Source organism: Flavobacterium sp., from assembly GCF_024710485.1.
Lineage (GTDB): Bacteria > Bacteroidota > Bacteroidia > Flavobacteriales > Flavobacteriaceae > Flavobacterium.
The window spans coordinates 1-57,671 of the sequence record NZ_JANJUQ010000026.1; the positions used below are offsets into that span (position 1 = coordinate 1).

Consider the following 57,671-nt stretch of genomic DNA (forward strand, 5'->3'; position numbering starts at 1 on the left):
ATTGCACAAGGCAAAATTTGGAAAGGAGAGCTCAAGAATCGTGCTAAAGACGGATCCGTGTATTGGGTAGATACCACTATTGTTCCATTTCTAAATAGCGATGGCAAGCCATACCAGTATGTATCCATTCGCTATGATATAACCGAACGAAAAATTGCAGAAGAGCAATTATTAAAAAAAATAAAAGAGATTTCCGATTATAAATATGCCTTAGACGAATCATCAATTGTAGCCATTACAGATCAAAAAGGAATCATCACGCATGTTAATGATAATTTTTGTAAAATTTCAAAATACAGTCGTGAGGAATTATTGGGTAAAGACCATAAAATAATTAATGCTTCCTATCATCCTCCTGAATTCATCAAAGGATTATGGCAAACAATTGCGAAAGGACGTGTTTGGAAAGGAGAATTAAAAAACAAAGCAAAAGACGGCACAGCCTATTGGGTTGATACCACTATAGTTCCTTTTTTAGATGAAAAAGGCAAGCCTTATCAATATGTAGCCATTCGATCTGATATCTCAGAGAGAAAAAAAGGAGAAGAAAAAATTGCTGAAATGCTTATAAATACAGAATATCAAAACAAACAATTGGTTGACTTCTGTAACATAGTATCACACAATTTAAGAGCGCCATTAGTAAATATAGCCATGCTGCTCGATTATGTTGAATCTACTAATGAAGTGGATGAAAAAAATGAAGCACTACATAAAATCAAGCCCGTTATTAATCATCTCAACGGTCTATTGGATGAACTTGTTGAATCATTGCAGGTAAGACAAGATACTGAAATAGAGTCGGTTGAAATAAATATTGATGAGATTTGCAAGAAAATATTAATCGGATTTGAAGGTCAAATCAAAATGTATAAAGCCAAAATCAAATGCGATTTTAGTGAAGTTAACACTATTACTTATCCGCAAATCTATTTGGAGAGCATCTTGACTAATTTAATTAGTAATGCACTTAAATATAAGTCACCGGAAAGAAATGTTGTTGTTGATATTAAGACCACAAAAAGTGCAGATGGAATTATCCTTTCCATAACAGATAACGGATTGGGGATTGATATGAACAAACACAAACACAATATTTTTAAAATACGTAAAGTATTTCACAAGCATCCCGAAGCAAAAGGTTTTGGTTTGTTTATGACAAAAACGCAAGTTGAGGCCATGGGTGGTCGAATTTGGGTTGACAGCACTCCTGATAAAGGAAGTACATTTTATATACTTTTTAAATCCCAAATATCATGAGAAAAATCGAACTACTTGCCCTGGTTGACGATGACGACACCTTTGTGTACATAACCAAAAAAATCATCGAGAAAACAAATTACGTCAAAGAAATAAGGGTCTTTGGCAACGGATTGGAAGCGTTGAATTATCTGAAAGAAAATCTAAATTCAGAATACCAATTACCTGAGGTGATTTTTTTGGATTTATCGATGCCTATTATGGATGGTTGGCAATTTTTAGATGAGTTCAGTCATTTAAAGAATAAAAGAAAGGATAAAATAATAATATATATTTGTTCCTCTTCTATTTCTCCTCATGATATCATAAAAGCAAAAAAGATGAGTTCGGTAAGTGACTTTATCATAAAACCGGTCACAAAAGATAAATTCTCGGAGATTGTTTTATCGCTTTAATATAGAGATAATTATAAACAAAAACAATACGTTTTACCAATACAAATACCGCTTGACAATACACAAGCGGTATTTTTTTAAAAACTAATTAGTAATTTAGTGACTTTGTAAAATAGTAAAAAATATGAAAATTTTAGGAATTGGTTCAAGAATCAACCACGCACAGTATGGTAAAGGTGTGGTTACTAACGTATCTTCTAAGGACTATTGGGTAACTTTTATTGATGGTGGATTAGAAACTATAGCTATTGATAGCGAATTTGAAGTAATTGAAGCTGCCGAAAATGAAGTTGACACGGTTAGCTTTTATGATGTAGAACAAAGCTTATTATCCATACTAAAAAAATGGAACGGATTAGGCGAACCGGTCGCCATTGCTGATAAATGGAAAGGCGGCAATCTGAAATTAGAGCCCGGACAACCCGGTTTGGCTGCTAAAGATGTTCCTATAGACACCTTCTTTCACAAAATTGTAATGTTGCGAGACCGCTTGCGCGTAATGGAACAAAAAATCAACGCCAGTAAATTGGAAGAAATTGAAAAAGTAGAATTGCAACAATACATCACCCGAATTTATGGCAGTTTAACCACTTTTAACGTATTATTCAAGTCACAAAGTGATTATTTTGTAGGCGAAAAATCTAAGTAAACTTTAATCAAAGTTTAGTGTAAAAACTAATCGTATTGTTTACTTTTATACATTAAATCTAGATAATTATGAAAAAAACAGTATTGGGAATCTTTGCCATCGGATTGATTGTTTTTGGCTGTAAAAGTTCTACTGCGCCGGATAAAAGCAAAACATTAAACTTAAGTTTCGAATCTAAAAGTGGAAGCAACGTTACCGGTTCGGCCGTATTTACCGAAAAAAATGGAGAAGTAACTTTCACCGCCAAACTTTCCGGTTTAAAGCCGGGAGTTCATGCCATTCACATTCATGAAAAATCAGATTGCTCAGCACCTGATGCCACTTCTACCGGAGGCCATTGGAATCCTACGTTTAAAAAACACGGAAAATGGGGCGAAACTGAATACCATAAAGGTGATATCGGTAATTTTACAGCCGATGCGGAAGGTAATGGAACCATTACTATGACAACCAACGAATGGTGTATTGGTTGTGGAGATGAAACCAAAGACATTTTAGGTAAAGGCTTAATTGTACACGACAAACCGGATGATTTTGTTACTCAACCTACCGGAAATGCCGGAGCAAGAGTGGCTTGTACTGCTTTAATCAAATAATTTTATTTGGAAGAACAAGAATATCTATATTTCAAAAATGCACATGAATGGCGGAATTGGTTGCACAATAATCATCAATCCGCCACAAAGGTGTATTTGATTTTTTACAGCGTTAGTTCAGGTATTGAAAGTATGCGCTGGGAAGAAGCTGTACAAGTTGCCATTTGTTACGGATGGATTGATTCCACAGTAAAAAAATTAGATGAAAATCGCCGTAGGCAAATGTTTACACCCAGAAAAGAAAAAAGTGTTTGGAGTAAACTCAACAAGAAGTACATCGAAAAGCTCATAGCTGAAAATTTAATGCATGAAAGCGGGTTGCGCAAAATTGAAATCGCCAAGCAAAACGGCTCATGGGAATCTTTAGATCAGGTTGAAAATCACATACTACCGGAAGATTTATCGCTTGCTTTCGAGCAAAATCCCATGGCATTAAACAATTACAATAGCTTCAGTCCTTCATATCGAAAAAGCTATTTGTATTGGCTTAATCAAGCCAAAAAAACGGAAACCAGAGCCAAAAGAATAGCCGAAATCCTTTCACTTTGTGAGCAAAATATCAAATCGAGAAGTTCATTTTAAATTTGGTTACACAAACATAACCCAGAACTCTCAAAAATAATTTAGCTTTGTCCTGAAAATTGACCATGACAGATGATTAACCCTTCAGTACCCGGTTGGATAGACAAGTTTTTTACGGAACAACATGAATCCCAACACTCGTTTCCGCAAAACGAAGAGGATTTTTATATCAGAACCCGAAATACAGGATTCATTTTTGGTCACATCGTAAGTTTTGATAACACCCTATCTTTTGAAAACGAAGACAGACTTCCTCAGGAGATCACCAAAATAGGAATGCTGAACACGTTATTTCAAATGTACCGATTGGTAAAACAAGATAACGACAAAATCAATTTTGTCAACCAAGCTGTCGCTTTTTACAACACCATGATTCCGAAAGGATTTAATCCGTTGAAAAAGGTTATGGAATCTAGTTCAGTTTCCAGCAAACTGGAAAAAATTATCCACGACAGAGTGCAAACCAATGAGGATATTTTCAGCAAAAATTTTTCTCACGTCATAACAAATGCGCTATTGTTTATTGATGTGCTGGCTTTCAAACAATACCTTGAAAAAGGAAATGTTCCAGAAAAATACTCAACCATCATTGAAGATATAGTGATTAGTACTGTTTCTCTTTCGCTTAAATCAAAAACCGGCTTTTCACCACACGATGACCTATTGGCTAAGTTATTTGAGTCTTCCGTGCGCTATAATAAATTTGGCAATAACAAGATTACAACTATTGATGATTTAGATTTAAGTTACCTGTCTAATACTCTTGAAAAATACTATGTTATAGATTTAGCCGGAATCAGTTTGTGGAGCGATGAAAAAGTAGAAAACGAAGAGCGCTACTTCCTATTCAAATTAGGTGAAATACTTCAAATTGAAGACAAGCACGTTTTAGAAAGTATCCATTTTATCAACACCTTTATACTGAAATACAAAAGCGAAATACCGTATTTCAACTTTTCCAATCCGGTCAAACATTTTTACGATCAAACCACAGAAAGCGTTGCGGTTTTGATTAGCCGAAACAAATCGAGATTGCTCAAAGAAATTTCAGAGAGCAAAGAATTGATGCAACTTTTAGCGAAATCCACCCGCAAAGATTTGGACAAAGAAGAAAAGAAAAAAATCAAAAAACAGCTGTTGGATATTTGCAAAACCATTCCGTCACTAACTATTTTCTTGTTACCCGGCGGCGGTTTGCTGTTGCCTATTTTAATCAAGTTTATCCCAACAATGTTGCCGTCATCTTTCAATGAAAATATCGACAACTAGTAACTGTCAATCCAAGAAAAAGAGTCTGATTTAATCTTGTCTTTATGGTCTTTAATATACTGCAAAAAAGCAGCGGCTACCGGACTCATAGCTTTTCCTTTCAACCAAATCAATCGCCAGTTAGTAATTAGCGGCAATCCCTGAGCCGGCAAAATCACTACATCGCCTTTTTCTAATTCGTTTTTTAATCCGATTAACGGCATTACAGAATAGCCTAAACCCGTGATTACGGCCTGTTTTATAGCTTCGTTGGAGGTCAGCTGCAACCTCATTCTCGGACTGATACCGTATTTTTTCAAATAATGCTCCATTGACGTTTTTGTGGCCGAACCGTCTTCTCTGAATATCAACGGTACTTGGGTAAGAAACGAAGTGTCAGCAGGATCTACCTCATTTTTCGAATTCCTGTGCCCTACCAAAAAAAGCTTGTTTTCCATCAAGACTTCAGATTCCAATGCTATATCGTCGGGTAAAATGGAAACCAAAGCAAAATCAACTTCATTATTCTTCAAACTTTTAATCACTTTTGTCTTATTATTAACATCCATCTCTAATTCGATTCCATTGTTGGTCTTCATAAAATCGGCCAAAAAATACGGAATCACATACTTGCCGGTAGAAACGACTGACAATTTCAATTTCCCCGAAAGAATTCCTTTATAAGCCATAGTTTTATAATTCACGGCATTAACTTCATCTATAATTTTTTGGGCGGCAACGGCAATCTCTTTCCCGAAATCAGTTACGTAAAGTTGTCGGCCGATAACTTCTGTGAGCGGAATATCAAACTGATCCTGAAAGTTTCTCAATTGAATTGAAACGGCCGGTTGCGTCAAAAACAACTCCTCCGCTGCTTTCGTAATACTCTTAGTTTGTGTAATCTTTAAAAAGATTTGGAGCTGATGCAAAGTAAAATTCATAAAAATAGTTTATGTTTTTCATTACAAATATAAATAAAAATATATGAAATATAATTTTCAATTTTGCCCTGTCAAACTTTAAAACAAAAAATCACATGACTAGAATTACTGTAGCCAAAGGAGATGGAATAGGACCTGAAATTATGGATGCCACACTTGACATCATTAAAGCCGCAGGGGCACAACTTGAGATTGACGAAATTGAAGTAGGTGAAAAAGTATATCTATCAGGAAACACCTCCGGAATTGCAGCAGAATCTTGGGACATCATTCGCAGAAACAAAGTATTCTTAAAAGCTCCAATTACTACTCCGCAAGGTGGCGGTTACAAAAGTTTAAATGTGACTACCCGAAAATTCTTAGGATTGTATTCCAATGTGAGACCTTGTATAAGTTTGCATCCGTTTGTGGAGACCAAACATCCGGAGATGGATATCGTAATCATACGAGAAAATGAAGAAGATTTGTACGCCGGAATCGAACACCAACAAACCGACGAAGTGGTGCAATGTTTGAAACTCATCAGTCGTCCAGGTTGTGAGAAAATCATCCGCTACGCTTTTGAATATGCCAAAGTTTACGGCAGAAAAAAAGTAACCTGCTTTACCAAAGACAACATCATGAAACAAACCGATGGCTTATTCCACCAAATATTTGATGAAATTGCCGCCGAGTATCCTGAAATTGAAAATGAACACTGGATTATTGATATCGGTGCCGCTAAAATGGCCGATACGCCGGAGGTTTTTGATGTAATTGTAACGTTGAACTTATATGGCGATGTGTTATCAGACGTAGCAGCTCAAATTGCCGGTTCGGTTGGGTTAGCGGGTTCTGCCAATATAGGTGAAGAATGTGCCATGTTCGAAGCTATTCACGGTTCGGCACCCAGAAGAGCAGGACAAAATGTAGCCAATCCTTCCGGTTTATTGGAAGGCGCTGTAATGATGCTCAATCACATCGGGCAAACTGAAGTAGCCGAAAAAGTGCAAAACGCTTGGTTGAAAACTATAGAAGATGGTATTCACACCTACGATATTTACAAAGAAGGCGTAAGCAAGCAAAAAGTAGGCACTAAAGAATTCGCTCAAGCCGTAATTGCCAACTTAGGGCAAAAACCGAAATTACTCAAAGAAGTTTCTTATGCCAAAGATGTAGTGCTAAATCTCCCTAAGTATGTTAAGAAACCATCGATGAATAAAGAACTGGTTGGTGTTGACTTATTCGTGCATTGGAACGGAACTAACCCTAATGAATTGGCTTCCAAACTACAAACCATTAATACCGAAAATAAACATTTAACTATGATTACCAATCGCGGTATAAAAGTTTGGCCGGATGGATTTAAAGAAACGTATTGCACTGACCACTGGCGTTGTCGATTTAAACCAACCAATGGTAAATTATTGTATCAAAATCAAATCATCAATTTATTAGCCAAAGCACTCGACGCTAAAATTGATGTTATCAAAACTGAAAACCTCTACGAGTTTGATGGCAAAGCCGGATATTCTCTAGGACAAGGACAATAAACCAATTCGGACATGAAGAATTTATTTAGTGTAAAATCAACCGAAAAACTCAAGCTTACTGTCTGCTTATTACTATTATCAAGTGGACTTTATATGAGCTTTAGCAATGATTCATTAATCAGCAATGCAATTTTAGGCATTGGAATTCTAGTTACCAATTACAATTTCAGCAAACTGTTAAATCAATAAAAAATGGCAATCACACAAGAATACAAACTAATCGACGGAACATTTTCAACAGAAAATGCTGATCAAATTTTAACTGCGCTACTGAATTACAAAATAGATTATCACAGTAGAGAAGATTTCAGCAACCATATCCGTTTCAACAGGGATATCGAGCATTCCAAAAAACGTATTCAAGAGCTTACTCAAACGAAAAAAGCGGTTAAGGAATTAATCGCCAACACTCAATCGGACAAATTTAATTTGGTTATAAATAGTACGATTACTGTAAGACTTGAAGAAGCCTAATGTTTGAAGGAAGAAATCTTCTCATTGCTACCAAGCATCGGAAAGAAACAGTGATTGCTCCCTTGTTTAGTGACGCATTCGGGGTTCACTGTTTCACTTCTGATGTAATTGACACCGATAGTTTGGGTACATTTTCGGGAGAAATTGCCAGGAAAAAGAATATCATTGAAACACTACGCGACAAATGTGAACTCGCTGTAAAAGCAATCGGTGCCGATTTGGTGGTAGCCAGCGAAGGCTCTTTCGGAGCACATCCTTCTGTTTTTTTTGCACATGCCGATGACGAATGGATCATGCTGAAAGACTATGCCAATGACCTCGAAATTATAGCTCGAGAAATCAGTACTGACACCAACTTTCAAGGAGAAGCCATTCCCAATAAAGCCGCTTTGAAAGTTTTTGCAGAAAAAGCAAAATTTCCTTCCCACGGCATTATTTTAAAACCCGCAGAAGACAATTACAGTAAAGTGATTAAAGGTTGTCAAAATTGGGACGAATTATCTCTGCATTTCGAAAGATTGAAAAACAATTTTGGTACCGCTTATGCCGAAACCGACATGAGAGCTATGCACAACCCTACTCGAATGAAAGTAATTGCAGCAGTAACCCAAAAGCTGATTGCTAAAATTAAAAGTACTTGTCCTTCTTGCGCCTATCCCGGATTTGATGTTACTGAGGTTAAAGCGGGCTTACCTTGTGAAAACTGCTCCTTTCCTACCCGATCTACGTTAAGTCATATTTACCAGTGCAAAAACTGTGCGCATACAGAAGAAAAACTATATCCACGCCATTTGCAATATGAAGATCCTATGTATTGCGATAACTGTAACCCATAACACATGAATAGAATTTCAACCGACTTACAACAAGCAAAAAGCATCCTTGAAAATGATAACCTGGTAGCCATACCAACGGAAACAGTCTATGGTTTGGCCGGGAATGCTTTCAGTGAAAAGGCCATCAAAAAAATATTTGAAACTAAGAATCGTCCGTTATTCAACCCTTTGATTGTGCATATCCATTCCAAAGAATTACTGAACGACATTGCAACAGAAATTCCCGAGAAAGCCTACCAATTGACCAATGCCTTTTGGCCGGGTTCATTGACTTTAGTGTTGAAAAAGAAAAACAATATTCCTGATTTGGTTACGGCAGGCAAAAGCACTGTAGCCGTTCGAGTTCCCAATCATTCGCTAACCTTATCCTTGTTGCGCTTACTCGATTTCCCTTTAGTAGCTCCCAGCGCTAATCCTTTTGGCTCGATAAGTCCGACTTCAGCGGAACATGTGGCCAATTATTTCAAAGATAATTTACCATTAATTCTGGACGGTGGCACATGTGAAAACGGAATCGAATCAACTATCATCGGATTTGAAGGGGAAGAACCAATAGTTTACCGATTAGGCGCTGTTTCAGTTGAAGAAGTAGAAGCTGTAGTGGGTAAAGTTAACATCAAGAATTCTAAAGAAGCAACACCCGAAGCACCAGGAATGCTCCTACGTCATTACGCACCGAAAACCAAAACCATTTTAACAAATGATATTGATGGCTTCATAAATAACAATCACTCAAAAAATATCGGAACGCTGACCTTTTACAAAAAGTTTACATCATGCAACGTAAAACATCAAGAAATACTGTCGGAGCAAAGAAATTATAAAGAGGCTGCAACCAACTTATATCAGGCGATGCACAGACTCGACCAAATGAATTTAGACTTAATTGTAGCCGAACGATTTCCGGATGAAAATCTGGGCAAATCTATCAACGACAGATTGACTCGTGCTACTAAATAAACTATCATGAATTTAGATTTACTTTTCGACAATTTAACCAATCCGGCTTTATTGTTCTTTATTTTAGGAATTATTGCAACTCGATTGAAAAGCGATTTGGAAATTCCGCCTAACACCTCAAAATTTATTTCCCTTTACCTACTCTTCTCTATCGGATTTAAAGGCGGTCAAGAGTTAGCTCACAGTCATTTTGACATGGAAATTATATGGTCTGCTTTGTTTGGTGTATTACTGGCCATTTTAATCCCTATTTATAGTTTTTTTATACTGAAACAAAAATTCAGTGTAGAAAACTCAGGTGCCATTGCGGCGGCTTACGGCTCTGTGAGTGCGGTTACCTTTGTTACTGCTGTCTCCTTTTTGGAAATTCAGAAGTACCATTACAGCGGACATATGGTGGCCATAATGGCTTTGATGGAAGCACCGGCGATTATTGTTGGGGTGATTTTAATGCGAATGTATGATAAGAAGTCGACTGTCAAAGCCAAATTGAGCCCGATAATTCGCCATTCTCTTACCAACGGAAGCGTACTGTTAATTCTGGGAAGTTTGGTAATTGGTTACTTGGCTAGCGACCAACAAGCCATGGGAATTAAACCTTTTACCACAGACATTTTTAAAGGATTTTTAGCCATCTTTTTGTTGGACATGGGAATAGTTAGCGGTAAAAAACTAGATGTGTTTTTCAAAAGCGGATGGTCACCATTGCTGTTTGCTTTGGTTATTCCTTTGCTGAACGGAGTGATGGCTTCAGTGGCAAGCCAGTGGGTGACTCATGAAATCGGAAACCGATTCATCTTAGCTATCTTAGCAGCCAGCGCCTCATATATTGCAGTACCGGCAGCGATGAAAATAGTCGCGCCCAAAGCCAATCCGGGATTATTTTTACCCATGGCTTTGGCCGTAACTTTTCCGTTCAACATTACTTTCGGAATGCCGATTTATTTGAGCATTATTCTCAACACCTGAGAGACTATGAGAAATTAGATTGGGAATGTTAAGCGATAAACTTCATCCAATTCATCATTCGAACTCATGTTAACTCCCAAATCGGTTACATAACCGGAGTTCAAACCGTAAGTCCAACCGTGAAGTGTTAAATCCTGTCCGTTTCTCCAAGCCCCCTGAACGATAGAAGTTTTGGCCAAATCAAAAACTTGTTCCTGAACATTGATTTCTACAAACTTGTTGAAGCGATCTTCTTCATCTGTAAAAGAATTCAGATAATCCTCGTGTAAACGGTAAACGTCTTTTATGTGACGAATCCAGTTGTCAATCAAACCGATAGATTGGTTACCCATAGCGGCTTTAACACCTCCACAGCCGTAATGACCACACACAATAACATGTTTTACTTTCAAAACATTTACAGCGTAATCCAATACGCTTAACATGTTCATATCGCTGTGTACAACCATGTTGGCTATGTTTCTGTGTACAAAAACTTCTCCCGGTTTGGCGCCAATGATTTCGTTAGCCGGTACACGACTGTCAGAACAACCAATCCATAATAATGGCGGTTGTTGTCCCTTGGCTAAATCTTTAAAATAGTCTTTGTCAATAGCTAATTGAGATTCAACCCAATTCTTATTGTTGTCTAAAATTTTTTTGTAAAAATCGCTGCTCATTTTATTTATTAGTTAGTGTTTAGGTTAAAATTTATTTAATTACCGGTTCCATTTTCCGCTTCATTACATTATAGCGGTGTTCAATGGTAACCGTATTCTTGTTTCCCTTTGAATTCTCCAATTTGTAGCCTTTTTTGAACCCAACTAAGGTAACATTAATATTCATTTCCTTGGCTTTAATTTTTTTGAACTCTTTTATTAAGTCTAAAACATCATGGGCAATGTAAACTGTATCGGTAGCATTAATAACAACAGTAGCGTTTTCGGGAATTTCATTTAGGGTTGACTTGATCGCTGATTTATTCAAAAAGGACACTTCTTGTGCAAGCTCAATGTGAATAATATCACCTTCTTGGTATTCTTCCTTACGAAAACGATAAGCCCTTTTAGAATTTCCTATCAAAACAAAAAGAATATTGACAATCATTCCCAAGGCAACACCTTTCAACAAATCGGTGAGGACTACTGCCACAAAAGTGAGAATGAAAGGAATAAATTGGTACACTTTATCTTTCTTCCAAAAATGTTTTAATACTGTAGGATTAGCCAATTTGTAACCTACCAATAACAATACTGCTGCTAAGGTAGCCAACGGAATTTTATTCAGTAATGCCGGAATAGCTATTACACTAATCAACAACAAAAAGCCATGAATAATAGCGGACATTTTTGATTTGGCACCGGCGGTATTGTTAGCAGAGGTTCTTACGACTACCGAAGTCATAGGCAAACCACCTAACAACGAACTCACCAAATTCCCAAAACCTTGCGCTTTTAACTCAACATTGGTGTCGGTATACCTCTTTTGAGTATCCATTCGATCTGCGGCTTCAATACATAATAAAGTCTCAATTGAAGCTACAACTGCAATGGTAGCACCGACAATCCAGACTTTGGAATTGGTAAAAGCAGAAAAATCAGGCATAATAAATATACTTTGAAATTCTTCAATACTGGTCGGAACCGGTAATTTAACCAAATGATCTCCTCCTATTGCTAAACTATTTCCGGTTTGGATAAAAAACTCATTGATTACAATCCCAACAATTACAGCTACCAGAGCCGGCGGAACCAACTTAATCTTATTAAAAAAATCAATTTTATTCCAACCAATCAAAATGGTTAAAGATATGGCTGTGATAATAACAGAACCTAACTGAACATGGTCAAGAAATGAAAAAAACTCCATAAAGTTATTTTGACCATCCGACTGTACAAAAGATTCACCACCAAAGTCTTTGTCATAACCAAAAGCATGCGGTATTTGTTTTATGAAAATAATTACCCCAATACCGGCCAACATTCCCTCGATAACATTATTTGGGAAAAAATTTGAAATGGAGCCGGCCTTTAAAAACCCCAGAAGCAATTGGATGATACCGGCGATGAAAACAGCCGTTAAAAAGACATTAAAGGCGCCTAAATCGGTTATAGCCGTTAATACTATGGCTGTCAAACCTGCTGCGGGTCCGGAAACGCTGAGATGAGAAGTGCTCAAATATCCTACAACAATTCCTCCTACAACTCCCGAAATAATACCTGAAAAAAGTGGCGCACCAGACGCCAAGGCAATACCCAAACACAATGGTAATGCCACTAAGAAAACCACTAAACCTGATGCAAAATCAGATTTAAGGTTTGCCAAAAGATTGATTTTTTTTGTCATTCCTATAAATTAATTTAATACACAATACATCCTACAGAAGCAAGACTGAAAAAAGTAAGTATTAAATTAACTCGGGTGGTGGAGAGAAGATTTCTTCCGCTACGTTATCGTGATGCGATAAGTTTTCATAAATAATTTTTGAATCCGTTTGAAGTTCGGCTTCAGTAAAAGGATAATCAAAACAATTTTTTAAAGTTTTGGCTTCTTTGATATCCTTGTGTATTTCTTCTTCGGAAAAATTATAAAACACAGAAACGTCTGTTCCTTTCTTAATCAACGTCACCACAGTAGGAGTTGCCAGAAAAGAAACAAACAATAATAGCATGAACCCCGAGAGAAATTTCATGGAGTAAAATTAGTAAAGTTATTCGATTAGGGGACTTTTATTGAAAAAATTAACAATTAAAACTATTAAATTTCCTCTTCCAGCCAAGCTTTCAACATCCAAAGCGTTTTTTCTTGCTCTTGGATAAAATCACTCATCATAGAGTTAGTTCCTTCATCATTAATCTCTTCGGATTGTTTTAAGATAACCCTTTCAATCTTGAGCAACTGAGTCAACGAATTTACTATCAAAGCAATAGACTCTTCATCATTATGAATATTCTTCCCGATCGTTATTTTGTTATGAAGAATATAATCCTCAAAAGTATGCAAGGGTGTACCTCCTAAAGTAAGCACTCGTTCCGCTATCAAATCAATTTTAATTTGACTGTTATTGTACAATTCTTCAAACTTTAGATGCAAATCAAAAAAACGTTTGCCTCTGATGTTCCAATGCAAGCCTCTTAAATTTTGATAGAATATTTGAAAGTTAGCCAATAAAATATTGAGCTCGGCGGCTATAATTTCGCTCTCTTTTTTGGGTAAACCCAGACTATTAATTTTCATAAGATTGAATTTTAAATACACAATAAAGTTAGAAAATATAAACCATTGATACCATAAAATAAATTGATAGTTTTTATCTTTACATCAAATTTCACTATCAATGACTATTACGCAATTAAAATATGTTTTGGCTGTTGCTGAACACAAAAATTTTACCCTCGCAGCTGAAAAATGCTTTGTAACACAACCAACACTGAGCATGCAAATTCAGAAAATTGAGGAAGAATTGGGTGTTCAAATTTTTGATCGCACCAAAAAACCGATTCAACTGACAGAAATTGGGCTTAAAATTGTCAATCAATCTAAAAATATTGTCAATGAAGCTGACAGAATTCAGGATATCGTTGACCAACAAAAAGGATTTATCGGTGGAGAATTTCGATTGGCCATTATCCCTACAGTTATGCCGACCTTACTGCCAATGTTTCTTACTAATTTCATTAAGAAGTATCCAAAAGTTAAACTCATCATTGAAGAACTTAACACAGCAGAAATTATTGCTAAACTAAAGAATGGTCATTTGGATGCTGCAATTGCCGTTACACCTTTGGAAGATGAAAAAATAAAAGAAGTGGTTTTGTATTTCGAGCCTTTTGTGGCTTATATTCCGGAAAATCACCAATCGTTTCATAAAAAAGAAATTGAAATTAGCGATTTGAATGTGAATGAAATTTTGCTTTTACAAGACGGACATTGTTTTAGAGACGGTATCCTGAATTTGTGTAAAAATTTAAATCAGGAAGAAAGAAGTACTTTTCAAATAGAAAGCGGAAGCTTTGAAACGCTCATCAAATTAGCCGATGAAGGTTTGGGAACTACTCTATTACCTTACCTTCATACGCTGGACTTACCGGAAAAAGACAAGGTCAAACTGAAACATTTTATCGAACCAAAACCGGCTCGTGAAGTAAGTTTGATTTATCCCAAAAACGAATTAAAAATACACATTATTGATGCATTGCGAAGTACTATTTCTGGCGTGATTAAGGGAGCCATTACTTTTCAAAATGTTCAAATTATCAGTCCGTTACAAAAAAAATAAGGAGCTTTGCACAAAAAGCTCCTTATTTCTAAACAAACTCAAAAAAACTACTAATTAACAACCTTTAAACATTGTTCTAATTCCGGATGCTCTTTAGTGAAATACTGAAGCCATTTTTTTAGCTGTTCAATTTCATAAGGCAATAAATTTTTTATTGCTTTTTTTAATTCTTTGGCAAAAAGAACGGGATCAAAACTCACTCTTTCGAGTACGGATTTAGTGTAATCGTAAATCATTCTAGGCATAACAGTTAAGATTTGGGGTTATCTTATTGTAAGAACGTTGAGTAAAAGTAAAATAATTTTTCTATTCGAACTACAAAAAAAATAAAAAAATAACGTTTAAATGCTATAAACATCGACAAAATGCACTTTTAAATTATTTTATTATGTATTTACTTACTATTTTATTCTGACTCATTAAAAAAGGAACCGTTTAAGTTCCTTTAGTTTTATGGGTTATTGTATACGTAATAAGCAGTGTTGCAACTCCGGCTTTTCTTTAGTGAAATTTAATAGCCAGCGGGTTAATTCCTCCAGTTCATAGGGCAGCAGGACTTTGCAAGCTTTTTCGAGTTCTTTGCAAAACAATCCTGAATCAAAACTTACTTTCTTCAACACTGATTTGGTGTGGTCTAACATGCTTTTAGACATAAAGTAACTAAGTTTAAGGTTAAATATTAGATAAGAACGTTGTTGATGTTTTTCAAAAGTAGAAAATTTTAAGCCCTAATTATTTAAAATAAAAGTTAAAAATAGTGAGATTAATGTTAAATTTCAGGCCTCTTTAAAAGCCCGCAACATTTCTCTTTTACCGGGAGCTCCGGGCAACTTTTCGACCTCAAAACCCGCTGCCAACATGGCCCTTTTAATGGAAGTACGGCAAGCATACGTAACTAAAACCCCTTTAGGTTTAAGCGCTTGATACATTTTAGCAAAAATACTTTCACCCCATAATTCCGGTTGCACTCGAAAGCCGAAAGCATCAAAATAAATCAAATCAAAAGATTCACGGTCTTCAATTTCCTGGAAAAACTGTTTTCGTTTGGTGAGCGAAAAATAGTTATTTATGGCATGGCTGACTTCCCATTCGGTTTGATGCAATTTTTCATAAATTTGAATTGAGTCGGGTGAAATCTCTTCAGCATAATTCATTTTCAATGCTTCGGATAAAGCCACGGGATAAGCTTCTACTCCAACGTAATGCACTTTCTGCAGAGTCTTTTTAGCCTCCAAACAGGTAATAAAAGCATTTAATCCTGTACCGAAACCGATTTCTAAAATAGTAATGGGTTTTCCCTGAAACAGTGAAAACCCATTTTTTATAAATACGTGATAAGCTTCTTGAATTGCACCGTACTTAGAATGATAACTCTCCTCCCAATCCGGCAAGTAAATAGTAGTTGAACCGTCTTTGGTTTGGATAATTTCGCGTTTCAATTTACTCTTTAATGTATAATTTTTTGATGCGTGGAATAGGTCCGCCACATTTTTGCTGGTGACACTTTATACAAGCGTCTATACCATTGTTAAAATGCTCTTTGGCATTCTCAGGATCTTTGTAAATCAATTCCTGAGCCTTGATGAACTTAGCCGCTTGCTCTTTGAAAAAAGCATCATTATCACTTTCATCGGTCATCACTGCTTTGTGAATTTTCATAAAATGCTGCGGAAATTGTCCAATAGTATCACCTTTAATAATACGTTCCTTTAATCTCTGATTGTCCACATACATTTGCTCCATTAAGGCAGCCATCTCCGACATTTGGTACATTTCCAACTTTTTCTCGGTTTTAGGCTCGCACTTTTCTTCAACTACTTTTTCTTCTTTATTCTGACAAGAAAGTACCGACAAGACCAAAAAAATCAAGACTAAAATAACAACTATAACTTTCTTCATCGGAAATTATTTTCTGATGTAAACACCGGTAGCAAGGAAAGAGTAAGTCACTTCGGGCTTGGTAATTTTAGTAATTTCAGCAGCCGATTTTCCACCGTCTTTGGCATAGTGCTTAAGTTCATCTACAGAAACCACATCAACAAAAGCCTTTCCGTAAACAATAGCCTGGCTGTCATCAGCATTCAAAGGAACAAAAAATCCATAATCATGAAATTTCACAAAAGAAGTTTCATCACCGGCTAAATCCATTTTCATCCAACATCCTTTCTTCTTGCAAACCGATTTGATTTTTGATTCAAATTGAACAGTAATTGTATCGCCTTTCTTCAGGTTTTTGTATTTTTTAAGCATTTGCTCTTTGGTCAATACTTTACCCACTTTAAATTTTTCTCCAAAAGTAGCATAATCCTTAGCGTTAAAAGTTTTAGCAGCCGGTTTGGTTTTGGTCTGAGCCATAACATTGGAACCAACAAAAAACATAAGGGCAACAATAATCAGGTTTAATTTTTTCATGTCTTAAATATATTAGTGCTACAAAAATAAACAGATTAACAATTTCACATAATTTTAGGGCTAATAATTTCAATATTTAATTAAAAATTAAGTTGTATGGCCTCAAAAACGAGAATTTTTAAAAAAGTATTCAATAATTGTAGCGGTTGCATATGTCTTCTATTTTTTTATTAGCTTTACAAAAATGTAACAACACAACAATTATTCAAACCGAAAACCAACAAGAAACTAACTATCAAATACTTGTCTGCTTTTCGATTTAAAAACTTACTCTAAATGATGTTAAAAGAACCTAACGAAATCGATATTATAAGAGCTGAGGCTACTAAAATTAATGAGGTCGATTTTGAAAATTTAGCCTTCGGAAATACTTTTACAGATCATATGTTACTTTGTGATTTCAGAGAAGGAAAATGGCAAAAGCCGATAATCAAACCTTATGAACCATTCTTAATTGATCCTTCAGCCAAAGTATTTCACTATGGTCAGGCCATTTTTGAAGGTATGAAAGCCTACAAAGATGAAAACGATGATGTTTGGTTGTTTCGTCCAGAGCAAAATTTAGACCGATTCAACAAATCGGCTGTCAGAATGGCGATGCCGGAAGTGCCGGAAACAATATTCTTGGGAGGATTACACACGCTTTTAGATTTAGAAAGAAACTGGGTCAAAAAAGGATTAGGCAACAGTTTGTACATACGCCCTTTTATGATTGCTATTGGTTCGGGAGTAATCGCACAACCTTCAACCCAATACCGATTCATGATTATCCTCTCTCCCGCTCGCTCCTATTATTCGGGCGAAGTAAAAGTTGTTATCGCTGAACACTTCAGTAGAGCTGCAAACGGTGGTATTGGTGCCGCCAAAGCCGCCGGGAACTATTCTGCTCAGTTTTACCCGCAAAAATTGGCTCAAGAACAAGGATTCCAACAAATTATATGGACCGATGATGCCACTCACACCAAATTAGAGGAAGCTGGAACAATGAATGTTTTCTTCCGAATTAATGATACCTTGTATACTGCGCCAACCAGCGAAAGAATTTTAGACGGAGTGACCCGCAAAAGTTTAATTGAATTAGCGCAACGGGAAGGGATAAACGTTGATGTACGTCCTGTTTTAGTCGAACAATTAGTAGCTGCAGCAAAAGACGGCAGTTTAAAAGAAATTTTCGGAGCCGGAACAGCGGCTGTAGTCAATCCGATTGTAGGCTTTCAATACCAAGAGCATTATTACGAGTTACCAAAATTGGAACATTCCTTTGCTTTGGATTTAAAAGAAAAGCTGACAAAAATCCAACACAAATTGGCAGAAGATACTTTTGGCTGGACCGTTAAAATTTAATTAAGACAACTCCCTGCTTTAAAAATCAAACTCTCATCTTAATGAGAGTTTTTTTTTAATCTTTCTATTCCCTGTAAGATAATATCTTAATTAGTATCAAACAAGCTTAAAAATAAGCTAAAATAAGGCTTAAAGCCATTTTTATTCTAATAAATATTCTAAATTTGAAATTACAAATACCACAATTAATGATTCGTTTTTACCCAAATGAGGTCTTTCGAGAAGTCGAAATAGATTATCCTTTGCAAATGCGCTATGCCGTATCTAACAGAGGAAGATTAATAAGTTTTACAAAGGATTTTAAAGACGGGACTGTCCTAAAAGGCGGTGTGGCTGATGGCTACAGAACTTTGCGTTATAAAATTCGCAAAGACGGAAAAGTAAGTGATAAAACGCTTTACATTTATAAATTGGTGGCCGAATTGTTCATTCCGAAAACATCCGAAGATCAACTCCACGTAATCCATTTAGACCACAGCAGAGACAATGACGTGGTTTCCAATTTGAGATGGGTAAATTATCAGGACAAACTGGCGCACAATAAGAAAAGTCCGGCCGTTATTAAATCCAAACTAAAACTGATTGAGCACAACATAAAATCTGACGGACGAAAACTAACGTCTACGGATGTCATTCGCCTGAAGAAAATTTTAAACAAACCCAACCGCAAAACCCGTATCAAAATTCTGGCCAAGCAATTCGGCATCAGCGAAATGCAGATTCACAGAATTAAAACCGGAGAAAATTGGGGACATATTAAGGTCTGATGTTATCTTAATATGTCTTCAAAATTGGGTTTGAAGTAATTCGGTCCTTTCATGACTTTGCCGTCTTCTCGGTAGATGGGTTTTCCGTCTTCACCGAGTTTACTCATATTGCTTCTTTGGATCTCATCAAACACTTCTTCTATTTTGTGTTGCAACCCGTGCTCTAAGATCGTTCCGCATAAAATATAGAGCATATCGCCTAAAGCATCGGCAATTTCGATTAAATCGTTATTTTGAACCGCTTCGAGATATTCCTCATTTTCTTCTTTCATTAAATTAAAGCGAAGCGTATTTTTTTGCACTCCCAAACAAGCTTTCATTTCGGCACTAACGCCTAGCCCAAAAGCGGTGTGAAATTCTTTTACTGCGTTGAGTTGTTTTTGCATAACCTTAAAATTTATTGTGGATGCAAAATACAACAATCACTAACATTTGAGTAAATTTGTTGAAAATTTGAAAAAAATGTTCACAACAGGTCAATTGATTTTCGCTGCTTTTTTTGTGGTTGCTTTTGTTATTGCTATGTATATTGCTTACGGACGCGACAAATCGCTGCACCAAAAAGTATACAAAGGCAGTTACAAAGTCTTAATAGGTTTCTTTCTTTTTATTGCCGTTTTGTTTCTGATCAAAGTGTACCTCAAGCGCTAACTATTTTCCTTTAAAAAGATTAACACTTACTGTCGCTAAATCCGAGTTAGGAAAGCGAGTGAATACGTTATTTTGCGAGTACAAACCGGCTTCAGCGGCTATTTTGTGCAGTACCTCAATTTCAACAATATATTGATCGGAAAAGCCATGAGTAGCATCATAAGCGGTGGCCGCCGTTTTTCCTAAGTTGGCCGCTGTCAGTTCCGGGGAAATTGTATGTAATTCGATTAAAAGCAAACCGAATTTCTGAACATAGGGCGACCATTTCAGTAAATGTTCCAACAAATTATCTTCGACTTCATTGTTAGAGATGCGCTTACCACGATGGGCAAATGCACCCGTAGAAGTACTAATGCGATGCTGAGTTCGCTGTTTCGGGGTTTCCCAAATGCGATTGTGATCCAGAAAAGTACGCACGTTGAGCAATTCTTTCAAATCGATGTTGTAATCTTCTTTCAGAGTTTCGGCTAGTAGTTGTGGCCGACCAATATCACCCCAAATCACTTTCGCCCAAATATCGGCTTTGATTAAATTGGCGCGGGTGACTTTAATCGCGGCTTCGTTATAATCTACTCCTATTAAAAACAGCGGATAATCATCGAGCTGTTTACCTCTAGCAGTTTGTCGTTCTATAACATCAAAAATATGTTCCAAAAAAGCACCGTTTCCGCAACCCATATCTAAAATGCCTTTGGGCTGCTCGGCTATCGGCCGGTTGAACAATTCGATGATGATTTTATCCACAATTTTAAAATATTCGGCGTGAGCACCGCCACTGCCCCAAACGTTCATTTCGCGGTCGACATGCAATTCGGTTTCGTGTTCTCCGATATTTCTCAGTAACGAAGCATTTCCGAAAAGCAGTTCATCCATTTGACGGAGTGTCGGAATATAAGAAACGGTTACACCGTAAGCTGCGGCTCTTTTGGCATAAAACAAACCGGCTTCTGTAAATTGATAGTGGTCGTTCTTTTTCGTAAACCAACCCAAATGCGTCATAAAATCTAATATGACCGAAAAACATTCCGGTTCTTTGTGAAATTCCTCAGGGCGGAAAGACGTTTCCATAAAATACTTATGAAACATACCGGTCATCCCGAGCATTACGATGGTTGGACCGATTAAGTTACCTTCAATGTGATACAGCACTTGCTCTTCTATAGCCCGAATGTCTTCGTCATCCGATAAAATAATACCGTAAAGCGACTCGTATTTGACAAACAACTCACGTAACATTTCAAAAGGTTCCACTTCAAATTTACGCGGATGAAAATTGGCCGTAAACTGCATCAACCTATAAACATCTTCATAATACGGAACCAAAGCGAAGGCCACGGCACTTTTTTCATTAGCACTGAAATAAATCGTGTTATTGGCGTTATCAAGTTGTTGGTTTAGCCAACCTTGAGAGGCCAAAACTCTCAACGCCACGTTCAAATAACCGTCGTTAGCCTTGAATTTTTGGACCAAATCATCTAACGCTACTTTCTTGTACTGTGAAATATAATCCAAAACACCTTTTTGATAAAGTGAATAAGCCACCGGAGCGGTTGTAATACCATCTAAATGTCGGAATAAAATCCCTCTGAGTTCACTTTTGGTTTTCATAAGCTTATGGATTTGCTTTCTAACAAATATAGTCAAAGTTGTCATAGCAATTGTTACACGAATTATATTAACTTTGTTTAACCAAATTATCATCTCATGAGAATCCTGAAGTATTTATTCCTACTAATCCTTTTAGCATTAGTTGGTGTAACCGTTTACATTGCTACTCAAAGAGGCGATTTCAAAGTCAAACAAACCGCTGTAATCCATTCACCCAGAAATATTGTATACGACTATGTAAACGATTATAAAAATTGGGAAACCTTTGGTTCATGGATGACTAAAGAAAACGGAATTACCTTCACGTATCCGGCCAAAACTATGGGCGCGGGTGCTCAATTTTCTTGGGATAACGGTTCAGATTCGGGCAATTTGAAAACTTACTACAGTAAGGAAAACGACAGCATTCGCCAAATGGGCAACTTTAACGGCACAAAAGCTACGCTGTATTGGAAATTAAAAGATACGGTTGGTGGTACTATAGTAACCATAGAAGCCCGCGGAAAAATGGATTTGATGACTAAAATCAGCACTTTTTTCAGTGGCGGATTTAACGGAATGGTGAACGATGCTTTTGAAAAAAGCTTAAGAAATCTGGATAAAACGTTGGCTTACGAAATGAAGACCTACAGTATTAAAGTCAACGGTATCGTGCAACGCAACTCCGGATTTTGTCTAAAACAAACCGTTACTTGTCGCATTAAAAGTTTACCTAAAAACATCAAAATCGTGATGCCGAAGATGTTGCATTTTTTCAAAAAGAACAATTTAAGCATGTCGGGCAAGCCTTTTATTCTTTACGAGCGCTACGACAGAGCCAACGATATTGTGATTTTTTCGGTATGCGCACCCACAAGCGAACAAATTTTCATCACTTCAGGCAGTGAAATCACATCGGGAGAAATTGTTCCGTTTACTTGTTTGAAAACTACACTTACTGGCGATTATTCGCATTTAAAAGAAGCTTGGACCAAGGCTGAAAATTATATCCGAGACAATGGTTATACACCTAATTTTGCCGGAAAATATTCGGAAGTCTACATCAAAACCATTGATGATGTCAAACAACCTTCAAAATGGATTACCGAAATTCATATTCCGGTTATCCCTAAATCAGCGCCAACGCCAACCGCTATTTTGGTTCCGGTTACTTCTACTGCGCCAACTACTCCATCGGCAGAGCCTACAGTTGCACCATAATTTTTTTGTCTTGGAATTAAACCTTTTCACTTAACTTTATTCCAACTACCAAAAATAAAACTTTGCAAGACGAAAAGGATTTTATTCGGGAATTATTGGATCCGAAAACGCAAAATACTGCGTTTCAAAACCTCACACGCGAGTATCAAAGACCTTTATACAATCACATTCGCAATATCGTTTTAAACCACGACGATACTGATGATGTGTTGCAAAACACTTTCATCAAAGTTTTCCAAAATCTGAAGAATTTCAAAGGCGAAAGCAAATTGTTTTCTTGGATGTATCGCATTGCCACCAATGAAGCCATCACTTTTATCAATCAAAAAGCTAAAAAGAACGGAATTACAAATGAAGCATTGCAAAGTAAAATAGTAGACAATCTTAAAGCTGACACTTATTTTGATGGCGATGAAATTCAACTTAAACTGCAAAAAGCGATTGCTATTTTGCCTGAAAAGCAACAATTAGTCTTTAGAATGAAATATTTTGAAGAAATCAAATACGAAGATTTATCGGAAATTCTGGGTACTTCTGTCGGAGCGCTCAAAGCTTCTTACCACCATGCGGTAAAAAAAATAGAAGAATTTATGAATTCCCATTAAACCCTAAACGCTTAAATTTGTCAAACAATTATGAAATCATTTAAAATAAACGATAACGAAGCTAAAATTCCCTCAGGTTTTTCAATTCCCGAAGGTTATTTTGAGGCATTTGAAAGCAAGGTTATAGCACAACTTCCTGCCAATGAGCCTAAAAAAGTTATTGCATTTTACCAACGAAGAACAACATGGTATTTTGCAGCAGCAGCTGTGGTTATTTTGATGCTCTCGATTCCGATTTATCAAAATTTCTTCAAAACCTCAAATGCTGTGGACGCTTTGGTTTTGGAAGACTATATTACCACACACACTAAGCTTTCAGAAGAAGATTTGGCCTCTATCTTAGAAAAAGAAGACTTAGACAGAATCAGACTCGAATTAAACTTAGGTAAAGAAGCTATTGAGGACATACTATTGGATAGCAACAATTTAGAACAATACATTATAGACTAACAATATGAAAATCAACAAAATACTTTTAGCTATTGTAATCCTAGTCACTGCTAATTCCTATGGACAAGGCGGTCGATTACTCAGAGAAAAAAAGGAACAAATCAAAGCTATGAAAGTGGCACACATTACCAATGAATTATCGTTAACACCGGATGAAGCAGCAAAGTTTTGGCCTTTATACAATGCATTCGAGGATAAGCAACACGAAATAAGAGCGCAAAAACTCAAAGGCTATTTAGACCGAATTGACGATGAGTCTTTCGACAATCTACCCGAAAAGGAAGCAGCAACTTTATTAGCTCAAATGGAAAGTACCGAAGACGAATTATACCAAACTCGGAAAAAGTTTATCGCGAGTTTGAAAGGTGTAATTTCTCCGCTTAAAATTTTAAAATTGAAAAAAGCGGAAGAAGACTTCAACCGAAAACTACTGCAACAATACCGAAACAAAAGAGTAGGAAGATAAAATAAGAGAGTCAAATGACTCTCTTATTTTTTGAACTCAATTTTAATAATTTTATTTTTTCCTGCTGCATAAGCCGTGTCGGAATCCAAAAACCTGATGGTATATAAGGTTTGATCGCTCAACAATTGTTGCCACGTTTGTCCTGCATCGGCAGAATAAAACACTCCTTGAGTACCAACAGTTACCAACGCTTTTCCGGCTGAATTCGGAACAAATTGCACACAAGAAGCATAACCGAACGCTTGATTATCAGCTACTAAATTCCAGGTTTTTCCGCCATCGGTTGTCATAGCCTTATTTTGAAAATTTTGTATAGGTTTTTCATAATTTCCACCGGCTATAAAGCCAATTTGTTCATCGTAAAAATCGGCTGTAAAAATGCCGGTCATGGCTTCGCCTTGGACAATAGGTGTATCAAAAACTTTCCATGATTTCCCTTTATTTTCCGAATGAAAAACCCTGGATTTCTTTCCTCCGGAAACCACCCAAACATGATTCCCTTTTAAAACTACATTCGTATTACTGGCTGCAAAAGCCGCTTCACCAGCGGTAATTTCGGGCGATACATCACAGGATATTTTTTGCCAAGTTGCACCACCATCACGCGTAATAATCATTGAAAGACATTTATCTGTGGGATCTCCAATGGCTATTCCTTCTTCAGCATTCCAAAACTGCATGCTGTCGTAAAACACTTTTTCGTGCTTTTCCTCATAAACCAAAACTTTCTGTTTCAAATCGGATGAAAAACGATATAGTTTGGCCGGATTACCAATGGACAAAGCAAAGACATGCTTTCCGTTAGTTGCCACGCTTCTGTATTCATACAAAGTTGAATCGGTTACTACCATTGCATTGTTCCTTTCCGCATCTAACGATATAAATCCTACCCTACTTTTGTTACCCGCAAAATAAAGTGTATCGTTTAAAAACGATAGGGCTCTGATACTGATAGTTTCAGAAAAAACAGTATCCACTGCAACCGACTTAAAAACTTGAGCCTTGACTGTTAAAGGAAACAACAATAAAAAAACGGCAACGGGTAAAATCGATTTTGTCATGGCAATTGGTGGTTTTAAAGCGAATATACAAATTTTAACACAGTTAAGATTGCGTTAAAAAAGCAGAAAAAAATCCTGTGGCACAATAATTGGAAAGTTCAAAAAAACTATTCCACTTTAAAACATAGGATTATGAAAACTAAAATGATAACATGGTCAGTTTTGTCGCTTTTGAGCCTCACTGCGGTGGTTGCTCAAGACAGAACAACGGTTTCAGCCTACAACTCTGAAATCAGTGATAATTTAGATTTGAGAGCAGTGGCTTCAATTTTCGGAGATTCGAGAGACTTGGCTGATTTTGAAAGACGATTAAACGATCCGAAAATCCAAATTTCAAATCTCGATTTGAACGATGATAATCAAGTCGATTATTTACGCGTCATTGAAACTGTAGAAGGCAATGCACACTTAATTGTTATCCAATCCGTTTTGGGGAGGGATACTTATCAGGACGTAGCTACGGTAGAAGTAGAACGCGACCGAAACAACAGAGTGCAAGTACAAGTAGTTGGCGACGTTTATATGTACGGTCCTAATTACATTTACGAGCCGGTTTATGCTTACACTCCGGTAATTTATTCCACCTTTTGGGTTGGTAATTACCGTCCCTACTACTCCTCTTGGTATTGGGGCTATTATCCGAGCTATTACTACGCTTGGTCACCTTGGCCTATTTTCCGATACAGAAATCACATCGGTATCAGCATCAACTTTCACCACCATTACAATTACGTGAATTACAGAAGATGTGGCGTTGTATACAATAACTATTACAGAGGCGGAAGAAGAGGAAACGGCTACGAATTACGATACCCGAATCGTTCATTCCAACACCGCAATAGTAGTTATGCGAATCGTTATGAATTGGATCAAAACAGAACCATCAGAACAGTAGGGAACCGCAATTCCACAGCTAACAATCCGAGAGGAAATTATGTGGATGCCAGTCCGAGATCGAATGGCGCGGTGAGAAATGAATCATACGGAACAGTAAGAACACAAGAAACATCTCCAAGAGCAACTGTAAGAACCTTTGAAAGCCCTAGAGTTAGTGGCAATGTAAATGCCTCTCCAAGAAATAATCCGAGAAGTTATGATTCACCAAGAACCTTTAACGAAATCAAAACCACTTCCGGAACCATCAACGGAGAATACCAATCGCCAAGAGCTGCCAACAGTGCGCAATCTGCTCCAAGAAGTAACCCGAGAAGCTATGCAACGCCTTCTCGTGAATTCGCAAGTCAGAATAATCAGTCACCACGCTCAGTAGCGCCCAGAGGCAATTCGGCACCCAGAGAAATGTCGGCCCCCAGAAATTACTCAGGTGGTCAAAGAGACCTATCAAGCCAAAGAAGTGGCTCCTCCAGAGGCAACAATAGCAGCAGAGAAAACCGAAGAGGTTGAGTTTTATAATTATAGTTTAGTTGTTAGCAAAGGCATCGTTTAGGCGATGTCTTTTGTTTTTAAAAAAATAATTGACTGTTAAAGAATCAGATATTTCAAAAAGGTATAAATTTGCTGTCTTTAACATTTTATTATGAGTTCGCATAGCCATCAAAATCTGCATTCAAAATTATCAGCAGGCGGTTTACTTTTAACGTTAGGGATTATCTACGGAGACATTGGTACTTCGCCTTTGTATGTAATGAAGTCCATTATCGATGAGCATCAAATCACTGCCGATTTAGTCCTTGGTGGCTTATCTTGTATTTTGTGGACGCTTACGCTACAAACGACACTCAAATATGTGATCATTACTTTAAATGCCGACAATCACGGAGAAGGCGGAATATTTTCGTTGTATTCTTTGGTCAAACGAACCAAAATTCAATGGTTGATTGTTCCTGCTATCATAGGAGGAAGTTTACTCTTAGCGGAAGGTATCATCACACCGCCGATTTCCGTTTCCTCTGCCGTAGAAGGATTGCTCATTTTTAAACCGGATATCCCAACCATTCCCATTGTTATTGCTATCTTATTTGTTTTGTTCACTATACAGCAATTCGGAGCTAAAATCGTAACCAAGTTTTTCTCTCCTGTGATGTTGGTTTGGTTCTCTATGTTGGGTATTTTAGGAATCATTCAAATCTCGCAAAACGTTGAAGTGTTAAAGGCTGTAAATCCTTACTATGCCTACAAACTTTTAACTTCGGATGCATCCGGACACGGTTTCTTCATTCTTGGTGCAGTATTTTTGTGTACTACCGGAGCGGAATCTTTATATTCAGACATGGGACATTGCGGAAGAAAAAATATCCGCGTGAGTTGGATTTTTGTGAAATCTACCTTGGTACTGAACTATTTCGGACAAGGAGCTTATTTATTACAACACAACGGCAGCACTTTAGCCCAATTAAACGACCACAACCCTAACCCTTTCTATTTGATTATGGCCGAGTGGTTCCAACCTATCGGAATTGTGGTAGCGACTTTGGCTGCTATTATCGCCTCTCAAGCTTTGATCAGTGGTTCGTTTACCTTAATCAACGAAGCCATGCGCTTAAACTTTTGGCCTAAGGTTAAAATCAATTATCCAACCGATGTAAAAGGACAATTGTATATACCTTCTATTAACTGGCTGTTATTCATAGGTTGTGTTGGAATCATTTTATACTTTAAAGAGTCCAAATACATGGAACATGCTTACGGCTTGTCCATTATTCTGGGTATGATGATGACCACCACTTTGCTCAATTTTTACCTGATAATGAAACGCATAAAGTGGTATTTTATCGCGCCAATTATTACTATTTATGCTATTATTGAATTTAGCTTTTTGGTAGCCAATGTTACCAAATTTATGGAAGGCGGTTATGTAACACTAGCTATTGCTTTCTTCTTAATAGGTATCATGTCGACTTGGTTTTTAGCGAAAAAAATCAGCAAAAGCTATACTAAAATTGTCAAAATTAACGACTATAAAAAAGTGTTGGCCGAACTTAGTGTGGATTTATCCATTCCGAAATACGCCACGCATTTGGTCTACATGACCAATTCGAATCGCAGTGACGAAATCGAAGAAAAAGTAATGTATTCTATCTTGCAAAAACGGCCGAAACGAGCCGATTTATATTGGTTTATTCATGTGAATATTTTGAGCGAACCCTACAAAAAGGAATACAGAGTAACCGAAATCATCAAAGACGATATTTACCGTATCGACTTCTATCTTGGTTTCCGTGAACCAACCAAAATCAACTTGATGTTCAAACAAGTTATCAAAGATATGGTGGAACGCGGCGAGGTTGATATTACTTCGAGATATGAATCTTTGAGCAAAAATCATATCATCGGTGATTTCAAATTTGTCTTGTCTGAAAAATTCTTGTCTAACGACAGCGACTTGACTTTCTTCGAGAAAATCGTAATGAACACTTATTTCTTAATGAAAAAGTTGAGTTTGTCGGAAGAAAAAGGTTTCGGTTTAGACAGTAGTTCGGTAAAAATTGAACAATTCCCATTGGTCATTCACGCCCCGGAACGAATTGAAATGCGTCGAATTGAAAGAGACTGTAATCCGATTTAATCGTTTACCCAACAACTTTTCCTATAAGATTCAATACAAAACGCGGTTTCCTTTTTTAACGTGTTAATTTTAAAAGAACATAATAAAAAAGGAATATCTTTGCACGCTTATTTTTTACCCAATGCGATTACATAGAAATTTAGTTTACACCACCATTGATTCCTTAAACGCTATCTTTAACGAAGGCGAATACGCTGATAAAGTCGTAGCACGCGCTTTGAAAAAAGACAAACGTTGGGGAAGCTCCGACCGAAAATTTGTAGCAGAAACCATCTACGAAATCGTTCGTTGGAAAAGACTTTACATGGAAATCGCCGATGTAAAAGAACCGCTCAATCGTGATGAATTATGGCGCATTTTTGCCGTATGGGCTGTGCTACGCGGCTACCCTATTCCCGATTGGCGACAATTGGAAGGTACTCCGGAACGAAAAATCAAAGGTCGTTTTGACGAATTGTCTAAAATCAGAAAAATGCGCGAGTCTATTCCGGATTGGATGGACGAATTGGGTGTAAAAGAATTGGGTGAAGAAGTTTGGACCAAAGAAATAGCGGCACAAAACAAACAAGCGCAAGTGATTCTTAGGGTAAATACACTAAAAACTACCAAAGAAAAACTGCGCGCCATTTTAATGGATTTAAACATCGAAACCGAGTTTTTAAAAGACCAGCCCGATGCTTTAGTCCTTAAAGAAAGAGCTAACGTATTTTTAACCGATGCTTTCAAAGAAGGTCTGTTTGAAGTACAAGACGCTTCTTCTCAGCTAGTAGCCCCTTTCCTCGATGTAAAACCCGGAATGCGCGTAGTGGACACTTGTGCCGGAGCCGGTGGCAAAACCTTACACATGGCTTCCTTAATGGAAAACAAAGGACAACTCATTGCTATGGATTTGTACGAAAGCAAACTCAAACAATTAAAATTAAGAGCCAAAAGAAACGGCGCCTTTAATATAGAATACCGCATTATCGACTCGACTAAAGTCATCAAAAAACTCCATGAGAAAGCCGACAGAGTATTAATCGACGCACCTTGTAGCGGATTGGGGGTTTTAAAAAGAAATCCTGATTCCAAATGGAAACTACAACCGGAATTTATCGAAAACATCAAAAAAGTACAGGCAGAAGTATTGGAAAACTACTCTAAAATAGTAAAACCCGGTGGGAAATTGGTTTACGCTACTTGTTCGGTCTTACCTTCTGAAAACCAAGAACAAGTGAAGCGTTTCTTAAGCACTGAAACCGGAAAATCATTTACTTTTGTAAAGGACGTTAAAATTCTGGCCCAAGACACCGGATTTGATGGGTTTTACATGGCCTTACTCGAACGCAAAAAAGAAAATTAAAAATCCACATGAAAAAAATCTTTACTTTATTGTTTTTAAACCTGACTTTCTTAGGTTTAGCTCAGCAAACACTGTCGGTTAACTCAATTCCGCCTGGGTATTACAGCACGGCAACCGGAACGGGATACACTTTAAAAACGCAACTTTTCAACATCATTAACGACCATAACGACAGAGGTTATGCAGGTTTGTACACTACTTACTTGACCTCTGACATTGATAATTATTATGAAAACAACGGTACCATGCTCGATATGTATACCGAAAAACCTACCGGAAGTGAATGTGAATACGTTTATGGCGGTGGTTTACAAGATGATGGAACCTTAGGCAACAATGAGTGTGAACGTTACAATCGTGAGCATTTGATTCCGCAATCAGTATTTGGACAAAACAATTTCCCAATGTATTCTGATGCGCATTTTGTGGTGCCTTCTGATAAATTCGTTAATGCGCAACGAGGTGATTTGCCATTCAGTAAAGTAAATACGCCTAATGCAACCTATTCTAACGGAAGTAAAAGAGGCTCTAACTTAAACTCGGGCTATTCCGCCGGTTATACAGGAACCGTATTTGAACCTATTGATGAGTTTAAAGGCGATATCGCTCGAATGTTATTGTATTTCGCTACTCGCTATGAAGACCAAGTAGCCAGCTGGAGTTATGCTATGTTCAACGGAACAAGCACGCAAGTATTCACCAATCAAGCTTTAAATGTATTATTGACTTGGAATGCTCAAGACCCTGTAAGTCAAAGAGAAATTGACAGAAACAACGCTATTTACGCTCGTCAAAACAACAGAAATCCATTCATCGACAACAATAATTATGTAACCCAAATTTGGGGTTTACCTTTGTCAAATCCAACTTTTTCAGATTTGAAAAGCGTAGCAGTGTATCCTAATCCAACTACCGATGTAATCAACATTCAATCGGAAGTGACTTTGGATGAAATTGAAATCATCACCATCAACGGTCAAGTGCTGCAACAAATCAAACAACCGGTTTTAAACGATAATACCTACACCATCAGCAATTTGCCAAAAGGATTCTACTTTATTAAATTGGCTAATGCCACCCAATCGGTAACTAAAAAAGTATTAGTGAATTAAGATTCAAAAAACTTTATATTTTATAAAAACGCTGTTGATTTTCAACGGCGTTTTTTAGTTTTAAACGAAACCGACTAACGAACAAATCAACAAATAAGCCTGATTTCCTTTGAATTGTAACGCTTCTTTACTATCTTTCGCCCTATTAATGTGTAACCCTTAAACATTTACAAAAATGTTAGAAGAAAAGAATGATAACCTGCAAGACGCAGATGGAAATGTAGTTAACGACTCATTGGAAACAACCGCTGCTGAAAATCAAGAAATTACAACGAAAGACGGAAGTCAGGAGTTGGAAGTTGGGAGTAATGACTTAGAAACCAAAACTATTGAAGAATCGGCTGAAGAAGTTACTGCAGTTGAAGAAGCTCCGGCTGAGGAAGCCACAGCAGAAGAAACTCCAGAAGCAACGGAAGAAACAACCGCTGAAAACGTAGTGGAATTAACCGATGAGCCAATAGCCGATGACAGTCCGGCCTCTGAAAACGATACCGTAATCAGCGCCATCCAGGAAGTGAATGCCGAAGAAAGCGAAGACGAATCCTTAAAAGACCGTCACGATATTCCAATGTTGGATTACGACACTTTATCGATGGAACAACTGGTAGCTGAATTAGGCGACTTGGTTGTGGTAGACAAAGTAATGTCGGTGAAAGACCACGTGGAAGAATTGAAAAAGGCGTTTCTCTCTAAATACTATCATTTTATCGATGAGAAAAGAGACGAATTCCACGCTGAAAATCCGGATACTACAGAAGAATTCCATTATCATTTTCCGTTGAAAGTGAAGTTTGACCAACTTTACTCGCAATACCGCGACAAAAAGAATGCGCATTTTAAAAGCTTACAAAACAGCCTACAAGCCAACTTGGAAAATCGTTTGGCTATAGTAGAAGAATTGAAAAATTTGGTACACAGCCAAGACAGCATTCCGGTTACTTTAAAGAAATTCAATGACATCCGCGACCGCTGGAAAGTGGCCGGTCCGATACCGAAAGACAAATACAACCACGTTTGGAACAACTACCACTTCCACTTGGAGAATTTCTACGACATACTTCACTTAGACCGTGAAGCGCGCGACTTAGATTTCAAACACAACTTAGACCAAAAGCTGAAAATCATCGCTCGTGTAGAAGAGTTAATTCACTTAGAGGACATCAACAAAGCCTTCCGTGAATTGCAAGATTTACACCGCATTTGGAAAGAAGAAATCGGTCCCGTTTCCCGTGACAAACGTGAAGAAATTTGGAACCGTTTCAGCGAACTAACCAAACAAATGCACGACAAACGCGAGAGTTTATATGAGCAATTGCGTGCTGTAGAAGCGGCTAATTTGGAGAAGAAAAAAGAAATCATCGCCCAGATTGAAGTGTTGGCTCAAGAAAAAGTAAATTCACACGCCGCTTGGTTAACCCAAATTGAGAAAGTAGAAGCATTACGCAATCAGTTTTTTGCCGCCGGTAAAGTACCTGCTGAAGTTAGCGAAGACACTTGGACTGCTTTCAAAAACGCGGTAAGAAGCTTTAACGTGTTGAAAAACTCGTTCTACAAAGAAATCAAGAAGGACCAAAACGATAACTTGTCGAAAAAACAAGCCTTAGTAGCCAAAGCACAAGAGCTAAAAGACAGCACTGATTTTGCCGCGACTACGCCGTTAATGAAGCAAATTCAGGAAGAGTGGAAAACCATTGGTCACGTACCGAGAAAATTCTCCGATAAATTGTGGGCCGAATTCCGTGCCGCTTGTAACGAGTACTTTGAAAAACTGAAAGAACAAAAATCAGAAGTTAACGTTGAAGAAGTAGAAGCGTTCGAAAAGAAAAAAGCCTACTTGGAAACCGTGAGAGCGTTTGAAATGACGGGTGATCACAAAACCGACTTAGACGGTATCAAGGCGCATATTGAAATGTGGAAAAGCTTTGGTAAAGTGCCTTTTGCTCGTCGTCACATCGAAGGGAAATTCAACAAGATTTTGGATGCCTTATTCGAAAAACTAAGCGCCAGCAAAAAAGAAAACGAAATGGCTCGTTATGCCAATCGTTTAGACAACTTGGCCCACAATGATACGCGCAAATTAGACAACGAAAAAGTCTTCTTAATGCGTAAAATTGACGAAGTACAAGGCGAAATCTTCCAATTGGAAAACAACATCCAATTCTTTGCCAACGCCAAAGCGGACAACCCAATGGTGAAAGAAGTGAAGAAAAGCATCGAATTGAAAAAAGAAGAGTTGGCCATGCTGAAAGAAAAGCTAAAACAACTCCGAAACATCAAAACAGAATAACCAAAAAGCCTCGAAATCTCGAGGCTTTTTTTATGGTTGTAATTTAGAAGCTAAGAGATATATTACTGCCATTCGAACGGCCACACCGTTTTCAACTTGGTCCAGTATTACGGATTGTTGCGAATCGGCCACATCGGACGTGATTTCTACCCCGCGGTTAATCGGTCCGGGATGCATGATAACGATTTCTTTGTTGAGCGAATCCAACAAGGCTTTGTCCACCCCGTATTGCTGGGCGTATTCTCGCGTCGATGGGAAATAATTCACGTCCATGCGTTCGTTTTGCACGCGCAACATATTCGCCACATCGCACCATTCTAAAGCCTTGCGCAAATTAGGTTCTACAATCACGCCTAAGCTTTCAATGTATTTCGGAATTAAGGTTTTCGGGCCGCAGACTTTCACTTCGGCACCTTGCATTTGCAAAGCATAAATATTGGATAAAGCCACTCTCGAGTGCAAAATATCACCTACAATCACCACCTTCTTCCCGCCTACTTCGCCCAAGCGTTCCCGGATGGAATAACTGTCGAGTAAGCCTTGCGTTGGGTGTTCGTGCGCGCCATCGCCGGCATTGATGATACTGGCTTTTACGTTCTGCGACAAGAAATAAGCCGCACCCGGATGGGCATGACGCATCACCACCATATCCACTTTCATCGACAAGATGTTGTTCACGGTATCGATTAGCGTTTCGCCTTTTTTAACCGAAGATTGCGCCGCCGAAAAACTAATCACATCGGCCGACAAGCGCTTCTGCGCCAACTCGAAGGAAAGTTTGGTACGCGTACTGTTTTCGAAAAAGATATTGGCAATGGTAATATCGCGCAAAGAAGGCACTTTTTTAATCGGGCGGTTAATCACTTCTTTAAAATGATCAGCCGTTTCAAAAATCAAATCGATGTCTTGCTTTTGCAGGTATTTTATGCCCAGTAAATGGTTGACGGTTAGTTCAGACATTTTGATATATAGTGTTGTGTTGTATGTTTATATTAAATGTTTCGGGTTTCGGGTTTCGGGTTTCAGGTTTCGGGTTAGAGAACTCGTAACTTTAAACTCATAACCTTCAAACCAAGTAAACCGCATCTTCTCCATCCTTTTCACTCCAGCAGACTTTTACTTTTTCATCTTGGATGGCGTCTACTTGGCGACCGCGGTAATCAGGTTGTATGGGCAAATGACGGCTGAATCGGCGGTCAATGAGTACCAACAATTCTACTTCTGAAGGTCTTCCGAAAGATTGCACCGCAGTTAAAGCCGCATTAATACTTCTACCGGTAAACAAAACATCGTCGATAAAAACGACTTTTTTGTCTTCGACTAAAAAATCAATTTGGGTTTTGTTGGCTTCCAAAGTCTTTTCTCCACGGCGAAAATCATCTCGGAAAAAGGTTATGTCAAGAAAGCCCAATTGGATGTTGGCTATATTGTAATCATTGGCTAAAATATGCTGAATGCGTTTGGCCAAATAAGCACCGCGTGGCTGTATGCCTATCAAAACGGTATTGGAAAAATCGAGGTGGTTTTCGATTAACTGACAAGCCAAACGATGGAGTATGATATTGACTTCTTTGGAAGTGAGCAATACTTTTTGACTCATGGTAGTGTTGTTTGGAGTGTAAAAGTAGCGTTTTTTATTTAGCGAGTCAAATTTGTTTGGGTTTCGGGTTGCGGGTTTCGGGTTGCGGGTTTAAATAAGTTACACAGAGCTACACAGAGATTGTGGAGATGCACAGAGAAAAGAGGTTCAGATATTCAGAAGACCGACAACTTTGTGCGCTTTGTGCCCCTCGTGGTTAATCATAAATTCATTTATATTTGTCACACAACAACCTCAGAACACCATGAAACACATCCAACTCACCGAAACCATCCTTTATGTCGAAAACCAAGACGTGAGTACCGCTTTCTACGAAAAACTGTTTCGTCAAAAAGCCGATCTGAACGTACCCGGCATGACCGAGTTTAAAGTGTCTGACAGTTGCAAAATTGGATTAATGCCCAATAACGGCATCGCTAAAATATTAAAAGACAAAACCCCGCATCCGCAAACCGGTACCGGAATCCCGAGATGTGAATTGTATTTTTATGTAGAAAATATTACCCTCGAATTTGAAAACGCTACCACCGCCGGCGCCCAACTCATAAGCCCCATAACCAACCAAGATTGGGGAGACAAAGTTTGCTATTTCGCCGACCCAGACGGACATATTATTGCGTTTGCGGAAAAGATGGAATAAGTAGTGATTAGTAGTTAAACCCAGCTACCGCGCGAATCCTTTCGCGTGGTTCTTGCTTAAAAGTAGTCCTTAACCTACTTATACAAAACTTTTATTAGCTTTGGTAAAAAGAATAGTATGAGCAGGAATTACAAGTTTCACAATCCAGAGGGATTGCATTTTGTTAGTTTTGCCGTTGTTGGCTGGTTAGATGTATTTACCAGAAATGAATACAAAGATTTACTTTTAGAAAGCTTAGCATTTTGTCAAAAAAGTAAAGGCATGGAAATACATGCATGGTGTATAATGACCAATCATGTACATTTAATTTTTAGAAGTACTGATAAGCAAAAGCCTGAATTATTATTAGGCGATTTTAAAAGATTTACAAGCAGAAGTATAGTAAAAGCCATCCAAGAAAATCCAAAAGAAAGCAGAAAGGAATTTTTGCTGGACTATTTTAAAAAAGAAGCCGCAAAGAGTTCAAATACTACTAATTTTCAATTGTGGCGACATGACAACAAACCAATAGAATTGTGGAGTAATGCGGTCATTCAGCAAAAAATAGATTATATTCATAACAACCCGGTTGAAGAAGGTATTGTATTTAGACCGGAAGATTATAAATACAGTAGTGCACCGGATTATGCCGGAGAAAAAGGGTTGTTGGATGGGGTTTATGTTTTTAGGTATTTTAAGTTGTAGCAGTATTAACCACGCGAAAGGATTCGCGCGGTAGCAGTGGACGGTACAGGATAAGACTATGGCGGTACAATTGAACAAACTCTCGGCTTATGTGCCACATTTGAAGTTTGTGGTGGATAGCAATGCTCCTTTGTTAACGATAAAGCCGGGGTTGAAAGGCCGAAGGGTATGGAAGGAAAGGTGATTGAATGAGAATTAGGAATTAGGACCCGAGGTATAGATGAACTGTATGAAGCCCCGCTACAGCACGAATCCCTTCGCGTGCTTCACAAAAATCAACTCAATTTTACCCACAAAAAAACCGCCCACCGGCGGTTTTTTCTATGAATACATCTTCTTCCTCATTTCCTGTATTTTATCATCCTCCAAATACTCATCAAACGTCATGTATCTATCTATCACGCCGTTTGGTGTAATTTCCAATACGCGGTTCGCTACCGTTTGGGCAAACTCGTGATCGTGTGTGGTGAATAGTACCGAGCCTTTGAAGTTTTTCAAGGAGTTGTTAAAGGCCGTGATCGATTCCAAATCCAAGTGGTTGGTTGGTTCGTCTAACATCAACACATTGGCACGAATCATCATCATGCGCGATAGCATACAACGTACTTTTTCTCCTCCGGACAATACGGTACATTTTTTCAAGGCTTCTTCGCCCGAGAAAATCATTTTCCCTAAAAAGCCACGTACATACACTTCGTCGCGCTCTTCTTCGGTTTTTACAAACTGGCGTAACCAATCTACCAAGTTCAAGCTACCATCGGTAAAATATTCGCTGTTGTCATTAGGCAAGTACGATTGCGTGGTCGTGATTCCCCATTCAAACGTACCACTATCGGGTTGTTGTTTGCCGTTTAATATTTCGTAAAAGGCTGTGGTAGCACGGGAATCTTTAGAAAACACCACTACTTTATCGCCTTTGGCCATGTTCAAATCGACGTTTTTAAACAATACTTCGCCGTCTATAGACGCTGCTAAGTTTTGTACGTGCAGGATTTGGTCGCCGGCTTCTCTTTCTACCTCAAAAATAATAGCAGGATATCTACGGCTGGACGGTTTGATTTCGTCGAGGTTTAATTTTTCAATCATTTTTTTACGGGAAGTCGCTTGCTTCGACTTGGCCACGTTAGCACTAAAACGACGGATGAATTCTTCCAACTCGGCTTTCTTCTCCTCTGCCTTTTTGTTTTGCTGTGCTTTTTGACGCGCCGCTAACTGGCTCGACTCATACCAAAAGGTATAGTTTCCGGAATAGTGGTTGATTTTCCCAAAGTCGATGTCCGAAATATGCGTACACACCGAGTCTAAAAAGTGACGGTCGTGCGATACTACAATGACCGTGTTTTCATAATTGGCCAAGAAGTTCTCCAACCACGAAATGGTTTCGAAATCCAAGTCGTTCGTAGGCTCATCCATCACCAACACATCAGGGTTACCAAATAAAGCTTGTGCCAATAACACACGCACTTTCATCTTCCCTTCCATTTCGCTCATGAGCGTGTAATGCATATCAGCGCCAATCCCTAAGTTAGACAACATGGCACCGGCATCGGATTCGGCATTCCAACCGTTCATTTCTTCAAACTGTACTTGGAGCTCGCCTATACGGTCGGCATTTTTATCATCGTAATCGGCATACAAAGCGTCCATTTCCGCCTTTACCGCATACAATACTTTGTTCCCCATCATTACGGTTTCCAACACGGTGTGCTCGTCGAACATATTGTGATTTTGGTTCAACACCGACATGCGTTTGCCAGGCTCCAGGAACACTCTTCCCGAAGTAGGCTCAATTTCGCCGGCTAAAATTTTAAGAAACGTAGATTTTCCGGCACCGTTGGCACCAATCACACCGTAGCAGTTGCCTTGGGTGAAGGTTGTATTTACTTCGTCGAATAAAATTCTTTTACCAAATTGTACCGATAAGTTAGAAACTGTTAACATGAACTGTAGTATTATAAAATTTTGGTGCAAAAGTAGTGAAAAATAGTGTAGAAATTTAGAATGAATATGCTTTAAAAAAGTTGGTTTTTTTAGCAGAATACCACATATTTACATCCTTTACATTTAACTATTGATTAACAGTAAAATCCAAATCATCTGAATATTTTTGTTCATTACATTCATTCCAATGCATACCTACAGTCAATTCAAAGTTTTTACTTTTCTTGTCCCGATTCTTGCCCTACTGAGCTCGTGCAAAAACGAATTCAAGAGTAATGATTATGTGGCTTACTTTGGCGGAGAGATTGTAAACCCCAACAGTTCCTACGTTCTTTTTTGTAAAGACAATGAAGTAATCGATTCGATTAAGTTAGACAAAAACAACCGCTTTTTTGTACAGTTTGATTCTCTAGCACCGGGTTTGTATACCTTTAAGCACGAACCGGAATACCAATATGTTTATTTTGATAAAAACGACAGTTTGATGGTGCGTGTAAACACCCGTGACTTCGACAATTCGTTGATTTTTTGCGGACGCGGCGATCAAAAGAACAACTTTTTAATAGAGCAATACCTTAAAACCGAAAAAGACAAGAATGCCATTTTTGGGGCTTTTGATAAAGATATTGACGAGTTTACCAAAACGGTAGATTCCTCTTATCAATTGGCTACGACGTTTTACAACACCAAAAAACAAGAATTGAATTGGAGTGACGAATTTGACGTTTATGCCAAAGCTGCGCTTGACTTTCCTTATTATTCCAGAAGAGAGTTGTATCCAACTATTCACAAAATGAGAACCGGCAACGATGTTTTTGAAAAGATTCCGCAGAATTATTACGACTTCCGAAAAAAGGTAGATTGCAACAATGCCGCACTCTCTGATTTTTCTCCTTTTGTGATGTATTTGTCGCACATGCTTAACAATATGGGCGCCATTAATTACCACAATCATTACACAGAAGTAGATTTGGCTTTAAAGACCAACATCAACAAAATGAACATAGCCGATACGTTAATTAAAAACGAAAAGGTTAAAAATACTATCCTCAACAACATTGCCTTTACTTATTTATTGGAAGATCAGAATATGGTAAACAATCAAACCTTCTTGGCTACTTATCATAAAATTTCCACCGATAAAAGTCAGAAGAACGAGATTACCAAAATTGGTAACGCTATACAATTGTTAAAGAAATCGAAGGTACTGCCGAATGTAGTGCTATTAGATACCAACGGAAAAGAAGTCCACTCATCTTCGTTCACCAATAAGAAAACGGTTATTTTCTTCTGGACAGCTAATGCGGTTTCCCACTTTGAAGCCGTACACAAAAAAGTACTCGATTTTCAGAAAAAACATCCGGACTACCAATTTGTCGGTATAAACTTGAACGATACACAAGCAGAATGGAAAGGTATTATGTCCAAATATAAGTTTAAAGGCATAACCGAATTGCGTTGCGCCGATTTCGAAGACTTAAAGTCGAAATGGGTAATCACTAAAATCCACCGAACTATTATTTTAGACGACAAAGGATTGATTAAGAATGCGTTCACGAATATTTTTGAATTGAACTTTGAAGATGAATTGAGATAGATTGGTTAGACTGGTTAGACTTCTTAGATTACTTAGAGAGTTAGACACTCACATTCTAAGCCACTCAGCCACTCAGTTACTAAGTTACTCAGCAACTCCAATAAAAAAACGTCTCGAATAATCGAGACGTTTTTTTTATGATAATAGTTGCTGAAAACTACTCATTACTGATTTCCTTTGGCGTAATCGGCTAAGAACTGCGCCAAACCGATATCGGTTAACGGGTGTTTTAATAAGCCTAAGATGGATGACAATGGTCCGGTCATAACATCGGCACCAATTTTAGCACAGTTTACTACGTGCATGGTGTGACGTACAGAAGCGGCTAAGATTTGTGTTTCAAAACCGTAGTTATCATAAATCTCTCTGATTTCCTGGATTAAGTTCAAACCATCGGTTGAAATATCATCTAATCTTCCTAAAAATGGAGAAACGTACGTCGCACCCGCCTTAGCAGCCAATAAGGCTTGTCCGGCTGAGAATACCAACGTTACATTGGTTCTGATGCCTTTGTCAGAGAAATATTTACAAGCTTTGATACCGTCTTTGGTCATTGGCAATTTTACTACGATTTGCTCGTGTAATTCGGCCAACTCCTCGCCTTCTCTTACCATACCGTCAAAATCGGTGGCAATTACTTCGGCACTTACATCGCCATCTACAATATTACAAATGTCAACATAATGTTTTAAAATGTTGTTTTTTCCGGTGATGCCTTCTTTAGCCATCAACGACGGATTGGTAGTAACGCCATCCAAAACACCCAAACCTTGGGCTTCTTTAATCTCGTTTAAGTTGGCTGTGTCGATAAAAAATTTCATAGTGTATTATTTAAAAGAGTTGTGTTTTTAATGATAGTGGTGCAAAATTACGATTATTTTTAAGTTACTGAGTAGCTGAGTGACTAAGTTTATGAGTTTTTTTTCTCAGCTTCTCAATCACTAAGGCACTCAGCGACTCAAAGTTTATAGTGCTTCATCAGCATGCGCTCGTAAACCCTATCCGGTAAGACTCGTTTTAAAACGATGGAGAATTTTTGCATGAAGGCGCCAACTTTGTAGTGGAGTTTCGGTTGTTGGGTGTTGATGATTTGGTAAATCGCCATGGCCATTTCGTTGGGATTGCTGCCGCTGTCTACGTGTTCGTTCATTTGTTGTAACGTATTGCCATAAGTTACCTCATAAGCCGAACCCTGAATCACCGGAGCATGATAGCGTCCGGAAGCAATGTTGGTGGCAAAATCACCCGGTGCCACATTGACAACGTTGATGCCGAAAGGTTTTACTTCCATACTGATGGCTTCGGTTACAATTTCCAAAGCACCTTTAGAGGCCGAATACACGCCGCGGTAAGGCAAACCCATATACCCTGCGATAGAAGTGATGTTGATGATTAAACCTGAATTTTGTTCGCGCATTTGCGGTAAAACGGCTTTGATGACTTCTATCGGGCCAAAAAAATTGGTTTCGAAATTGTTTTTGATTTCGGCCGTAGGGATTTCTTCTATCGGACCGGTAATGCCTACACCGGCATTGTTAATCACCACATCGAGGCGTTTGGACAAAGCAATGACTTTGGCAACCGCTTCTTTGATACTTTCAGTATTGCGGACGTCTAAGGCAATCAAAGGAAATAACGAATTGGTTATTTTCTCCGGATTTCTACTGGTACCGTACACGGTAAATCCTTTGTGAAATAAAAACTCGCCTATGGCCTTTCCTATGCCTGAAGAACCACCGGTGATTAAAACTACTTTGCTCATTAAATATTAGATTTCAGGTATTAGATATGATATATATAGTTGGATGCTATAAAGATAAATGCTTTTAAATTATTTTGATTCCCAAACCGGGATTTTCGTTTAACTGAATTGTTCCGTTTACAACATGGCTTCCTTTAGCGATGTCGTTGGCGATTAAATTGGCGCCGTCTAAATCGGCATAGTCGCATAAAGGCGCTAAAACCGCTCCGGCAGAAATGCCTATAGTCGACTCGGTCATGCAACCTATCATGATTTTAAATCCTAGCTTTCGGGCTTGTACAATCATATCTAAAGCAGGCGTTAAGCCACCGCATTTGACCAATTTGAGGTTGATGCTTTGATAGTGCGGTACTAATAAGTGCAAGTCGGCACTCGTTTGACAGTCTTCATCCGCCATCCAATTGGCCAATGCATCGGAACGCAAATTCGAATACTGCTCCGCTCCTTTCTTCATGGGTTGTTCCAGATAAGTAAAATGCGCTACATCTGGATAATTTTCCAACCAAAGACAATCTTGGACTGTGAAACTTCCGTTAGAATCTAAAGCTATATTATGATTCGATTCGAAGAGCTTACGGATGTCGTTTTCACTGAAATGATTGCATTTTACTTTGAAATAACGCCAATCTGATTGAGCCATTTTTTGCAATTGCTTCTCAACGGAATCCACGCTGATAGTAATGGAAGATTCCGGGAGTTGGTTAAAATGGATTTTATTCAGTGTCAAAAAGGATTGTTTTTCGAGTTTACCAAACAAATCCCAATAAGCACAATCTAAGGCCGAACGCAAAAAACTCGGCAATTCCAGTTGGAGTAAGAAAGCGTAAAACTCGGTCGGATGAACAATACTTTGCTTTTCAATCGTCGATTGAAGGCGATTTAAAATGGCTTGAAAGTCGTTTAAGTTGATACCGTAATAGTCTATGGCAGTACATTCGCCAAACCCTTTTTCGCCGTGACTTTGTAGCGATACAATCAAAGCTTCTCTAAATGTATAATTGCCATACGCAATGGCAAAGGTTTCTTTGAGTTGGAGTTGGACTATTTGCCAGTGTAGTATCATGGTTGTAAAAATAAAAAATCCCGCTTTGCTGTAACAACCAAACGGGATTCTTTTTTGAAAAAAACGGCAAGCGACCTACATCGCACCGCTACAACCACATACCTTTGCTATGTTCCCATCCTGGAGGATTTTGTAGGAGCTGGTCGTGTAGGACTTGCCGGTGCAAATATACAATCTTTTTAATTTTTTGCAATATTTTAAGACCATAATAAATATATTTGTGAGGGAAAATTACATGAAAAAAAATGAAATTGCATAATCTATTCATAACCACATTTTTAGCCCTCAGCCTAGTAAGTTGCGGCGATAGCCAACAAGATAAAGAAAATTATTTCAGCTTTGATGAGAGTCAGTTGAAGTCGATGTACCAAGCCACGGACAAAGTTGATTTCTCCCTATTGAACAACGAAAACAAGTCGATTGACAGTGTTGTCTATTTTGCCAACGGCGAGAGAATTGCCGGTATTAAGGGAAATAGCAAATTTACTTACGACTTGAACGGAAAAAAATTAGGCTACCACAACATCAAAGCCTTGGTGTATTTTGAAAAAGATACTGTTTCTACCAAAACCCGTATCGAGGTGGCTTCGGGTATAGTGCCGAAATTATTGAAATACACGGTAGTGAATACCTATCCGCATGATGTGAATGCCTTTACCGAAGGATACGAATTTTACAACGACACCCTAATCGAAAGCACCGGTTCACCGAGCGGAACTCCTTATTTATCGTATGTGGCCAAAGTTGATTACAAAACCGGTAAAACCATCAAGCAAGTTGGTTTGGACAAAAAGTATTTTGGTGAAGGTACTACGGTTATCAACGGTAAAATTTATCAGTTGACCTGGCAACATCAAGAAGGTTTTATTTACGATGCCAAAACGATGAAAAAAATTAAATCGTTTACGTATGACAAACCGGTTGAAGGTTGGGGAATGACTAACGACGATAAAGTGATTTACCACTCGGACGGTACTGAAAAGATTTGGACTTTAGATCCTGAAACGTTGAAGTTGACCAATTTTATTAATGTTTATACCAACGACAGTAAAATTAAAAGTGTAAACGAATTGGAGTGGATAAACGGCAAAATTTACGGTAATATTTGGCAGAAAGATGCTATTGCCGTTATTAATCCTGACAGCGGTGCTATAGAAGCTGTATTAGACTTATCGGCTTTGCGAGCACAAGTCACCAATCAAGAAGCCGAAGTACTGAATGGTATTGCTTATAGAAAATCGACCAATACCATTTTTGTAACCGGAAAGAATTGGAATAAAACTTTTGAAATTAAGGTTACGCAATAGTTTGATTTGACCCCTAATTCGCAACTAAACTTTTAGATAGTTTGCGAATTAGCGGTTCTTATTTACTTCTTTACTACGTATTCCATTTTAGTGGCATCATACACCCACTTGATATCCTGTTTTTTACCTTTTTGCGTGAGCGTTCCATCGGGATTTAAAACCAATTCAAAGCCGTCTTTGCGCATTTTTTCGCGGGTTTCACTGGCTGTTTTGTTTTTGTCTAAAAAGACTTTTTCAATAATATGGCTGTTGGTTTGGGTATTGGAAAAAACCTGTTTTTTTGACGTTATCTCATAAATCACACTAAAATTGGTGGTAATGTCTTCTGTTTTTAAATCAGATTTTTGTTGGGTCACTTCCGTCCAAGTGAGCAAGTACAATTTGGCTCCAGAGGCGGTTAGAGCGATCAATTTACAATTGGTAGGCTTGAAATTGGCATCCGCCGGTTTGACGATAACAGCGTCTTTTTCTTTACCGTTTTCGTTGATCGTGAGTTGGAAATTCCCTTTTTTAATTTCGACTACCAGGTTATCCGCTTTGGCTAATCCGGCTGTAGCGGTTGATTTGGCAGTTGTTTTAGCTCGGCTCCGTTCGGTTTCGCCTCGGGTCTTTTTCTGACTGTAAGCGTTAAGACTCAACAAAGCCATAAAAGTAAAAATCACAATTTTTTTCATAAGTGTTGTTTTGGTTAGGAATTCGGTAACCAATATACAAAATATTCATTTTGGGTTGTGTTAAATAAAAAAGCCGACTTGAAAACGATAACAAGTCGGCTTTTCTAATCAAGAAACTAAAACTAATCTTTGGTTGATTTTACTGCCAAGTTATAAATCACTAAACCGAATCCGATTTTGTTGATAGCATCAGCAATGTTATAAGCAACATCAACATTCCCTTTTCCTAAAAGGCTTGTATACCATCCTTCAGTTCCTAACATGTATCCTAACGGATAAATGGCCCAACCTACTAATACGAACCAGCATAAGATTTTGTGAGCGGACAATACTTCACCTCCGGCAGCCTTAGCCAATTTAGAAGCTTCGCCCAACCAAATTTCATAGACAATAGCAAAGTAAGCTACTCCTGAAACCAATCCCCATAACCATGCGTTGGTAGGATCAACAGCTTCTCCGAAGTAACCGGTTACTAACATTACCAAAGAGTACACAATCATTTTCCATAACAACGACTGTTTGGCTCCTGCGATTTTCAGAATCAAATAAAACTCCAAACACATTAAAGGCACTGTTAAAACCCAGTCTACATAACGGAAGAAAGTGGGTGACTCTCCGAAGCTGGCCCAGTAATCTCTCATGTAAAAGTAATGAACTGCGGCAATGAACGTAATTAAACCGGAAACCAATACTGAAACTCGCCACTTCTTGTCGAATTGACTGAGTGACAAAAAGAAAAATGCTGATGCAGCCATCATGGCCATACATCCGATAAAAAAGGTAAAACCAACGTAGTCGGTTGGCAACATCTTAGAGATGAGTGGAATAGAAAATAATAAATTTGTCATAATAAATAAGGTTTTAGAATTTTGTTCAATCAAATTTAAAAAAGATTAAACAATAAAAATAATTCTGTTTAACTTTATTTTTTTATCTTTAAACAAAATAAATCACTCAAAAAATGACAAATTCTAACAATATAGGCATCGTATTGAGTTTTTTTGCTTTGTGGATTGCCACGTATTTTTCTGTTGAATATCAACAAATTACGGGTTTTGTAATTATATTCTTATTCGGAATACTACATGGCGCTAATGATTTACGATTAATTTCAAAAATTAAGAACGAAAAATCTGTTAATAATTACAGAAAAATACTGGTTTACTATCTCACTTTTGTGACAACCGGAGTATTATTATTCTATTTATTACCCGAATGGGCATTAGTGATCTTCATATTAGTCAGTGCTTATCATTTTGGAGAGCAACATTGGAACCAACTATCCACCGAAAAAAATTCACCAATCATATCATTGTTTCAATTGGTATATGGACTGTTCATTTTTGCGCTACTATTTTATTTTCATCAAAAAGAGGTTACTGTGATTATAGGAGAAATTATTCACAGTCCGATAAAAGCATTTAATTTTACTTATTTACTGCAGTTTAACGGACTGCTATTAATTGCATTCAGTTTAGTTATGCTGTGGAAAAATACTATTTTCAAAAACCAACTACCGGTTAACCTCGTCTACCTGATACTATTTACCATTATATTCAGAAACTCAAATCTGATTTGGGCTTTTGCGATATACTTTATTATTTGGCATAGTTTACCTTCTATTAAAGATCAAATTTGCTTTTTATACGGACAATATAGTTTTCAAAACTTTGTACAGTATTTTAAAGCGGCATTTTTGTATTGGTTTGTTTCGGTAACAGGCATTGCACTACTCTACTTTTTGTTTAGAAAAGAAGCCGTTTTTACCGCCTTGTTTTTTTCCTTTCTGGCAGCCATTACTTTTCCTCATGTTTTGGTCATTATGAAGATGCAAAACCGAATCAAAGAAAATTGATTGCATAAAAAAACCGAGCCATTACTGACTCGGTTTACTTCGTATTTCTATTTATAAAAGGCCAACGCGCCTCCGGTTACTTCACTTCCTCGAATTCTACATCCTGAGTGTTATCGCCTTGCGTTTCGGCTTGTGGTTGTGCTTCTTGCGCTTGACCTTCACCTTGGGCTTTGTACATTTCTTCGGAAGCATTTTTCCACGCTTCGTTGATTTTGTCTAAAGCCGGTTGAATGGTTGCAACATCCTTAGTTTCATATGCTTTTTTCAACTCGTCTAAAGCGGTTTGAATAGCCGTTTTGTTCCCTTCGGATAATTTATCTCCGAATTCACCCAACTGTTTCTCCGTTTGGAAAATCATGCTGTCGGCTTCGTTTAACTTATCGGCTTTTTCTTTGGCCAAACGGTCGTTTTCAGCGTTCATTTCAGCATCTTTCTTCATTCTTTCGATTTCTTCCGGAGTTAAACCTGAAGACGCCTCGATACGAATGTCGTGTGATTTTCCGGTACCTTTATCGGTAGCCGATACTTTGATGATACCATTAGCATCGATATCGAAAGTCACTTCAATTTGAGGCACACCTCTCGGGGCCGGCGGAATTCCGTCTAAGTGGAAACGTCCGATGGTTTTGTTGTCAGCCGCCATAGTTCTTTCTCCTTGCAACACATGGATTTCTACACTTGGTTGGTTATCTGCTGCTGTAGAGAACACTTGCGATTTCTTAGTTGGAATGGTAGTGTTGGACTCGATTAATTTAGTCATCACATTACCCATAGTTTCAATTCCTAATGATAACGGTGTAACGTCAAGCAACAATACATCTTTAACATCTCCGGTTAAAACACCCCCTTGGATAGCAGCGCCAATGGCCACTACTTCATCCGGGTTTACTCCTTTAGAAGGTTTTTTTCCGAAGAATTTCTCTACCTGCTCTTGGATTACCGGCATTCTGGTAGATCCTCCTACTAAGATTACTTCGTCGATATCAGAAGTTGATAAACCGGCATCTTTTAATGCTTTGGCTACCGGTTCCATAGAACGTTTTACCAAGCTTTCTGCCAATTGTTCGAATTTAGCACGAGTTAGAGTTTTTACCAAGTGTTTAGGACCTGTAGCAGTAGCCGTAACATAAGGCAAGTTGATTTCGGTTTGTGTTGAAGAAGACAACTCGATTTTAGCTTTTTCAGCGGCTTCTTTTAAACGTTGCAATGCCATTGGATCTTTGCGTAAATCAACACCTTCTTCGCTGTTGAATTCATTCGCCATCCAGTCGATGATTACTTGGTCGAAATCGTCTCCACCCAAGTGTGTATCACCGTTAGTTGACAATACTTCGAATACACCATCGCCTAACTCTAAGACAGAGATATCGAAAGTACCTCCACCTAAGTCGTATACCGCAATTTTTTGGTCTTTTCCTGCTTTATCTAATCCGTAAGCCAATGCTGCTGCCGTAGGCTCGTTGATGATACGCATTACTTTTAAACCAGCGATTTCACCGGCTTCTTTGGTAGCCTGACGTTGGGCGTCATTGAAGTAAGCCGGAACCGTAATTACAGCTTCCGTTACTGCTTGACCCAAATAATCTTCGGCTGTTTTTTTCATTTTTTGAAGTGTCATCGCTGACAATTCTTGTGGAGTGTACAAACGACCGTCGATGTCTACACGTGGCGTGTCGTTGTCGCCTTTTACCACTTTGTAAGCTACTGTTGAAGCTTCTTTAGCACTTTCAGTATACTTGTTACCCATGAAACGTTTGATAGACGCTATGGTTTTGGTTGGATTGGTCACTGCTTGTCTTTTAGCAGGATCACCTACTTTAATCTCACCGCCTTCTACGAAAGCGATTACAGATGGTGTTGTTCTTTTTCCTTCCGCGTTAGCAATTACTACCGGTTCTCCACCTTCCATAACGGCCACACAAGAGTTGGTTGTACCTAAGTCGATACCAATAATTTTTCCCATTTTATTTTCTCCTTTTTTTGTTTATTTTTTGATTATTCCTCTACGAGTGAATAGTACTTTGTGTTGTACGGTTTCCGAAAAGACAACTATTATGCCATGTGAGAATTGGACATAAATTGTCAGTTTTTCAAGAATTTTGCTGACAAGATGACATTTTAAGTACGAAGTTAGAAGTTAGAAGTACGAAGTTATGACGGTCGAGCATTACCTTTGAACCAAAAAAAAATCCCAACTGTTAAGTTGGGATTTTCTATTTAATCGTTCATCGAAATCAAGAACTCATCGTTATTTCGGGTTTTCTTAATCTTATCATTAATGGTATCCATAGCTTCTACCGGATTCATATCGGCCAGGAACTTGCGCAATATCCACATGCGTTGTAGCGTTTTCTCGTCTAACAATAAATCGTCGCGACGTGTGCTGGAAGAAGTCAAATCGATAGCCGGGAAAATTCGGCGGTTGGCAATTTTTCTGTCCAATTGTAACTCCATGTTACCGGTACCTTTAAATTCTTCAAAGATTACTTCGTCCATTTTAGAACCGGTTTCGGTTAAGGCGGTGGCGATAATACTCAACGAACCTCCGTTTTCTACGTTACGAGCCGCACCAAAGAAACGTTTTGGTTTTTGTAAGGCGTTGGCATCCACTCCACCCGACAATACTTTACCAGAGGCAGGCTGTACTGTGTTGTAAGCACGTGCCAAACGCGTAATTGAATCCAGTAAAATTACTACATCGTGACCACATTCTACCAAACGCTTGGATTTTTCCAACACAATATTGGCGATTTTTACGTGTTCCGATGGTTCTCTGTCGAAGGTAGATGCAATCACTTCACCTCGAACACTGCGTTGCATGTCGGTTACCTCTTCCGGACGCTCATCAATAAGCAATACAATTAAATATACTTCGGGATGATTGGCGGCAATAGCGTTGGCAATATCTTTCAACAACATGGTTTTACCGGTTTTCGGCTGTGCTACAATCATACCGCGTTGGCCTTTTCCGATTGGGGAAAACAAATCCATTACGCGGGTAGAAACACTGGCTTGTTTATCGGCGATGTTGAATTTTTCTTTTGGGAAAATCGGTGTTAAATGTTCGAACGACACACGGTCTCTCACCACTTGTGGGTCGTGACCGTTAATCTTTAACACTTTAACCAACGGGAAAAACTTCTCTCCTTCTTTAGGTGGACGCACTACTCCTTTTACGGTATCTCCGGTTTTCAAACCGAATAATCGGATTTGGGAAGTTGACAAATAAATATCATCCGGCGACGCCAAATAGTTGTAATCGGAAGAACGCAAAAAGCCGTAACCGTCTGGCATCATTTCCAAAACGCCTTCGCTTTCAATGATACCGTCAAATTCATAATCGGCATCACGAAAGTTATTTTGTTTTTTTCCTTTGAAGTTAGGGTTATTTGGATTGCCGTTACCGTTGTTTTGCGGTTTATTCGAAGAACTGTCGGCTGTATTTTGAGAAGAATTTTGATTTTTGTGTCGGTGTTGACGGTGTTCTTCGGGAGAAGGCTTGGCTTGATTTTCGGTAGCTTGGTCTTCTGTTACAGGAGCCGTTGCGGCTTGTTCTGAAAGAATTACTTCTGATTCGTCAGAACTGTTATTTTGTCTTGGGTTGTTTTTCTTTTCAAAAGGCTTTTTAAACTTGTTTTTTTTGCCTTCGAAGGCCGGTTTTTCTTCGGCTACTGCTGTTGGTGCTGTCTCTTGGGAGAACAAATCGGTTGAAGTGGTATCTGGCTCTTTGGATGTTGCTGTGATGCGCGCTCGTTTAGATTTGGTCTCTTTGGTTTTTGGCGCTCCGGGTTCCGAGGGATTTTCTTGGGCAGCAGTTTTGTTTTGGTGCTCTAAAATCTGCGCAATCAATACGTCTTTTTTGGCACCGGCAACTTTAATGGTTTTAGCCAACTTGGCTATTTCTTGAAGCTCCGTAAGCTTCATTTCTTTTAAGGCGGAAATATCAAACATCGATAGTGTTGTGAATAAAATTATATTTTCAGGAAAATACTAAAAAATGTGGGTAGAAAAATGGTATAGAAACATCCGAAGATGAAGTACTTGCGGATTTGCATTGCAATAATACAAATAATATTTTAGCATGCAATAGTATTTTTTTAAAAAGAAACTTTATTTTTGTGCACCTATTTCAAGATTATGTTTAGAGTACAAACTTATTATTTAATCGCCAGCTTACTTATTACAGGAGTATTGCCTTTCTTGTTTCCGTTGTGGACGGTAGCAGAACAACCGTTTTATTTTGCGGCGGATATTGTATATGTGAGTTTGTTTGGCTTAAGCACTACGCTTTCGTTACTAAGCATTTTATCACACAATAAAAGACAACATCAATTTGTAATGGGCAGATTGAATATCATATTGAATTTAATTTTATTAGGATTATTTGTGTATCGAACACTAAGTGCATCTGGAGGAACTACTGCTGTTCCTGAGAAAGGTGTTGGGATGTTCTTACCTATTTTTTCTATCGTATTCTTGGTTTTGGCCAACAAAGCCATCAAAAAGGATGAAGATCTTGTAAAATCTGTGGATCGATTGCGATAAACCTATAAACTTAGTTTTTTAGTGCTGCGAAAAACCCGTCTCGTTAAACAGACGGGTTTTTTATTTTCACCACATAGATATTGATTTTAAAATGGCACACGGTTAACATGATTAAACTGATTTAATAATCCGTGGAAATCAGTTTAATCCGTTCAATTTGTGGCCAAACCAGTAGCAGAGGCGTTTACAGAACACTACTTCTTCCCTAACTCAATAATCTCTAAATTTTGGATTTTATCGCCATCAATTTCAAAGCGCAACATGGTTCTGACTTGGTGAAAGCCGTAAATACCGCAAGCACCGGGATTCATGTGGAGTAAATTCAGACTCTTATCAAATTGTACTTTGAGTATGTGCGAATGTCCGCAAATAAAAAGCTTGGGAGGATTGCGCTGTATTTCCGCTCGAATGGCCTGATTGTACTTACCGGGATAACCTCCGATATGAGTAATCCAAACATCGACACTTTCACACCTAAAACGATTGTGCAACGGAAAATCCATTCGGGCTTTGTCGTCGTCTATATTCCCATAAACAGCACGCAAAGGCTTGATGGTTTTAATGGCATCGGTTACTTTCAAATCGCCTATATCACCGGCATGCCAAACTTCATCGGCTAAACGAACGTATTTTAAGATGGATTCGTCTATATGACTGTGGGTATCGGAAAGGATGAGGATTTTTTTCAAAGTAAAAGGGACTAAGGTTCTAAGACACTAAGGTACTGAGGTTGCAAATATAAGTAACGAAATTATGAAAACTTTAAACATCAAATTTAAAATCCTTTGTACCTTTACACCTCAAAATTTAGGCCAGTCAAACTTGAGATATTTTATTGAATTAGCATACAGAGGAACCAACTACCACGGATGGCAATACCAACCCGATGCCATATCCGTACAAGAAACCCTGAACAAAGCCTTATCAGTTTTGCTGAAGAAAGACATTGATGTTGTTGGTGCCGGCCGTACCGATACCGGTGTACATGCTAAAAAAATGTACGCCCACTTTGATTATGAAACGGAAATCGACGGACCGAAATTGGTGCACAAACTCAATTCCTACCTTCCGAAAGACATTGTAGTTTACAAACTCATTCCGGTAGCTGATGACGCTCATGCCCGATTTGACGCGACCAAAAGAACTTACGAATACCACATTCACACCTTTAAAGATGCGTTTGAAACCGATGGTAGTTGGTTACACCAATTACCGATTGATATTACTAAAATGAACGAAGCCTGCCGGATTTTGTTCCAACACAACGATTTCGAATGCTTTTCCAAAACCCATTCCGATGTCAGAACGTTTAATTGTGTTATTTTTGAGGCGCATTGGCAACAAAACGGCACAAAAATAGTCTTTACCATCTCAGCCGATCGCTTTTTGCGCAATATGGTGCGAGCTATCGTAGGCACTATGATTAATGTAGGTTTAGGCAAAATAAATCTGGACGATTTTGAAAAAATAATTGAAAGCAAAGACCGCGGAAAGGCAGGATTTTCAGTACCGGCACACGGCCTCTACTTAACCCAAATAGAATACGACTATATACCATAAAATGCAAGCAAAAGCTTTCGATACTAATTTATTCAAACGCATATTAAAGTACACCAAGCCTTATAAAAAAAGGTATTACGGTGTGGTGCTGTTTGCTATTTTACTTTCGGTTTTTGCGGCACTTCGCCCTTATTTACTAAAGCAAACCGTAGATGAATACATAGCACCCAAAGACGAACACGGGTTGTTATTCTACATCACTATCATGGGTGTTGTTTTGCTTTTGGAGACATTGTCGCAGTTTTACTTTGTGTATTGGGCGAATTGGCTCGGACAAGACATCATTAAAGACATCCGAACCAAACTGTTCAAGCATATGCTGAGTTTCAGGATGAAGTATTTTGATCACGCTCCGGTGGGACAACTAGTAACGCGTTCCGTATCCGATATTGAACAAATTGCCCGCATTTTCAGCCAGGGATTATTCATGATTATCAGTGATTTGCTGAAAATGTTGGTGGTTTTGGTATTTATGTTCTATATGAATTGGCGACTGACCTGGATTGTGATTTTAGCGATGCCGGTTTTGGTCTATATTACTCGTATCTTCCAACGAAAAATGCAAATCGCTTTTGAGGAAGTTCGCAATCAGGTAGCTAATATGAATACCTTTGTGCAAGAGCGTGTTACCGGGATGAAAATTGTGCAACTCTTTAACCGAGAAGCCATCGAATTCGAAAAGTTCAAAGACATCAATCAGAAGCACAACAAAGCTTGGATTAAAACCATTTTATACAACTCCATCTTCTTCCCTATTGCCGATATTATCTCGTCGTTAACCTTAGGAGCAGTCATTTTATACGGTGGTTTTCATATTTTGGACGGTGATAAATTCACCACTTTCGGGGATTTGTTTTCGTATACGATGTTTATTGGTATGTTGTTCAACCCTTTGCGTCAAATTGCTGATAAATTCAACGAGATGCAAATGGGAATGATCGCAGCCAATCGTGTGTTCGACATTTTAGATTCTGATAAAGATGTTCAAAAAGACGGAACAGTTATCGCTTCACATCTGAAAGGTAATATTCGTTTTGAAAGCGTAGTTTTCAGTTATAACGATAAAGAAAACGTGTTGAAAGGCATCAATCTTACAGTCAACGAAGGTGAAACCATTGCCATTGTTGGTGCTACCGGAGCCGGAAAATCAACCATCATCAACTTATTGAATCGTTTTTACGAAATCAATTCCGGTGCTATTTATATTGACGAAGAAAACATCAACGAATTTCAATTGGAAAGTTTGCGCCAACAAATTGCCATCGTATTACAAGATGTCTTTTTGTTTGCTGACACCATTCACAATAATATCACGCTCAACAATCCGAATATCAGTCGAGAAGAAGTGATTGAAGCTGCCAAGAAAATCGGCGTGCATAAGTTTATCAAAACCTTACCCGGCGGTTACGATTACGATGTGAAAGAACGTGGAGTGATGTTGTCTTCGGGTCAGCGACAATTGATTGCTTTCCTCAGAGCTTATGTGAACAACCCGAGTATTTTGATTCTGGATGAAGCTACTTCGTCTATCGATACTTACAGCGAGGAATTGATTCAAAAGGCAACGGAACGAATCACTAAAGGGAGAACCTCTATCATTATTGCGCACCGTTTGGCCACCATTGTTAATGCCGATAAAATTATTGTAATGGACAAAGGTCAAATTGTAGAAGAAGGCACACACCAAGAATTAATTAATCGCACTCAAGGCTATTACAAAAATTTATACGATTCACAGTTTGCCGTGGAAGGCTAAGTTTTCAAAATAAATCCTTAAATTCGCAATCTCAAAATAATTCAAAAATGCCGTCATGTTTGACTGCATTTAATCAATTTAAAATAATCTTTTTAAAAATGAAATACGATATTATTGTTTTAGGAAGTGGTCCCGGCGGTTATGTTACGGCCATTCGTGCTTCGCAATTGGGTTTTAAAGTAGCCGTAATTGAAAAAGAAAACCTAGGTGGTATTTGTTTGAATTGGGGTTGTATTCCAACCAAAGCGTTGTTGAAATCGGCTCAGGTTTTTGACTACCTAAAACATGCTTCCGATTACGGTTTAACCGTAAAGGAATTTGATAAAGATTTCAATGCCGTAATTGCTCGTTCCCGCAGTGTAGCTGATGGTATGAGTAAAGGTGTTCAATTCTTAATGAAGAAAAACAAAATTGACGTTATTGATGGTTTCGGTAAAGTAAAACCAGGCAAAAAAGTAGCAGTTACTGCTGCCGATGGTAAAGTAACCGAATACAGTGCCGATCATATTATTATTGCTACCGGTGCTCGTTCCAGAGAATTACCCAACTTACCGCAAGACGGCGTAAAAGTAATTGGTTACCGTCAGGCGATGACTTTACCAAGTCAGCCGAAAAAAATGATTGTAGTTGGTTCCGGTGCCATTGGTGTAGAATTCGCGCATTTTTACAATTCGATGGGAACAGAAGTTACTATCGTTGAGTTTATGCCGAATGTAGTTCCGGTAGAAGACGAAGACATCTCAAAACAATTTGAGCGTTCGTTGAAAAAATCCGGTATCAATGTAATGACCAATTCTTCTGTTGAAAAAATCGATACCACCGGAAATGGTGTAAAAGCTTTTGTAAAAACGGCTAAAGGCGAAGAAGTTTTGGAAGCTGACGTCTTATTATCGGCGGTAGGTATTAAAACCAACATCGAAAACATCGGATTAGAAGAAACCGGTATCAAAACAGATAAGGATAAAATCTTGGTGAACGAATACTATCAAACCAATGTATCCGGTTATTATGCTATTGGTGATGTAACTCCGGGGCAAGCTTTAGCGCACGTAGCTTCTGCAGAAGGTATTTTGTGTGTGGAAAAAATCGCCGGTTTACACGTTGAACCTTTAGATTACGGTAACATTCCGGGTTGTACTTATGCTACACCTGAAATTGCTTCAGTAGGTTTGACTGAAAAAGCAGCTAAGGAAAAAGGTTATGAATTAAAGATCGGTAAATTCCCGTTCACAGCTTCAGGAAAAGCCAAAGCTGCCGGAACTCCAGATGGTTTTGTAAAAGTTATTTTTGATGCCAAATATGGCGAATGGTTAGGTTGTCATATGATTGGCGCCGGTGTAACCGATATGATAGCTGAAGCTGTAGTAGCACGTAAATTAGAAACTACAGGTCATGAAATCTTGAAAGCAGTTCATCCGCATCCAACGATGAGTGAAGCGGTGATGGAAGCGGTTGCCGACGCTTATGGAGAAGTGATTCACTTGTAATTCCGAAACTATAAAGCATAAAAAAACCATCCTATTCGGATGGTTTTTTTATTGGTAAACATAATTACTGTTTTGCTTTCAAAGCTTTGTATTTGTCTGTCATTTCAAGAGCATTATAAACACTCATTAATGTTTTCTTAGCAGCTTCATTATCCGGTTGCAACTCATAGGCTTTCTCCAAATAAGGCAATAAAGCAGAGAAGTTTTTCTCACGATCGGCTTTTAAAGCTGCGTAGCGCTTGTTGTCTTTTTCAGAAGTACCTAACTTATTCATCTCTGTAACAAACTTCTCGTCGGCTCTCAACATCAACTCTGCAAGATTAAAATTGGCATTGTAATAATTCGGATTAATCTGCAAAGCTCTTTTATAGTACTTCTCAGCTTCTTCAATTTTATTTGCATTAGCGGCAATAACTCCTAAATTATAGACTAAATCCACATTGTTGGGATTATTGTCTAAAGCCTGATTAACCAACTTCGTATAAGTGTCGAAATCTTTAACTTTTAGGTATAAATCAGCTTCTGTTAAAATCAAATTAGTGTCATCCGGATTAGCCAAACGAGCCTCAGCTACTGCGGCTTTGGCTTCTTCAACTTTACCCTTTTCAACCAAAATCAGTGCAATATTTTTGTAAATTTCACCTCTTTTAGAAGTAGTTTTCTCATCTCTTGGTTTTTCGTGTGAGCCTGATTTGATAAATAAATCACGCTCAGCCTTACTGTTGAATGTTTCTTCTTGTTTTGAAGTCTTATTCATTGCCCAAAAAAGGGTTGTCTCACCGGTGTAATTGATTTTCTTTAATTCATAATAGTAAGCCAAAGCACTATCATAATCTCCTCCATTTACCGCAAAACTGGCGGCATAGAACAATTTGTCAGCATCATTTTTATCCATTTGATAAACAGAATATAAAACGCTGGCAGCTTCTTTATACTTTTTCTCATTTCCTAAAACAACCGCATAATTGACTAAAGACGGTTTTGACAATGATAATGCATCATCAATAGATTTAGTCAATATAGCTTTGCCTGATTTTTTCTCAAAATCTTTAACATCATTCACGTTTTTAGCAATACCGGCTATATTTTCCGGAGTAAAATATTTGGCTGCTAATTGATTGTTATTGGCATTTTCAGGCTTTGTCATGCCTAACTTCATTTCCAGATAAGGTGTAATCGCCTTATAGTAGTCAAAATAAACTTTATCCGATTCAGTGGCCGCTCCCATTAGTGGTTCTGCTTTTACCAATGTTGCTTTGTATTCAACAATATCTTTATCGCTTAAAGTCTGTTTTTCGTAAATCTTTTTCAATCCTTTCAACTCGTCTTTTTGAGCCAAAGTTGAAAAAGAAACCATCATGGCCGAAGCCAATACAATGTGTTTAATTTTCATGTGGTATTAATTTAAATTATTCTTCAGAAGCAGAAGTTTCTGTTGAAGTATCACCTTCATTAACACCATTGATGTCAGCATCGGTATCTTCATCAGATTCTTCTTCTTTCATTACTTTAGTTACGGCTGCGATAGAGTCGTTACCTTTGATGTTGATCAAACGAACACCCTGCGTAGCTCTTCCCATTACCCTTAAATCAGAGACTTCCATACGGATGGTTAAACCTGATTTGTTGATAATCATCAAGTCGTCCATATCCGTTACGGCGTTAATTG

The 57,671-nt window shown here is 38.1% G+C and carries 59 protein-coding genes and 1 other RNA gene (1 of these 60 running past the window's edge); 33 read left to right on the forward strand and 27 right to left on the reverse strand.

The annotated features are described in order from the left end of the window. The 6 genes from Q0M21_RS06165 to Q0M21_RS06190 form a co-directional block, all read left to right on the forward strand. Positions 1-1,260 (forward strand): PAS domain S-box protein (locus Q0M21_RS06165; RefSeq protein WP_295335749.1); only part of this gene is annotated, 1,260 nt, incomplete at its 5' end. Next, the gene (locus Q0M21_RS06170) at positions 1,257-1,655 is read left to right on the forward strand and encodes a response regulator (RefSeq protein WP_295335752.1); all 399 of its coding nucleotides are present in this window, start codon (positions 1,257-1,259) and stop codon (positions 1,653-1,655) included. The genes Q0M21_RS06165 and Q0M21_RS06170, both read left to right, overlap by 4 nt. 124 nt (positions 1,656-1,779) lie before the next feature. Continuing rightward, positions 1,780-2,304 (forward strand): hypothetical protein, encoded by a 525-nt coding sequence (locus Q0M21_RS06175; protein ID WP_295335754.1) that lies wholly within the window; start codon positions 1,780-1,782, stop codon positions 2,302-2,304. A gap of 68 nt (positions 2,305-2,372) precedes the next feature. Further along, a complete protein-coding gene (locus Q0M21_RS06180) occupies positions 2,373-2,900 on the forward strand; it encodes a superoxide dismutase family protein (protein ID WP_295335757.1) in 528 nt (175 codons plus the stop codon). 132 nt (positions 2,901-3,032) lie between these two features. After that, positions 3,033-3,482 carry a YdeI family protein gene (locus Q0M21_RS06185; protein ID WP_367273712.1) on the forward strand — a complete coding sequence of 150 codons (450 nt, stop codon included), beginning with the start codon at positions 3,033-3,035 and terminating at the stop codon, positions 3,480-3,482. Between the two features lie 72 nt (positions 3,483-3,554). After that, positions 3,555-4,751: an LETM1-related biofilm-associated protein gene (locus tag Q0M21_RS06190; RefSeq protein ID WP_295335763.1), complete on the forward strand. Its 1,197-nt coding sequence runs from the start codon at positions 3,555-3,557 to the stop codon at positions 4,749-4,751. Here the strand turns inward: Q0M21_RS06190 and Q0M21_RS06195 are convergent. Then, positions 4,748-5,671, reverse strand: coding sequence for a LysR family transcriptional regulator (locus Q0M21_RS06195; RefSeq protein WP_295335766.1), 924 nt, complete (start codon positions 5,669-5,671; stop codon positions 4,748-4,750). The genes Q0M21_RS06190 and Q0M21_RS06195 overlap by 4 nt on opposite strands. Positions 5,672-5,766: 95 nt before the next feature. On the opposite strand from Q0M21_RS06195, the gene Q0M21_RS06200 reads away from it, so the two are divergent. From Q0M21_RS06200 to Q0M21_RS06220, 5 genes are all read left to right on the forward strand, one after another. Continuing rightward, the gene (locus Q0M21_RS06200) at positions 5,767-7,203 is read left to right on the forward strand and encodes an NADP-dependent isocitrate dehydrogenase (RefSeq protein ID WP_295335769.1); all 1,437 of its coding nucleotides are present in this window, start codon (positions 5,767-5,769) and stop codon (positions 7,201-7,203) included. A 192-nt stretch (positions 7,204-7,395) separates the two neighbouring features. Beyond that, positions 7,396-7,677, forward strand: coding sequence for a hypothetical protein (locus Q0M21_RS06205; RefSeq protein WP_295335771.1), 282 nt, complete (start codon positions 7,396-7,398; stop codon positions 7,675-7,677). Next, positions 7,677-8,513, forward strand: coding sequence for a DUF6671 family protein (locus Q0M21_RS06210; protein ID WP_295335774.1), 837 nt, complete (start codon positions 7,677-7,679; stop codon positions 8,511-8,513). The genes Q0M21_RS06205 and Q0M21_RS06210 overlap by 1 nt, the downstream gene beginning before the upstream one ends. Positions 8,514-8,516: 3 nt before the next feature. After that, positions 8,517-9,473, forward strand: a complete 957-nt coding sequence (locus Q0M21_RS06215) for an L-threonylcarbamoyladenylate synthase (protein ID WP_295335777.1) — start codon at positions 8,517-8,519, stop codon at positions 9,471-9,473. A 6-nt stretch (positions 9,474-9,479) separates the two neighbouring features. Continuing rightward, positions 9,480-10,442 (forward strand): sodium-dependent bicarbonate transport family permease, encoded by a 963-nt coding sequence (locus tag Q0M21_RS06220; RefSeq protein WP_295335780.1) that lies wholly within the window; start codon positions 9,480-9,482, stop codon positions 10,440-10,442. Positions 10,443-10,456: 14 nt separating this feature from the next. On the opposite strand, the gene can is transcribed toward Q0M21_RS06220, so the two are convergent. The 4 genes from can to Q0M21_RS06240 form a co-directional block, all read right to left on the reverse strand. Next, the gene (gene can, locus Q0M21_RS06225; RefSeq protein WP_295335782.1) at positions 10,457-11,101 is read right to left on the reverse strand and encodes a carbonate dehydratase; all 645 of its coding nucleotides are present in this window, start codon (positions 11,099-11,101) and stop codon (positions 10,457-10,459) included. Positions 11,102-11,132: 31 nt separating this feature from the next. Next, positions 11,133-12,767 carry a SulP family inorganic anion transporter gene (locus Q0M21_RS06230; protein WP_295335785.1) on the reverse strand — a complete coding sequence of 545 codons (1,635 nt, stop codon included), beginning with the start codon at positions 12,765-12,767 and terminating at the stop codon, positions 11,133-11,135. Between the two features lie 61 nt (positions 12,768-12,828). After that, positions 12,829-13,113: a hypothetical protein gene (locus Q0M21_RS06235; RefSeq protein WP_295335788.1), complete on the reverse strand. Its 285-nt coding sequence runs from the start codon at positions 13,111-13,113 to the stop codon at positions 12,829-12,831. A 65-nt stretch (positions 13,114-13,178) separates the two neighbouring features. Beyond that, the gene (locus Q0M21_RS06240) at positions 13,179-13,658 is read right to left on the reverse strand and encodes a Dps family protein (RefSeq protein ID WP_295335791.1); all 480 of its coding nucleotides are present in this window, start codon (positions 13,656-13,658) and stop codon (positions 13,179-13,181) included. A 100-nt stretch (positions 13,659-13,758) separates the two neighbouring features. On the opposite strand from Q0M21_RS06240, the gene Q0M21_RS06245 reads away from it, so the two are divergent. Beyond that, entirely contained in the window at positions 13,759-14,700 is a 942-nt protein-coding gene (locus tag Q0M21_RS06245; protein WP_295335795.1) for a LysR substrate-binding domain-containing protein, read from the forward strand. 50 nt (positions 14,701-14,750) lie between these two features. Here the strand turns inward: Q0M21_RS06245 and Q0M21_RS06250 are convergent, their stop codons facing one another. The 5 genes from Q0M21_RS06250 to Q0M21_RS06270 all read right to left on the reverse strand — a co-directional run bounded on the left by Q0M21_RS06250 (position 14,751) and on the right by Q0M21_RS06270 (position 17,112). Next, positions 14,751-14,945 carry a hypothetical protein gene (locus tag Q0M21_RS06250; RefSeq protein WP_295335798.1) on the reverse strand — a complete coding sequence of 65 codons (195 nt, stop codon included), beginning with the start codon at positions 14,943-14,945 and terminating at the stop codon, positions 14,751-14,753. Between the two features lie 213 nt (positions 14,946-15,158). Next, positions 15,159-15,353: a hypothetical protein gene (locus Q0M21_RS06255; protein WP_295335801.1), complete on the reverse strand. Its 195-nt coding sequence runs from the start codon at positions 15,351-15,353 to the stop codon at positions 15,159-15,161. A 123-nt stretch (positions 15,354-15,476) separates the two neighbouring features. Then, complete coding sequence (gene mnmD / locus Q0M21_RS06260) at positions 15,477-16,139, reverse strand: tRNA (5-methylaminomethyl-2-thiouridine)(34)-methyltransferase MnmD (protein WP_295335804.1); 663 nt, start codon at positions 16,137-16,139, stop codon at positions 15,477-15,479. A gap of 1 nt (position 16,140) precedes the next feature. After that, on the reverse strand, positions 16,141-16,599 hold the full coding sequence (locus tag Q0M21_RS06265; RefSeq protein ID WP_295335806.1) for a hypothetical protein: 459 nt from the start codon (positions 16,597-16,599) through the stop codon (positions 16,141-16,143). A gap of 6 nt (positions 16,600-16,605) precedes the next feature. After that, the gene (locus Q0M21_RS06270) at positions 16,606-17,112 is read right to left on the reverse strand and encodes a DUF4920 domain-containing protein (RefSeq protein WP_295335808.1); all 507 of its coding nucleotides are present in this window, start codon (positions 17,110-17,112) and stop codon (positions 16,606-16,608) included. A gap of 276 nt (positions 17,113-17,388) precedes the next feature. Here Q0M21_RS06270 and Q0M21_RS06275 point away from each other — a divergent pair, with 276 nt between their 5' ends. After that, complete coding sequence (locus Q0M21_RS06275) at positions 17,389-18,456, forward strand: branched-chain amino acid aminotransferase (RefSeq protein WP_295335810.1); 1,068 nt, start codon at positions 17,389-17,391, stop codon at positions 18,454-18,456. Between the two features lie 188 nt (positions 18,457-18,644). Further along, on the forward strand, positions 18,645-19,223 hold the full coding sequence (locus tag Q0M21_RS06280) for a hypothetical protein (RefSeq protein ID WP_295335812.1): 579 nt from the start codon (positions 18,645-18,647) through the stop codon (positions 19,221-19,223). Positions 19,224-19,225: 2 nt separating this feature from the next. Here the strand turns inward: Q0M21_RS06280 and Q0M21_RS06285 are convergent, their stop codons facing one another. Beyond that, positions 19,226-19,609 (reverse strand): nucleoside triphosphate pyrophosphohydrolase family protein, encoded by a 384-nt coding sequence (locus Q0M21_RS06285; protein ID WP_295335814.1) that lies wholly within the window; start codon positions 19,607-19,609, stop codon positions 19,226-19,228. 76 nt (positions 19,610-19,685) lie between these two features. On the opposite strand from Q0M21_RS06285, the gene Q0M21_RS06290 reads away from it, so the two are divergent. Then, complete coding sequence (locus Q0M21_RS06290; RefSeq protein WP_295335816.1) at positions 19,686-19,874, forward strand: hypothetical protein; 189 nt, start codon at positions 19,686-19,688, stop codon at positions 19,872-19,874. Here the strand turns inward: Q0M21_RS06290 and Q0M21_RS06295 are convergent, their stop codons facing one another. After that, positions 19,875-21,482, reverse strand: coding sequence for a class I SAM-dependent methyltransferase (locus tag Q0M21_RS06295; RefSeq protein WP_295335819.1), 1,608 nt, complete (start codon positions 21,480-21,482; stop codon positions 19,875-19,877). A 96-nt stretch (positions 21,483-21,578) separates the two neighbouring features. Here Q0M21_RS06295 and Q0M21_RS06300 point away from each other — a divergent pair, with 96 nt between their 5' ends. The 4 genes from Q0M21_RS06300 (at position 21,579) to Q0M21_RS06315 (ending at position 24,203) form a co-directional block, all read left to right on the forward strand. Beyond that, a complete protein-coding gene (locus Q0M21_RS06300) occupies positions 21,579-22,682 on the forward strand; it encodes a transcriptional regulator (protein ID WP_295335822.1) in 1,104 nt (367 codons plus the stop codon). A 62-nt stretch (positions 22,683-22,744) separates the two neighbouring features. Beyond that, entirely contained in the window at positions 22,745-23,287 is a 543-nt protein-coding gene (locus Q0M21_RS06305) for a sigma-70 family RNA polymerase sigma factor (protein WP_295335824.1), read from the forward strand. Positions 23,288-23,317: 30 nt separating this feature from the next. After that, a complete protein-coding gene (locus Q0M21_RS06310; RefSeq protein ID WP_295335826.1) occupies positions 23,318-23,737 on the forward strand; it encodes a hypothetical protein in 420 nt (139 codons plus the stop codon). A gap of 4 nt (positions 23,738-23,741) precedes the next feature. Next, complete coding sequence (locus Q0M21_RS06315; protein ID WP_295335828.1) at positions 23,742-24,203, forward strand: sensor of ECF-type sigma factor; 462 nt, start codon at positions 23,742-23,744, stop codon at positions 24,201-24,203. A 23-nt stretch (positions 24,204-24,226) separates the two neighbouring features. On the opposite strand, the gene Q0M21_RS06320 is transcribed toward Q0M21_RS06315, so the two are convergent. Continuing rightward, complete coding sequence (locus tag Q0M21_RS06320; RefSeq protein WP_295335831.1) at positions 24,227-25,264, reverse strand: oxidoreductase; 1,038 nt, start codon at positions 25,262-25,264, stop codon at positions 24,227-24,229. Positions 25,265-25,396: 132 nt separating this feature from the next. On the opposite strand from Q0M21_RS06320, the gene Q0M21_RS06325 reads away from it, so the two are divergent. From Q0M21_RS06325 to Q0M21_RS06345, 5 genes are all read left to right on the forward strand, one after another. Next, positions 25,397-26,668: a hypothetical protein gene (locus Q0M21_RS06325; protein ID WP_295335834.1), complete on the forward strand. Its 1,272-nt coding sequence runs from the start codon at positions 25,397-25,399 to the stop codon at positions 26,666-26,668. A 133-nt stretch (positions 26,669-26,801) separates the two neighbouring features. Further along, the gene (locus Q0M21_RS06330) at positions 26,802-28,790 is read left to right on the forward strand and encodes a KUP/HAK/KT family potassium transporter (RefSeq protein WP_295335837.1); all 1,989 of its coding nucleotides are present in this window, start codon (positions 26,802-26,804) and stop codon (positions 28,788-28,790) included. A 121-nt stretch (positions 28,791-28,911) separates the two neighbouring features. After that, on the forward strand, positions 28,912-30,132 hold the full coding sequence (locus Q0M21_RS06335; protein ID WP_295335839.1) for a methyltransferase domain-containing protein: 1,221 nt from the start codon (positions 28,912-28,914) through the stop codon (positions 30,130-30,132). Positions 30,133-30,140: 8 nt separating this feature from the next. Next, a complete protein-coding gene (locus Q0M21_RS06340) occupies positions 30,141-31,244 on the forward strand; it encodes an endonuclease (RefSeq protein WP_295335841.1) in 1,104 nt (367 codons plus the stop codon). Positions 31,245-31,419: 175 nt separating this feature from the next. Beyond that, positions 31,420-33,531 (forward strand): DUF349 domain-containing protein, encoded by a 2,112-nt coding sequence (locus tag Q0M21_RS06345; protein WP_295335845.1) that lies wholly within the window; start codon positions 31,420-31,422, stop codon positions 33,529-33,531. 30 nt (positions 33,532-33,561) lie between these two features. Here the strand turns inward: Q0M21_RS06345 and Q0M21_RS06350 are convergent, their stop codons facing one another. Continuing rightward, the gene (locus Q0M21_RS06350) at positions 33,562-34,491 is read right to left on the reverse strand and encodes an aspartate carbamoyltransferase catalytic subunit (RefSeq protein ID WP_295335849.1); all 930 of its coding nucleotides are present in this window, start codon (positions 34,489-34,491) and stop codon (positions 33,562-33,564) included. A 106-nt stretch (positions 34,492-34,597) separates the two neighbouring features. Beyond that, a complete protein-coding gene (gene pyrR / locus Q0M21_RS06355; RefSeq protein WP_295335852.1) occupies positions 34,598-35,131 on the reverse strand; it encodes a bifunctional pyr operon transcriptional regulator/uracil phosphoribosyltransferase PyrR in 534 nt (177 codons plus the stop codon). A gap of 244 nt (positions 35,132-35,375) precedes the next feature. On the opposite strand from pyrR, the gene Q0M21_RS06360 reads away from it, so the two are divergent. Together Q0M21_RS06360 and Q0M21_RS06365 are read left to right on the forward strand one after the other, a co-directional pair. Continuing rightward, the gene (locus Q0M21_RS06360) at positions 35,376-35,771 is read left to right on the forward strand and encodes a VOC family protein (protein WP_295335854.1); all 396 of its coding nucleotides are present in this window, start codon (positions 35,376-35,378) and stop codon (positions 35,769-35,771) included. 117 nt (positions 35,772-35,888) lie between these two features. Continuing rightward, on the forward strand, positions 35,889-36,455 hold the full coding sequence (locus tag Q0M21_RS06365) for a transposase (protein ID WP_295335856.1): 567 nt from the start codon (positions 35,889-35,891) through the stop codon (positions 36,453-36,455). A gap of 321 nt (positions 36,456-36,776) precedes the next feature. On the opposite strand, the gene Q0M21_RS06370 is transcribed toward Q0M21_RS06365, so the two are convergent. Continuing rightward, positions 36,777-38,396, reverse strand: a complete 1,620-nt coding sequence (locus Q0M21_RS06370) for an ABC-F family ATP-binding cassette domain-containing protein (protein ID WP_295335859.1) — start codon at positions 38,394-38,396, stop codon at positions 36,777-36,779. 187 nt (positions 38,397-38,583) lie between these two features. Here Q0M21_RS06370 and Q0M21_RS06375 point away from each other — a divergent pair, with 187 nt between their 5' ends. Next, complete coding sequence (locus Q0M21_RS06375; RefSeq protein ID WP_295335861.1) at positions 38,584-39,993, forward strand: thioredoxin-like domain-containing protein; 1,410 nt, start codon at positions 38,584-38,586, stop codon at positions 39,991-39,993. Positions 39,994-40,157: 164 nt separating this feature from the next. Here the strand turns inward: Q0M21_RS06375 and fsa are convergent, their stop codons facing one another. The 4 genes from fsa to ffs form a co-directional block, all read right to left on the reverse strand. Beyond that, a complete protein-coding gene (gene fsa / locus Q0M21_RS06380) occupies positions 40,158-40,814 on the reverse strand; it encodes a fructose-6-phosphate aldolase (protein ID WP_295335864.1) in 657 nt (218 codons plus the stop codon). A gap of 137 nt (positions 40,815-40,951) precedes the next feature. After that, positions 40,952-41,755: an SDR family oxidoreductase gene (locus Q0M21_RS06385; protein ID WP_295335867.1), complete on the reverse strand. Its 804-nt coding sequence runs from the start codon at positions 41,753-41,755 to the stop codon at positions 40,952-40,954. A 64-nt stretch (positions 41,756-41,819) separates the two neighbouring features. Beyond that, positions 41,820-42,818: an enolase C-terminal domain-like protein gene (locus Q0M21_RS06390; RefSeq protein WP_295335870.1), complete on the reverse strand. Its 999-nt coding sequence runs from the start codon at positions 42,816-42,818 to the stop codon at positions 41,820-41,822. A 61-nt stretch (positions 42,819-42,879) separates the two neighbouring features. Further along, positions 42,880-42,978, reverse strand: an RNA gene (gene ffs, locus Q0M21_RS06395) — signal recognition particle sRNA small type. An 85-nt stretch (positions 42,979-43,063) separates the two neighbouring features. Here ffs and Q0M21_RS06400 point away from each other — a divergent pair. Beyond that, positions 43,064-44,125 (forward strand): glutaminyl-peptide cyclotransferase, encoded by a 1,062-nt coding sequence (locus tag Q0M21_RS06400; protein WP_295335873.1) that lies wholly within the window; start codon positions 43,064-43,066, stop codon positions 44,123-44,125. Between the two features lie 62 nt (positions 44,126-44,187). On the opposite strand, the gene Q0M21_RS06405 is transcribed toward Q0M21_RS06400, so the two are convergent. Both Q0M21_RS06405 and Q0M21_RS06410 read right to left on the reverse strand, forming a co-directional pair. Continuing rightward, positions 44,188-44,799: a hypothetical protein gene (locus tag Q0M21_RS06405; protein WP_295335876.1), complete on the reverse strand. Its 612-nt coding sequence runs from the start codon at positions 44,797-44,799 to the stop codon at positions 44,188-44,190. 122 nt (positions 44,800-44,921) lie between these two features. Next, positions 44,922-45,647, reverse strand: coding sequence for a bacteriorhodopsin-like (locus Q0M21_RS06410; RefSeq protein ID WP_295335879.1), 726 nt, complete (start codon positions 45,645-45,647; stop codon positions 44,922-44,924). Between the two features lie 113 nt (positions 45,648-45,760). On the opposite strand from Q0M21_RS06410, the gene Q0M21_RS06415 reads away from it, so the two are divergent. After that, on the forward strand, positions 45,761-46,654 hold the full coding sequence (locus Q0M21_RS06415) for a Brp/Blh family beta-carotene 15,15'-dioxygenase (protein ID WP_295335882.1): 894 nt from the start codon (positions 45,761-45,763) through the stop codon (positions 46,652-46,654). 76 nt (positions 46,655-46,730) lie between these two features. Here Q0M21_RS06415 and dnaK read toward each other — a convergent pair whose 3' ends face one another. Then, complete coding sequence (gene dnaK / locus Q0M21_RS06420; RefSeq protein WP_295335885.1) at positions 46,731-48,617, reverse strand: molecular chaperone DnaK; 1,887 nt, start codon at positions 48,615-48,617, stop codon at positions 46,731-46,733. 254 nt (positions 48,618-48,871) lie between these two features. Beyond that, positions 48,872-50,605 carry a transcription termination factor Rho gene (gene rho / locus Q0M21_RS06425; protein WP_295335888.1) on the reverse strand — a complete coding sequence of 578 codons (1,734 nt, stop codon included), beginning with the start codon at positions 50,603-50,605 and terminating at the stop codon, positions 48,872-48,874. A 183-nt stretch (positions 50,606-50,788) separates the two neighbouring features. Here rho and Q0M21_RS06430 point away from each other — a divergent pair, with 183 nt between their 5' ends. Continuing rightward, complete coding sequence (locus Q0M21_RS06430) at positions 50,789-51,199, forward strand: DUF4293 family protein (RefSeq protein WP_295335906.1); 411 nt, start codon at positions 50,789-50,791, stop codon at positions 51,197-51,199. A gap of 194 nt (positions 51,200-51,393) precedes the next feature. Here the strand turns inward: Q0M21_RS06430 and Q0M21_RS06435 are convergent, their stop codons facing one another. Beyond that, positions 51,394-51,888, reverse strand: a complete 495-nt coding sequence (locus tag Q0M21_RS06435; RefSeq protein WP_295335891.1) for a metallophosphoesterase family protein — start codon at positions 51,886-51,888, stop codon at positions 51,394-51,396. 133 nt (positions 51,889-52,021) lie between these two features. Between Q0M21_RS06435 and truA the strand changes: the two genes are divergently transcribed. The 3 genes from truA to lpdA all read left to right on the forward strand — a co-directional run bounded on the left by truA (position 52,022) and on the right by lpdA (position 56,002). Further along, entirely contained in the window at positions 52,022-52,759 is a 738-nt protein-coding gene (truA, locus tag Q0M21_RS06440) for a tRNA pseudouridine(38-40) synthase TruA (RefSeq protein WP_295335909.1), read from the forward strand. Between the two features lies 1 nt (position 52,760). Beyond that, positions 52,761-54,515, forward strand: coding sequence for an ABC transporter ATP-binding protein (locus Q0M21_RS06445; protein ID WP_295335894.1), 1,755 nt, complete (start codon positions 52,761-52,763; stop codon positions 54,513-54,515). Between the two features lie 98 nt (positions 54,516-54,613). Beyond that, positions 54,614-56,002 carry a dihydrolipoyl dehydrogenase gene (gene lpdA / locus Q0M21_RS06450; RefSeq protein WP_295335897.1) on the forward strand — a complete coding sequence of 463 codons (1,389 nt, stop codon included), beginning with the start codon at positions 54,614-54,616 and terminating at the stop codon, positions 56,000-56,002. Positions 56,003-56,066: 64 nt separating this feature from the next. Here lpdA and Q0M21_RS06455 read toward each other — a convergent pair whose 3' ends face one another. Then, positions 56,067-57,395 (reverse strand): tetratricopeptide repeat protein, encoded by a 1,329-nt coding sequence (locus Q0M21_RS06455; protein ID WP_295335900.1) that lies wholly within the window; start codon positions 57,393-57,395, stop codon positions 56,067-56,069. A gap of 16 nt (positions 57,396-57,411) precedes the next feature. Beyond that, positions 57,412-57,671: part of a DNA gyrase C-terminal beta-propeller domain-containing protein coding region (locus Q0M21_RS06460; RefSeq protein WP_295335903.1), annotated on the reverse strand (this coding region is incomplete at its 5' end). 373 nt of the annotated region lie beyond the right edge of the window; the window shows 260 of its 633 annotated nt.

Excerpts from the sequence above, each read along its gene's own strand:
- Q0M21_RS06175 (WP_295335754.1), top strand. The coding sequence starts at position 1,780 with ATGAAAATTTTAGGAATTGGTTCAAGAATCAACCACGCACAGTATGGT.
- can (WP_295335782.1), bottom strand. The coding sequence starts at position 11,101 with ATGAGCAGCGATTTTTACAAAAAAATTTTAGACAACAATAAGAATTGG.
- Q0M21_RS06220 (WP_295335780.1), top strand. The coding sequence starts at position 9,480 with ATGAATTTAGATTTACTTTTCGACAATTTAACCAATCCGGCTTTATTG.
- Q0M21_RS06375 (WP_295335861.1), top strand. The coding sequence starts at position 38,584 with ATGCATACCTACAGTCAATTCAAAGTTTTTACTTTTCTTGTCCCGATT.
- Q0M21_RS06205 (WP_295335771.1), top strand. The coding sequence starts at position 7,396 with ATGGCAATCACACAAGAATACAAACTAATCGACGGAACATTTTCAACA.
- pyrR (WP_295335852.1), bottom strand. The coding sequence starts at position 35,131 with ATGAGTCAAAAAGTATTGCTCACTTCCAAAGAAGTCAATATCATACTC.
- Q0M21_RS06315 (WP_295335828.1), top strand. The coding sequence starts at position 23,742 with ATGAAAATCAACAAAATACTTTTAGCTATTGTAATCCTAGTCACTGCT.
- Q0M21_RS06360 (WP_295335854.1), top strand. The coding sequence starts at position 35,376 with ATGAAACACATCCAACTCACCGAAACCATCCTTTATGTCGAAAACCAA.
- Q0M21_RS06245 (WP_295335795.1), top strand. The coding sequence starts at position 13,759 with ATGACTATTACGCAATTAAAATATGTTTTGGCTGTTGCTGAACACAAA.
- Q0M21_RS06385 (WP_295335867.1), bottom strand. The coding sequence starts at position 41,755 with ATGAGCAAAGTAGTTTTAATCACCGGTGGTTCTTCAGGCATAGGAAAG.
- Q0M21_RS06350 (WP_295335849.1), bottom strand. The coding sequence starts at position 34,491 with ATGTCTGAACTAACCGTCAACCATTTACTGGGCATAAAATACCTGCAA.
- Q0M21_RS06330 (WP_295335837.1), top strand. The coding sequence starts at position 26,802 with ATGAGTTCGCATAGCCATCAAAATCTGCATTCAAAATTATCAGCAGGC.
- Q0M21_RS06320 (WP_295335831.1), bottom strand. The coding sequence starts at position 25,264 with ATGACAAAATCGATTTTACCCGTTGCCGTTTTTTTATTGTTGTTTCCT.
- Q0M21_RS06290 (WP_295335816.1), top strand. The coding sequence starts at position 19,686 with ATGTTCACAACAGGTCAATTGATTTTCGCTGCTTTTTTTGTGGTTGCT.
- rho (WP_295335888.1), bottom strand. The coding sequence starts at position 50,605 with ATGTTTGATATTTCCGCCTTAAAAGAAATGAAGCTTACGGAGCTTCAA.
- Q0M21_RS06265 (WP_295335806.1), bottom strand. The coding sequence starts at position 16,599 with ATGAAGAAAGTTATAGTTGTTATTTTAGTCTTGATTTTTTTGGTCTTG.
- Q0M21_RS06445 (WP_295335894.1), top strand. The coding sequence starts at position 52,761 with ATGCAAGCAAAAGCTTTCGATACTAATTTATTCAAACGCATATTAAAG.
- Q0M21_RS06170 (WP_295335752.1), top strand. The coding sequence starts at position 1,257 with ATGAGAAAAATCGAACTACTTGCCCTGGTTGACGATGACGACACCTTT.
- Q0M21_RS06255 (WP_295335801.1), bottom strand. The coding sequence starts at position 15,353 with ATGTCTAAAAGCATGTTAGACCACACCAAATCAGTGTTGAAGAAAGTA.
- Q0M21_RS06195 (WP_295335766.1), bottom strand. The coding sequence starts at position 5,671 with ATGAATTTTACTTTGCATCAGCTCCAAATCTTTTTAAAGATTACACAA.
- Q0M21_RS06275 (WP_295335810.1), top strand. The coding sequence starts at position 17,389 with ATGATGTTAAAAGAACCTAACGAAATCGATATTATAAGAGCTGAGGCT.
- Q0M21_RS06215 (WP_295335777.1), top strand. The coding sequence starts at position 8,517 with ATGAATAGAATTTCAACCGACTTACAACAAGCAAAAAGCATCCTTGAA.
- lpdA (WP_295335897.1), top strand. The coding sequence starts at position 54,614 with ATGAAATACGATATTATTGTTTTAGGAAGTGGTCCCGGCGGTTATGTT.
- Q0M21_RS06210 (WP_295335774.1), top strand. The coding sequence starts at position 7,677 with ATGTTTGAAGGAAGAAATCTTCTCATTGCTACCAAGCATCGGAAAGAA.
- Q0M21_RS06250 (WP_295335798.1), bottom strand. The coding sequence starts at position 14,945 with ATGCCTAGAATGATTTACGATTACACTAAATCCGTACTCGAAAGAGTG.
- Q0M21_RS06180 (WP_295335757.1), top strand. The coding sequence starts at position 2,373 with ATGAAAAAAACAGTATTGGGAATCTTTGCCATCGGATTGATTGTTTTT.
- Q0M21_RS06310 (WP_295335826.1), top strand. The coding sequence starts at position 23,318 with ATGAAATCATTTAAAATAAACGATAACGAAGCTAAAATTCCCTCAGGT.
- Q0M21_RS06415 (WP_295335882.1), top strand. The coding sequence starts at position 45,761 with ATGACAAATTCTAACAATATAGGCATCGTATTGAGTTTTTTTGCTTTG.
- Q0M21_RS06390 (WP_295335870.1), bottom strand. The coding sequence starts at position 42,818 with ATGATACTACACTGGCAAATAGTCCAACTCCAACTCAAAGAAACCTTT.
- Q0M21_RS06365 (WP_295335856.1), top strand. The coding sequence starts at position 35,889 with ATGAGCAGGAATTACAAGTTTCACAATCCAGAGGGATTGCATTTTGTT.
- Q0M21_RS06410 (WP_295335879.1), bottom strand. The coding sequence starts at position 45,647 with ATGACAAATTTATTATTTTCTATTCCACTCATCTCTAAGATGTTGCCA.
- Q0M21_RS06185 (WP_367273712.1), top strand. The coding sequence starts at position 3,033 with ATGCGCTGGGAAGAAGCTGTACAAGTTGCCATTTGTTACGGATGGATT.
- Q0M21_RS06285 (WP_295335814.1), bottom strand. The coding sequence starts at position 19,609 with ATGCAAAAACAACTCAACGCAGTAAAAGAATTTCACACCGCTTTTGGG.
- fsa (WP_295335864.1), bottom strand. The coding sequence starts at position 40,814 with ATGAAATTTTTTATCGACACAGCCAACTTAAACGAGATTAAAGAAGCC.
- Q0M21_RS06200 (WP_295335769.1), top strand. The coding sequence starts at position 5,767 with ATGACTAGAATTACTGTAGCCAAAGGAGATGGAATAGGACCTGAAATT.
- Q0M21_RS06295 (WP_295335819.1), bottom strand. The coding sequence starts at position 21,482 with ATGAAAACCAAAAGTGAACTCAGAGGGATTTTATTCCGACATTTAGAT.
- Q0M21_RS06455 (WP_295335900.1), bottom strand. The coding sequence starts at position 57,395 with ATGAAAATTAAACACATTGTATTGGCTTCGGCCATGATGGTTTCTTTT.
- Q0M21_RS06235 (WP_295335788.1), bottom strand. The coding sequence starts at position 13,113 with ATGAAATTTCTCTCGGGGTTCATGCTATTATTGTTTGTTTCTTTTCTG.
- Q0M21_RS06370 (WP_295335859.1), bottom strand. The coding sequence starts at position 38,396 with ATGTTAACAGTTTCTAACTTATCGGTACAATTTGGTAAAAGAATTTTA.
- Q0M21_RS06400 (WP_295335873.1), top strand. The coding sequence starts at position 43,064 with ATGAAATTGCATAATCTATTCATAACCACATTTTTAGCCCTCAGCCTA.
- Q0M21_RS06240 (WP_295335791.1), bottom strand. The coding sequence starts at position 13,658 with ATGAAAATTAATAGTCTGGGTTTACCCAAAAAAGAGAGCGAAATTATA.
- Q0M21_RS06190 (WP_295335763.1), top strand. The coding sequence starts at position 3,555 with ATGATTAACCCTTCAGTACCCGGTTGGATAGACAAGTTTTTTACGGAA.
- Q0M21_RS06335 (WP_295335839.1), top strand. The coding sequence starts at position 28,912 with ATGCGATTACATAGAAATTTAGTTTACACCACCATTGATTCCTTAAAC.
- Q0M21_RS06405 (WP_295335876.1), bottom strand. The coding sequence starts at position 44,799 with ATGAAAAAAATTGTGATTTTTACTTTTATGGCTTTGTTGAGTCTTAAC.
- Q0M21_RS06325 (WP_295335834.1), top strand. The coding sequence starts at position 25,397 with ATGAAAACTAAAATGATAACATGGTCAGTTTTGTCGCTTTTGAGCCTC.
- Q0M21_RS06280 (WP_295335812.1), top strand. The coding sequence starts at position 18,645 with ATGATTCGTTTTTACCCAAATGAGGTCTTTCGAGAAGTCGAAATAGAT.
- dnaK (WP_295335885.1), bottom strand. The coding sequence starts at position 48,617 with ATGGGAAAAATTATTGGTATCGACTTAGGTACAACCAACTCTTGTGTG.
- Q0M21_RS06300 (WP_295335822.1), top strand. The coding sequence starts at position 21,579 with ATGAGAATCCTGAAGTATTTATTCCTACTAATCCTTTTAGCATTAGTT.
- Q0M21_RS06230 (WP_295335785.1), bottom strand. The coding sequence starts at position 12,767 with ATGACAAAAAAAATCAATCTTTTGGCAAACCTTAAATCTGATTTTGCA.
- Q0M21_RS06345 (WP_295335845.1), top strand. The coding sequence starts at position 31,420 with ATGTTAGAAGAAAAGAATGATAACCTGCAAGACGCAGATGGAAATGTA.
- Q0M21_RS06340 (WP_295335841.1), top strand. The coding sequence starts at position 30,141 with ATGAAAAAAATCTTTACTTTATTGTTTTTAAACCTGACTTTCTTAGGT.
- Q0M21_RS06270 (WP_295335808.1), bottom strand. The coding sequence starts at position 17,112 with ATGAAAAAATTAAACCTGATTATTGTTGCCCTTATGTTTTTTGTTGGT.